This window comes from Blautia sp. 1001283B150304_161114_C9 (assembly GCF_015668165.1).
GTDB lineage: Bacteria > Bacillota > Clostridia > Lachnospirales > Lachnospiraceae > Blautia_A > Blautia_A wexlerae.
The window spans coordinates 57,672-104,841 of record NZ_JADPGO010000012.1 but is presented as its reverse complement, the minus strand read 5'-3'; the positions used below and the strand labels follow the sequence as shown (position 1 = coordinate 104,841).

The window sequence follows — 47,170 nt, the reverse complement described above, 5'->3', positions numbered from 1 at the left end:
AAGAAAACCGATGGCTTTGACTGTTATTAGTCTACACCATCGGTTTTCTCATGTCCAGCTAACCTCTGAACAGTAACCAGAAGGAAAGTCATCCGGAGATTATGAATATCAAGAGCTTGAGGATGCCGAGATTACATATTATAATTATTCTGTAGAAGGAAAAGAACTGTATGAGAAGGAAATCGCTGCTTACAATGAAGTTCATCCGAACGTGAAAATTAATCTTGAACTTGTTGGCGGCGGTACAGACTGGCGTTCTACATTAAAGGCTGAGATTTCAAGTGGTCAGGCACCGGATCTTGTGGTTATGGAAGGTGCATCAGATTTTGATACATTTGGCGATATGATTGAAGATCTTAGTGACCAGCCATGGGTGGAGCATATATATGAAAACAATGTCAGTGACTGTAAAGTTGGGGATGCAATAGTTGGTGCACCATCAGGTGTAGTGTGCTATGGTCTGCTGTATAACAAAGCTGTTTTTGAGGCCTGTGGAATTGATGGTTCTACATTAAAGAGTTACGATGATATTGATACAGCTTTTGGCAAAGTTCAGGATGCTATTGATGCAGGAGAACTTGCAGATCAGTTCCCAGATCTTGAAGCGGTTGTTTCACTTCCGGCGGCAGAATCATGGGTACTTGCAAATCATGGTGCAAATCCGGCAATTCAGGCAGAGTTTGGAACTGCATTTGAAACTTATGAAGCGAAGTCTCTTGATTTTAAATATGCAGATGCATTAAAGGACTACATTGATCTGATGGTAAAATATTCTCCTGATGCAGACAAACCAGAAGCATTGGTTGGAGTTGATTATGATAGTGCAATGGGCGGTTCCTTCTGTATTGGAAAAACAGCTGTTATTCAGATGGGACAGTGGGTTGCTCCTGTAATTGATGAAATTGATCCGGAACTTCGTGAGAACATTGGCGTTCTTCCAATGCCTTTAAAGGGAGTGGACGAAGATAATATCTGTTATGGTATTGCTTCCTATTTTGTTGTCAACAAGAATTCAGATGATGCAAAAAAAGCTGCTGCAAAAGATTTTGTAAATTGGCTGCTTATGTCTGATGAAGGAAAAGCATTAATTACTTCTAATATCAGTCTTCCATTTGATAATTTTGCAGATTTTCCATCTGAAAACGTAATCAGTCTTGCATGTGAACCATATGCAAAAGAAGGAAATACGTTCTCATTAGTATTTGGTGGTTATCCAGATGGTTGGTCTGATTTATTAGGCGCTGGAATCCAGAGCTATATTGCCGGGGAAAAAGAGTGGGATGCTGTTGTTGAAGAAGCAAAAGCAAACTGGGCAGAAATGAGATAAAGAAAAGTTTCAGGACAGCCGGAAAACACTCTGGCTGTCCTTTTATGGAGGAAACGATATGCGTAAATCGAAAAAAATATTCTGGCTTTTTCTTGCTCCCTGTTTGATTACTTTTTGTATTGCTGTTGTAATTCCTACAATAACAGGTATTTATTATTCTTTTACAGACTGGGACGGACTCCATTCAAATTGTGATTTTGTTTTTCTGGACAATTACATCAGTGCATTTCATGATATTTACTTTCAAAATGCTTTTGTTTTTACTTTTAAATTTGTAATTATAACAGTGATAGCGGTAAATGCGGTTGCATTTGCAACTGCTATGTTGGTAACTCAGAATATAAAGGGAAAAAATCTATTTAGAAGTATTTTCTTTATGCCTAATCTGGTAGGTGGTGTGCTGGTAGGATTTGCATGGCAGTTTATTTTTTGTGATGTATTTGACAGTATTGGAGAGCTTCTTGGAATTAACTGGCTTTGTGATTGGCTTTCTACTAAGTCTACAGGTTTTTGGGGTTTGGTTATTCTTGTTGTATGGCAGATGAGCGGATATATGATGCTGATCTACATTGCACAGATACAGAATATTCCGGAAAATCTGTTGGAGTCTGCGAGAATTGATGGTGCAAGTTCTTTTCAGTGTTTCTGGAAAATTAAGCTTCCATTGATGATGCCTGCTTTTACTATTGGACTTTTCCTTACTCTTACAAATTGTTTCAAACTGTATGACCAGAATCTGACTTTAACTGGAGGTGGCCCGGCGAAATCTACAGAAATGCTTACTATGGATATTTGTAATACAGCATTTTCAAGAAATATGTATGGAATGGCACAGGCAAAAGGAATTATCTTCCTTGTTGTAGTTGCACTTATTACAGTAAGCCAACTGATGTTTACCAAATCTAAGGAGGTGGAGATGTAATGCAGAGGAAAAAAATAATCTCTAAAACAGTGATTATCTTGTGTTGTATTATACTGGCAGCATTTTTTATCTTCCCGATTTTATTATTGTTTATTAACTCATTTAAATCTTTAAAAGAAATTTATATTAGTGTTCTCCAGCTTCCTAAGACACTAAATTTGGACAATTATATTTCAGCGTTCAAAGAACTGGATTACCTGAATGCCATCAAAAATTCCCTGATCATAACCTGTACGGTAACGGTTGCAAACGTGATCTGCTGTTCTATGGCAGCGTGGGTACTGGTACGATATAAGACAAAAACAAGCAAACTGATATTTACCATTTTTTCTGTTGCAGTGCTTGTTCCATTTCAGTGTGTTATGCTTCCATTACTGGCAGAAATGGGAAAATTAAATATGATTAATATGCCAGGACTGATGCTTGTAAATCTTGGATTTGGTTCTTCTATGTCGATCATTTTGTTTCATGGATTTATGAAAAATGTTCCGGTAGAGTTAGAAGAGGCTGCGTCAATTGATGGTGCCAGCCAGCCAAGAATATTCTTTACAATTGTGTTGCCCCTGATTAAGGGAATTGCAGTAACCGTTGCAATCTTGAATGTTATGTCTCTTTGGAATGATTATTTACTCCCATCGTTGACAATCAACCGAAGTGGAACGCAAACTCTTCCTCTTCGGACTTATCTGTTCTTTGGTGCTTACACAAAGAAATGGAATCTTGGTTCTGCGGCGCTTGTTATGGCAATTATTCCGGTAATTATTTTTTATGTTCTTTGTCAGAAGCACATTATTAAAGGTGTAACTGAGGGAGCGGTGAAAGGTTAAGTTTTACTGGCTGTGATGAATAGTGACGGTTAATACGGAAAAAGGAGATAGAAAATATGTGTTGGACTGTAAATGAAATAAAAAAAGGTGTTTGGCATGTTGATGAGAGTGGATTGAATGCCATGTATGTAGTAAAGGGTAGTAAAATGTCTGCAGTAATTGATGCAGGAACTGGAATCGGTGATTTTAAGGGGCTGGTAGAGTCTTTGGTAGACAATCCCTATGTTGTGCTGATTACTCATGGACATGTAGACCATGCTGGCGGATGTGGTCAGTTTATAGAGGCTTATATTAATGAAAGAGATTATCAGGCTGCGCTGAATATAAAGGTAGAAGATCGAGAAAGATATTTAAAGAATATGGAAAGTGCTGGTGCTGTTGCACCTGGAAGCTTGAGTATTGCGGAAGAACTAAAAAATGATAAGAAACCAGAGTTTCGTTTTATGAAAGAAGGGGACATTTTTGACCTTGGAGATAAAAAGCTGGTTATATATGAGATGACAGGACATACGGCTGGATCTGTATGTATTCTGGATGAAGCGGATAGAATTTTATTTTCCGGTGACAGTGTAAATGATTTGGAACTGATCTGTGCTCCGGCCAAGGATCGAGAGGCTTTACTGAAGAAATGGTATGAGGCTGGAAAAAGAATTTTTGCAAGAAAAGATTCATTTGACATCTGTGGCGGTGGGCATTGTCTGATTCCAATTGAAAAAGCAGAAGAAACACTGACATGTGGGGAAATGATTTTATCTGGTGAATTACAGGCAAAAGTTGAAAAGGTTCATTTTTTCCATGCACCGTTTTATAAGTATAAAGACAGTCGACTTTATAATGGAGATTTTGCAGCATTGCATTCAGAGGATAAATAAAGAGAATTTGAAGCTATTACGTGAGGTGAGTTAATAGTATTGTTTCAAGTGAACTCTAACGGTATGACTAAAAAATTGTATATTGTAAGTATAAAAACACGAAAAATGTCCTTGGTAGCTAACCTGGGACATTTTTCTGTATGTGGAGATGGAATGTCTATGATGTAGTGCGAAGATGAGAAATTGAGTTAAAAACGTGAAAATATTATGAATAAAGGCTCATAAAACGTGATAGTTTTGAAGAAAGGAGGCGGTTCTATGTATTTAAAAAGAAAGATAGATGAGTATCTGCTGGAGTGGAAAAGAAATGAAGAAAGACTTCCGTTAATTATAAAAGGTGCAAGGCAGATTGGAAAAACGGAATCTATTAATCATTTTGCAGAACAAAATTACAGTAATATTGTAAGCATTAATTTTGTTCTGGAACCTAAATATAAAACAATATTAAGTGACGGATATGCTGTTGAAGATATTATGAAAAATATTTCTCTGATAGATACATCAAAAAAATTTATAGCAGGTGACACTGTGATTATTTTTGATGAATTACAGGAGTTTCCGGATATTGCAACTGCCTTGAAGTCCTTCCGGATAGATGGAAGATTTGATGTCATATGCAGTGGTTTCTTGCTTGGAATCAATTACAGAAAAATTCATAGCAACAGTGTGGGATATAAAACAGATTATGAAATGTTTTCGATGGACTTTGAAGAATTTCTGTGGGCGAAAGGATACTCAGAGAAGCACATTGAAGATATCTTGAAACATATGCAGACAGGAACTCCATTTTCAGAAACCGAATTATCAGTCTATAAAAAATTGTTTTTGGAATATTGTGTACTTGGCGGTATGCCTGCAGTAGTAAAAGTATATATTGAAAAGAATCTTTTTACAGATACTCTGGAAATCCAGAGACAGATCCAGATGGATTATGAAGAGGATATCAGAAAATACGCTGAAGGTCTGGATCGGACTAAAATTGTAAGCGTCTATCGGAACGTACCAGTACAGCTTGCAAAAGAAAATAAAAAATTCCAATTAAGTAAAATAGATAAAAAAGCCAGAAGTCGGGAATATATGGGATGTATAACCTGGCTCGAAGATGCAGGTGTGATTTCTGTATGCTATTGTCTGCAGTATCCGGAGCTTCCATTAAAGGGAAACTATGATGACTCAAAATTCAAAAGCTATTATCCAGATACAGGATTGCTGATTGCTTCATTAGATGAGGAAGCACAAGAAGATCTTCGGGCGAATAAAAATCTTGGAGTATACAAAGGTGCTTTATATGAAAATTTTGTAGCAGAGGCGTTTGTGAAACAGGGGCTTGGACTATATTACTATAAAAAAGAAAATGCTACCTTGGAAGAAGATTTTTTTGTAAGAACAAAGGATGAGCTGGTTCCGGTAGAAGTGAAGGCGAACAGGAACCGGTCTAAGTCATTGAGGCAATTGATATCCGGTGATTCTTATAGAGATATTCACTGGGGAATAAAACTTGCAGACAGTAATATTGGAATAGAAGACGGGATTTATACATTTCCATATTTCTGTACGTTCTTATTAAAACGATATCTCAAGGGAAAATGATAGCGTTAACATCAAACATTTTAGAATGCCCCGTGGACTGATCCTCCATGGGGCGTTGTATTAGCTTGGAATGGGAGTGTAACACAAATTGGAAAAGTGTACAATGAAGATTTCACAAATTCACAGGTTCACAAATTCTTCACAAAATAATTAGCACTCACCTCTTGACAGTGCTAATAATAAGTGTTATATTACAACTAGAACAAAGGAAGGGGAACAAAAAGAGAACAAAGAAATAAGTTCTATGAGATTCCTGATAACCTAAGTTCCAAAGAAACAAGGTAAAGATGCATAACTGAGAGTCCATCACATACAGATGAACGGTATAGAAAAGGAGAGATGACTTATGTTGATGCCTAGTATTTTTGGAGAAAATTTATTTGATGACTTTTTTGGAGATTTTCCATTTTATTATGATGACAGAGCAATGAAAGATACAGAGAAGAAACTTTACGGACGCAGAGCCAGCCATATAATGAAAACCGATATCAAGGAAACTGATAAAGGCTATGAACTGGTCGTAGATCTTCCGGGATTTACCAAAGATGAAGTAAAGGCTGACCTGGAGAATGGTTATCTGACTATCAGTGCAGAGAAAGGCCTGGATAAAGATGAGCAGGAGAAAGAGACAGGACGTTATATCCGTAAGGAACGTTACGCAGGTGCCTGTAGCCGTAGCTTCTATGTAGGTAAAGAAGTTGAGAAAGAAGACATTAAAGCAGAATTCAAACATGGTATCCTCACATTATTTGTACCAAAGAAAGAAGCAAAACCAGCAGTAGAACAGAAGAAAACAATTGCCATTGAGGGCTGATGAATAAATATTCTGACTGACCCGTTAAGGGTCAGCCAGAGATTAAAAACAGATATAAAAATAAAAGCTTACACTAAAAGATTGAAGATAAAAGGTTGAAAAAGCCTGTAAAGATAGATTTGGAAAGTAAATCTGGCGAACAGATTTGACATATATAAAATATATTAGAAAAGGAGATATGACTTATGTTAATGCCTAGTATTTTTGGAGAAAATTTATTTGATGACTTTTTTGGAGATTTCCCATTCTATTATGATGACAGAGCAATGAAGGATGCAGAGAAGAAACTTTATGGACATAAAGCAAATCATGTAATGAAAACTGATATCAAGGAAATGAATAACGGATACGAACTGGTTGTAGATCTTCCAGGATTTAAGAAAGATGAAGTTCATGCAGCACTTGAAAATGGTTATCTGACCATCAGTGCAGAGAAAGGTCTGGATAAAGATGAGAAGGAAAAAGAGACAGGACGTTATATCCGCAGAGAACGTTATGCAGGTGCCTGCAGTCGTAGCTTCTATGTAGGTAAAGAAGTACATCAGGACGACATCAAAGCAGAATTCAAACATGGTATCCTGACATTATTTGTTCCGAAGAAAGAAGCAAAGCCAGCAGTGGAACAGAAGCACAGCATCTCCATTGAAGGATAATAGATGTTAAGTTACAGCAACGGGAGGTCAAATCTTTTGGCTTCCCGTTGTTTGCATAATGAGGATTGCAGAAATATGAAGTCAGGAATGATTGCGTTAGAATGTGTTTATGAGGGAAGGTGATGATATTGAAAAGAGACTACTATGAAGTTCTTGGCGTGAACAAAAATGCGGATGCAGCAACGATTAAGAAAGCATACAGAAAACTGGCAAAGAAATATCATCCGGACAGTAATGAGGGAAATGCTTCGGCAGCAGAGCATTTTAAGGAAATAAATGAAGCCTATGATGTTCTGAGTGATGAGAAGAAACGTAAACTGTATGACCAGTTTGGCCACGCTGCTTTTGAAGAAGGTGCCGGTAATTATGGAAATGCACAGGGCAGTCCGTTTGGCAGTGGCTTTGGCAGAGCACAGGGCAATCCTTTTGGCGGCGGTTTCCATGGCTCGTACAGTGATGGCAATGGTTATCATGAATATCATTTTGAGAATGGCGAAGATATGGATGATATCCTGAAGAACATCTTTGGTGGTGGATTTAAGAAGAGTAAATCATCCGGTGGTTTTGGAAGCAGCGGCTTCGGCGGCAGTGGATTTCATGGAAGTGGTTTTGGTGGATTCGGAAGCAATGGAACTGGCGGCTTTGGCGGTTCTTACAGCAGTAAAGGTGAGGATCTTCATGCGGAGGTTACTGTCAGCTTTGATGAAGCTGCTTTTGGTGGCAAGAAGGTTATCCGCCTGCAGAGCAGCAACGGTGGCGTCCAGAATTACGAAGTCAATATTCCGGCAGGTATTGAATCCGGTAAATCTATCAGACTTAAAGGAAAAGGATATCCGGGAGTCGGCGGAGGTGAAGCCGGTGATCTGCTTCTGAAAGTAAACGTTCAGGATAAACCCGGATATAAACGGGAAGGCAGAGATGTTTACACAACTGTAAATATCCCATTTACAACAGCAGTATTTGGCGGTGAGGCGAAGGTTCACACTATTTACGGTGACGTTCTCTGTAACATTAAACCAGGTACTCAGTCCGGAACGAAGATACGTCTGAGAGGCAAAGGTATCGTTGCAATGAATAATCCGTCGGTACACGGTGATGAATATGCAACTGTACAGATTGAAGTTCCGACAAATCTGACACCGGAAGCAAGACGGAAACTGAAAGAATTTGAGCAGGAATGTAATGGAAGCCGCAGAAGCCGTGGATTTGGCAGCGGGAGTGCGGCGTGAAGAGTAATCAGAAATATTTTTGAGAATATAGTGAAGCAATTTTACAGAGAAACGAAAAGGATACATGCACAGTAACATTACCGTGTATGTATCCTTTTAGCATAATAGGGAAAAATATTCTATGAGCTTTTTCTGATATAGAATATTGTTTATCTGGGTTCTTTTCCATCACGGAAGAGCATCATCATTTCCTTGGTCAGGCTGATATTATTGCCCTGATCCGGGATTTTATCACGTTCTACCCACTGTGCCATGGAGAGCTCTTCATGGTCAACGGTCAGGGTATCATCACCGTCCACATCACAGAAGAATCCGAAAAGCAGGGTACCGCTGAAGGACCATGGCTGGCTTTTGTAATAGCGGAGATTCTTTACCTTAAGGCCAACTTCCTCCATTACTTCTCTGTGAACAGTTTCTTCAATGGTTTCTCCGATTTCTGCAAAGCCTGCGATAAGGGCGTAACGCTTAAATCTGCGGCCCTCATATTTGGAAAGAATGATTTTATCTCCGTTTGTGATTCCTACGATTACTGCAGGACACAGGACAGGGTACTCCTGATTGCCGCAGGAAGGGCATTCCATCATACGTTCTTTTTGGCTGTGCAGCATTGGTTTTCCACAGCAGCCGCAGAACCGGCGCTTGCTGTACCACTGGAAAAGCTGATGTCCTGTAACTCCTGCAAATGCCAGATGCTGTGGCCGGGCTGTCCGAAGATTTCGTATATCCTGGAATTCGTAATCTGGAAGAAGGGTGGTATCCAATTCCGGAATCAGATAGAAACGCTGATCATCGATAGAAAACAGATAAATATACTTGCTGTAGAGATCTGAAACTTTTTCCTCCAGATCCTGAAAACGTGGAAAATAAATATCTGCTTCCCGTTCCTGATGTGGAAGAAGAATACTGCCTTTTTCGTAGGCAAGGATAAAACTGTTCTTATCCGGGGCAGAAGGTTTGTATTCGTTGTGGTAAGTGTGTGGTGCGATATCCTGAATCATAGTAATGTTCCTTTTCTGTTACTGCTGCCGCAGAGTTGTTCTGTGAAATATATTACAGGTGCGGAAGTGAGCAGTAATCTATTTTTTATTAAATGAGCAGGCAATCCTGCAGGCAGGATTGCCTGTACATAGTATATTACGGCAGTTTTAGAAAAACAAGAGAAGATGTCCAATTGCCGCAGGCAATCTGGAATGAATTGTTACTGTTCACTGATGATATCCCGCGAGGTGTTTTTTGTGAGCGAAGGTCACAGAAAACCCGAGACATACCGCGCGAATTTATGCGATTAGCATAAATTGAGTTTGCAAAGCGTGTTGCTGAGAACGGAGTGAACAGTAACAATGAATTTTGGCTACGTTACTGTGAACGGAGTGGACGGTAACATTTTGGCTTGCATGTCTCGGGATATTAGCAGGGAGCAGTAATACAGTAACATAAGAAATACTGAAAAAAATAAAAAACGTATTGCACTTTGAAAATGAGAGTGGTATAATCAGCTTAACAAATTGGTAATACCAAAAACGAAATGAGTAATACTTGAATGGAGGGATTTTACAGTTATGGGATATGTAAAATGGAGTTATGACACATTAAATACTTTTTGCCACGACGTATTTCGTAAATTTGGTTTTAATGAAGAAGAGACGAATATCATCAAGGATGTTTTGCTTACCGCAGATCTGTACGGGATTGAAAGCCATGGAATGCAGAGAATGGTAAGATATGATAAAGGAATTGAGAAGGGAACCATCCATCCGGATGCTAAACCTGAGGTCGTATTTGAGACACCTGTATCAGCAGTGATCGACGGACATGACGGTATGGGACAGCTGATTTCCCATTTTGCAATGGAGAAAGCTATTGAGAAGGCGAAGAAAACAGGTGTCGGATTTGTATCTGTAAGAAACTCCAATCATTTCGGTATTGCAGGATATTATGCGGAAATGGCTTCCAAACAGGGCTTACTTGGTATGGCATGTACCAACTCGGAAGCAATCATGGTACCTACCTTTGGACGAAAAGCAATGCTTGGTTCCAATCCCATTGCAGTGGCAATGCCGGCAGAACCTTATCCATTCCTTTTTGATTGCTCCACAACAGTAGTTACCAGAGGAAAACTGGAAATGTATAATAAGATGGGAAAACCACTTCCACAGGGCTGGGCTCTGGGAGCAAATGGTCAGGAAAGCACAGATGCCCCGGATGTACTTGCCAATATTGTTGCCAAGAAGGGCGGCGGAATCATGCCACTTGGCGGTAATAAAGAGGTAAACGGAAGTCATAAGGGTTACGGTTATGGAATGCTCTGCGAGATTTTCAGCTCCATCTTTTCCATGGGTGTTACTTCTGATAAATGCTGTACATTTAAAGACAAGACAGGTATCTGTCATGGATTTGCTGCCATTGATCCCGCAATCTTCGGAAATGCAGATGATATCAGGGCACATTTTTCCGAATATCTGGAAACTCTTCGTCAGAGTCCAAAGGCAGAAGGCGCAGAGCAGATTTATACTCATGGTGAGAAGGAAGTATTTGCAGAAAAAGAGCGCAGAGAGAATGGCATTCCTGTAAATGACAACACAATGGTTGAGCTTGCCAACCTCTGCAATTATCTGAAGGTTGATTTTGGCTCTTACTTCAAGGGCTATGAACTGCCGAAGGACAGTAAGTTCTTTAGTGGTAATTATTAAATAAGCGCCCATCATGCTGATAACCATAACTATAGAATATATCATATAAAATTACTTTTTTTGAGACGCCCGTTTATCAGCATGTGGAAATAAAAAGAAACTGCATAATCAGATACGACCGGTAGAATTTACAGATCGTATCTGATATGCAGTTTTTTGTTTTCTTTAATTTTCTTCAGTATTCTTCGGACAGTTATGAGCATTCATGTCATCGTTGTCTGTCATAAGATATTTGCGGATTGCAAACAGAACTGCGATACTGAGTACGCCAAGAAGAGTTTCTGCTGGCCCGAGGTGTTCGACTACCATCTGACGTGCTGTGGCAAACATCAGAACCTCAACAACTGTCTGTGCGGAATGCTGGCAGAGCATTTTTACAAATTCCACGCCTACTACCAGAGACAAAGCCTGGGAAAGGAAAGTGCTGAAAAATTCTGTATCCATGGACATAACAGAAGTATCTGCAACCTCCATGATCAGCCGGAAGCCTGCCAGTGCGATCACCAGCAGAATTACCATAGAAAGAGCAATTTCCGCGTAACGTGAAATATTGTAAATGATTGTGTTAAAGTGTTTACGAATGTTATGGTTAACCTGTCGTTTGGGGCTCATAACTGTGAGTCCTTTCTGTTCTGTTGTATATGGTGAATGTAAAGAAGCGTAACTGTTTATAGTGTTATGAAAAAGATTAATATAAATAATCTTTATTTACATAACCATATTTGCAGAGTTTCTGGGAGTAAACATACCAGTACTGTGCATCAGTTGTATCCACAAGCTGAACTGTATCGCCGGAATATAACTGTCCGATCTCGTTGGAAGAGTCGTAAGCCTTCGCAGAGCGCAGAGCCAGATAACCGGTAGCAACACTGACTGTTCTGGTGGCATATGTGGTTGTTCCGCCAATCAGATAATCTTTATTTACATATCCGTTTTTTCCTAACTTCTGAGAGTAAACGTACCAGTACTGGGAATCGCTGGTGTCGATAAGCTGAACTGTATCGCCGGAATACAGCTGTCCGATCTCATTGGAGGAATCATAAGCTTTTGCGGAACGCAGAGCCAGATAACCCTTGGCAACACTGACAGTCCTTGAATCTCCGGAAGAACTCTGTGCACTGGCAGCAGTATCGCCGCTGTAATATAAGTAATCTTTATTTACATAGCCGGATAAGTTCAGTTTCGGAGAATAGACATACCAGTACTGAGGATCACTGCTGTCAGAAACTGTTACAGTATCACCGGAGTATAACTGTCCGATCTCGTTGGAAGAGTCATAAGCCTTTGCAGAACGCAAAGCCAGATAACCCTTGGCAACACTGACAGTATAAGAACCGGACGAACTTGTCGGCTGTGATGAGAGGAAATACAGGTAATCGTTATTTACGTATCCGGATCTGTTCAGTTTTGGAGAATAGACGTACCAGTAATCACTGGTGGTATATTCTGTAACTTCAACAGTATCACCGGAATACAGCTCGCCGATCTCGTTGGAGGAATCATAAGCCATGGCAGAGCGCAGAGCCAGATACCCTTTACTTACACCTACCTGATAAGTGTCAAATGCCATAACGATCTGTGAGCTGCAGGGTACAGATACAGCAGCAATCGTAGCTGCAAGAATCATGGGAATTGCAATATTTTTTCTTTTTTTCATAGTGAATCCCTCCTTTGGTTTATAATGTACTCTGAGAGTACATTATTTAATTATAGTAATCGTAAATCGTTCTGCTTAAGGTAGCGATCGTATTCTGTGCGGAACCGGCACTTGAGAGATTCTGGGACATAAATACGATTACTACGTCATTTTTGGAATCATAGATGATTCCGGCATCATTTTCCACGTTGTCAAGTTCTCCGGTTTTATTTGCGGTTTTGACTCCTTCCGGAAGCTGTGCGGGAATTTTGTTACAGCGTGTCTGTGCCTTGAGCAGATTAAACATATCAGTGGCATGGGTGTAGCCGGATGTATCCTGTTTATAAATCTCCTGCAGGAGATGACCACAGTCTCCTACAGATGTGTAGTTATCATCATTCTCATTGCTGGCAAGGAGCATACGTCCCATGTGAGTCTGGCCATAGCCATGTGCCTGGCAGAAACTGTTGACAGCCTGCATACCTGCTGCGGAATCACCGCCGCCAAGATAAGTTGTCAGGGTATTGGCTGCATCGTTATCGCTGACTGTGATCATGGAGTACAGATTGGAGTCTACAGAATCCCTGCCGTATTGTCCGGTTATCTGATCATAATTCTCGTAGACAGCTCCCATGATATAGAGCTTGATCAGGCTTGCAGCCTGCATTTTCTGATCATTAAGACTGCCCTCGGTTCCGTTTACAAGATCGGATATGAAAACAGCCCAGGTTCCGTTTTCAGCGGGAAGCTGACTCTGAACCTGTTTTAAAATTGTCTCCAGTTTCTCATCTGTGACCGGTTCTGAAGATGTGCCTGCCCCGGAACCGTTAAAGACGCTTTCAGAACTCTCTGAAGATGAAGAAGGGGAAAGCATTCCCTGACCTTCTACGGATGTTTCCGCGGCCTCTGTATTTTCAGCAGCATGACTGCTGTATGCAGGAGTAACAAGAAGGATGAGCGATAGCAGAGGTATTAATAATTTTTTTGAAAACATTGCGTTCACCACCTGTTAAATATTTACTGTAAAACATTCGGAATCTGTTGATCTGTTATATAAACCGTATTTCTTCATGTTTAGATAAATCAGGTTTAAAAGTCTTATTGTGCAGGCACAAATGGTTTTTAAAATCTGATATCTGTATGTACAAAATTATACAGTGTTTAGAGTTGTGTTACAAGTGTATTTACGGTTGATTTTAAAATTTATTATATGGCTGCCGGTTACTGTTGGCACAATACTTGAGATGCGTTCATACAATTTGTAGGAATGCGAGCGTGAAAAATCCGCATATCTGATTATATATTTTGGATTGTATAAATGCTACAATAAAATCATCAGAAACGAGATAAAGAACGACAAATTAAACAAACCAATGTGGGAATGTGGGGGCATTTTCATATTGCACGAGGAGGTAGATTATATGTTAACACCGAAACAGAATATGCTGGAAGTTATAAAAGGCGGAAATCCTGACAGATTTGTTAATCAGTATGAAGCAGTACAGCTTCTTTTTCATCCGTTTATGTTTACAAACCCGCTGCTTCAGCCGGGACAGGAAAATGTAGTGAATGCATGGGGGGTAACCAATACTTTCCCGAAAGGAGTTCCGGGTTCTTTTCCTGTACATACTCCTGACAAGATCGTGGTAAAGGATATTGAAGACTGGAAAGACTATGTACATGCACCGTCTTTGAAATTTACCCAGGATCAGTGGGATATGGTGAAGGCTCAGTATGATGCAGTTGACGGAGAACAGGCATTTAAAGCAGCTTTCGTTGCACCGGGATTATTTGAGCAGACTCATCATCTGTGTGAGATCAGTAATGCGTTGGTTTATTATATTACTAATCCGGATGAAATGCATGATCTGATCAAATATCTGACAGAGTGGGAACTGGAACTTGCTGAAGGTATCTGTTCCAACCTTCATCCTGATGCATTATTCCATCATGATGACTGGGGTGGACTGGACAGTACATTTATGAGTCCTGCAATGTTTGATGAATTTTTACTTGAGCCATATAAAGAAATTTACGGATATTATCACAGCCATGGCGTTGAGCTGGTTATCCATCATTCTGACAGTTACGCAGCAACACTGGTTCCTTCTATGATTGAGATGGGGATCGATGTATGGCAGGGATGTATGGAAACCAATAATCTTCCGGAACTGATCAGGAAATATGGCGGAAAGATCAGCTTCATGGGCGGTATCGAAAATCGTGCAGTTGATTTTGAGGGCTGGACAGATGAGAATTGTGATGCAGTGGTACGTCGTGTCTGCGAAGAATGTGGAAACAAATACTTTATTCCATGTATCGCTCAGGGTGGCCCTGGTTCTGTTTATCCGGGTGTTTATAAATCTCTCTGTGATTCCATTGACAAGCTGAATGAAGAGAAATTTGGCATTAAGGCATCTGAATCTACAAGGCTTCCATGGCAGATTATGTTCTGATCTCAGGTGTTGCAGAGGATGATGCTATGGAGGTGTTTGAAAATGATTATTATTGGTGAGAAAATTAATGGTTCTATCCCGATCGTTGCAGAAGCGATCGCGAAAAGAGACTCTGAATTTATTAAAGCAAGAGCAAAGCTTCAGGCGGAAAGCGGAGCTACTTATATTGACTGTTGCGCTTCTGTTCCGGAAGCGGAAGAAGTGGAAACATTGAAATGGATGATCGACTGTATCCAGGAGGTTACAGATCTTCCGATCTCAATTGACAGCCCGAGTCCGGATGTTCTGGCACAGGCTTATAAGTTCTGTAAGAAACCTGGAATTTTTAACTCTGTATCAGGAGAGGGACATAAGATTGATACGATTTTCCCGATCATGGCTGAGCCGGGAAATGAGGGATGGCAGGTAATTGCGCTGCTGAGTGACAATACAGGTATTCCGAAATGTGCAGCAGACCGTCTGAAAGTTTTTGACAAGATCATGGCGAAAGCGAAAGAGTACGGAATTGCTCCGGACAGGATTCACATTGATCCGCTGGTTGAGATGCTTTGTACTTCTGAGGATGGTATTGCAACGAATATTGAGACGATCACAAGTGTACGTGAGCAGTATCCGACCATTCATATTACGGCAGCAATCAGTAATATTTCCTTTAATCTGCCGGTTCGTAAGCTGATTAATTACGGGTTCCTGGTACTGGCAATGAATGCAGGACTGGACAGTGGAATTATGGATCCGACAAATAAGGATATGCTTGGACTGGTTTATGCAACAGAAGCATTACTTGGTCTGGATGATTATTGTATGGAATATATAGGGGCTTACAGAGAAGGCTTAATTGGTACAACAAAGAAGAAGTAGGTTGAATCTGCAGAAACTGTGTAAATGAATTAAGTGGTTGGAATCTGAAATTGAGAAATAACAGGAGGATTTGATTATGTCTAAGATAAATGAAGTTGCGGAATTAGTTGAAAAAGGGAAAGCGAAATTAGTAGGACCGGCTGTACAGGAAGCCATTGATGAGGGTGATGATCCGGTTGCGATTCTGAATGATGGTATGATCAGTGCGATGTCTGTAGTTGGTGAGAAATTCAAAAATGGTGAGATCTTTGTTCCGGAGATGCTGGTTGCAGCTCGTGCTATGAAGAAAGGTGTTGAGGTTCTGAAACCGCATCTGGCATCTGGTTCTACAGGTGCACTTGGTAAGGTTATCATTGCTACGGTTTCCGGTGACCTTCATGATATTGGTAAGAATCTGGTTGCCATGATGATCGAGAGTGCCGGATTTGAGGTGATCGATCTTGGAGTCGATGTTCCGGCGGCTAAGATTATTGAGTGCTATAAAGAGAATCCGGATGTTAAGATCATTGCTCTTTCTGCGCTGCTGACTACTACTATGCCGGCTCTGAAGGAGACTGTTGAGGCGTTGAATGCGGCGGATTTCAGAGGTAATATTAAGGTTATGGTTGGCGGAGCGCCGATTACAGAAGCTTTTGCTGAGGAAATTGGTGCTGACGGATATTCTGATGATGCGGCTAGTGCGGCGTCACTGGCTAAGAAGTTGGCGGCTTGATCTGATTGCTTGTGCGGGTTTAGTATAACATGAAAATATTATGAGGGGACTGCTCTGGGGAGTGGTCCTTTCGTGTATTTTGGGATTTTTGGGAGTGTGTTATAATGGAAAAAAGGGGACGCTCAGAAAAATATTTTATTTCATGTGCGGTTTCGGGGGCTAAGATATTCTAACCTCTCAGAAATCTGCTAAAGGCATGAGCAGCCTTCTCAAACTCGCTCCGTTGCAAACTTCGCTCAGACAGTGATACAGTCTGCTCATAACGCAGATTTCTGAGAGCTAAGAATATCTAAGACCCCTGCAAATGCACATGAAATAAAATATTTTTCTGAGCTGGCTGTTGGTTGTTGTGATGATTGGATATGTGGGAGGTTTTTATGGCTTGGGTTAAGTTTGTGCGTGAAGGGATTGAGATAGAAGTGAATGTCGGGATGTCTGTGTTGGAAGCTGAGATTCGGGCGGGTTTGAGGCCGGATGCGCCTTGTGGCGGTCTGGGGAAATGTGGGAAGTGTCTGGTTAAGATTAATGGTGAAGTTGTTAAGGCGTGTCAGATTCGGATTGGTGAAGGTGAGACTTGTGTAGTGGAGACATTGGACAGGGCTGGCAATGAAAAGATTTTGACGGATGGATTTAACAGAGAAGTTGTGTTTGAACCGGGACTACGGATGGCTCAGGTTGAGCTGGAGAAGGCGAAAACAGGGGAGAAGCGGTCGGACTGGCAGAGGCTGCTGGATACGCTGGCGGAGACAGATGGTGAGGTTGAGCCGGGGCAGATGGAGGTGGATCTGAAGCTGGCGGGTGAATTGTATGGGATGCGCAGGGATTCTGATGAATGGTATGTGATTTACAGTAGACGGCGGATTCTGGAAATGAGGAAGGAAGCTGGTCGGAGGTGTCTGGCAGCGTTTGATATTGGGACGACTACCATTGCGGGGTATTTGCTGGATGGTGCGGATGGGAGGACTCTGGCAGTTGAGAGCAGGATGAATCCGCAGGCGCAGTATGGTGCGGATGTGATCATGCGGGCGAATTATGCGCTGGAGCATGGAACAGAAGCGTTAAGTATGTGTGTTCGGAAAGCGGTTAATGAGATGTTGGGAAGTCTGGCAGAGGATGCAGGGATAAGGAGAGAGGATGTTTTTCAGGTGTGTGTTGTGGGAAATACTTGTATGCATCATCTGTTTCTGGGGATTTCTCCGGCTTCGCTGGTACATGCGCCCTATACTCCGGCTGTGAGTGAGAGGCTGGTGCTGAATGCGGGGGATTATGGTCTGGCTGTGCAGGAGCGTGCAGAGTTGATCATGCTTTCGGATATTGCAGGATATGTGGGAGCGGATACCTGTGGATGTCTGCTGGCTATCAGGCAGGATCAGCAGGAAGAGATTTCTCTGATGATCGATATTGGAACGAATGGTGAGATGGTTCTGGGAAACAGGGAGCGGATGGTGACCTGTTCTACTGCGGCCGGGCCTGCTTTTGAGGGTGCGAAGATTGAGTGTGGAATGCGTGGCGCGGCCGGGGCTGTGGATCATGTGAAGTATGAGGATGGGAAGTGGAACTATACAACTGTTGGGAATAAGCCGGCGGTTGGTTTGTGTGGTTCGGGATTGATCGATCTGGTGGCGGGTCTTCTGGATGCTGGAATGCTGGATGAGAATGGTGTGCTGAGAAGCGGACAGGAGAAGCAAAGTGTGTTTATTCTGGTACCGCCAGAGCGGGGCGGTAATGAGAGAGGGGTTTATCTGACGCAGAAGGATCTCGGAGAGGTTCAGCTTGCGAAAGCTGCGATTGCAGCGGGAATTCAGATGCTTATGGAGCGGCTTGGGATTACAGAAGATGATATCTGTTCGGTATATATTGCAGGTGCTTTTGGCAACTATATGGATCCGGTCAGTGCCGGGAAGATTGGCTTGCTTCCGGCGACGCTTGTGAAGAAAGTGAAACCAGTGGGAAACGCTGCTGGTGAGGGTGCGAAGATCGCACTTGTGAATGAGAAGGAAATGCTGGAGATGGATGAGCTGGTGAGAAAGATTGAATTCGTTGAGCTGGCTGCTTCGGCTGATTTTCAGGATCATTTTATTGATGAACTGGGATTTGAGACAGGTGAATGATTTTATCCGCCTGATTGAATTATTGAGAAGTGCAGAGTTCTTCTGATAAACTGCGGAGCAGTTATTCGGTGCAGAACTGAGGCGCAAAGAGGATAATTTTATCTGCCTGATGAGGTTGCTATAGATTATACAAGAGAGTAAGGGGTTAGATTATGGATATAAAAAAAATAGAGCAAATGGGAATGGAGCAGGGGTTTTCGCATGTGGTGTTGCTGGATTGTGATACGATTGAGCTGAAGCCGGAGGTTCGACAGATGTGTGCAGCAGATACCTGTCATAAGTATGATAAATGCTGGAGCTGTCCTCCGGGATGTGGCTCTCTTGAGGAATGTGAAGCGAAAGTCCGGCAGTATAAGTATGGGATTATTGTTCAGACAGTTGGTGAATTGGAGGATGTTTTTGATGGCGAGGGAATGATGGAAACGGAAGCCAGACATAAGGAGTATTTTGTGGAATTTGAGAAGAAACTTCGGGAGATTTATCCGGATATGCTGGCGATTGGTGCGGGATGCTGTACGAAATGTAAGGTCTGTACTTATCCGGATGCTCCATGCAGGTTTCCGAAACAGGCTTTCTCATCGATGGAGGCTTACGGGATGCTGGTAACACAGGTCTGTCAGGCCAATGAGCTACAGTATTATTATGGGGATTGTACGATTGCTTATACGAGTTGTTACCTTCTGGAATAATATTTTAGCCGAATCAAGTAAGTCCCCTGCGAAGCAGTTATTTGGTGTAGCGAAGCGGATTACGAATATCTGCTTGATTTAAATCAAGTAAATTCTCTGGTTACTGTTGACTGGTAATATCCCGCGAGGTGTTTTTTGTGAGCGAAGGTCACAGAAAACCCGAGATATACCGCGCGAATTTATGCGATTAGCATAAATTCTGTGCATCGCGAAGCGTGTTACTGAGAACGAAGTGAACAGTAACATTCTCTGTGGAGATTGTGGAAGGGGAAGTCAGTTTTCGTTGTAAATAACAGTGAGCTATGATAAAATACAGATATTGAAAGCGCAGAGCGTGTTTGAAAAAACAAAAAATCCTTCGCCGCAGGGCGGGGGATTTTTGGCAGAAGGTTTAAGGGTGGCTTGAGGATATGACAGTACTGGAACAGTTAAGAAAAACAATTGAAGACGGACATCCGGGGGAGACAGAGAAGCTGGTGAGGGAGGCATTGAAGCAGCATATTCCTGCAGGGCGGATTGTGGAAGAGGCCATGACTCCGGCTATGCGAACAGTGGGGGAGAATTACAAATCCAATGGTGCGGATATTATTAAAATTCTGGCAGCAGCCCGAAGTGTGCGCAAGGGTTTTGAATTGTTGGAGGAACAGGACTCGCAGTTTGGCAGGAGGAATATCGGAACTGTGATCCTTGGAACGGTGGAAGGTGATCTGCATGATGTAGGTAAGAATCTGGTTGCGATCATGTTTCGTAGTGCCGGATTTAAGGTGATCGATCTGGGAGTGGATATTTCTGAGAAGCAGTTTCTGCGTGCAGTGAAGCAGAATCCTGATGTGTCGATCGTGTGTATCTCCTCGCTTTTGAGTACTTCAATCCCGGAGATGGAGCAGGTGGTGAAGTCTCTGAAACGAAGCAACAGTAAGCATAAATTTAAGATTATGGTTGGTGGAGGTGCAGTAACGGAGCAGCTGGCGAAGAATATGGGAGCAGATGCCTATACGGAGAACTGTATTGAGGCTGTGGAAGTTGCGAAGACGTTTATTGTGTGAGAACCGGGCTGACAGGTGCGTATGAGAAAGACATAGTGTGAGTTAAATTGCTATAGAATTGACTGGTAAAATAGGTGCTTCAATTATGTGACAGGAGGATTGTAGACTTGCAGCTGTCATCAGTTTATTTATATGAAAAAATAAAAGAGAAATATGAAATTACGGAAAGGGGAACTTTATCCGGTTCAGACGGATATCTGCGCCCTTTTTTGTGTTATGAAAAAAAAGAAACATTTCGACATGGGCATGTTTATGTGGTACAGAGATATGACAAAGAGTGGGAATCGGCAGTTCTGACTGCTGAAAATATACTCTGGGTATTTTGTGGGAGAGAGGAAATTGATGCCGCATCAGAAGAGCTTCAGCAGATTCCGTATATTCATATTGCACTTGATAGTCTGGAAGAAATAGCAGAATTTATGAATGATGTGCAGGAGATTTTTGATGCGGCTGATGAATGGGAACGGAAGATTCATAATCTGATGTTAGAACATGCCGGAATGGACAGGCTTTTGCAGGTGACATCGGAATTTCTGCAGAATCCGATGACTGTAACAGGACTGGATTTTGCCTTCGTGGCGGAAGCGGGAAGCGAGTATCTGCCGCCGAGGGCGCAGCTGTATACAGATGACGGGTTGAATATGGAATATGTAAATGCACTTTTGCAGAATGAGACTTATCGAGATATGGCAGATACGCATGAATATGTGATGTTTCCGGCTTACATCAGTGGATGTCGTTCGATGAACAGAAATCTGTTTGTGGATGGGAAAGCAACTCACAGGCTGGTTTTGACTGAGTGCAGATCAGAGATTACACTGAGAGTTATCTGTGTACTGGATATTCTGGTGGAGAAACTGGAGTATTTGCTTGTGCATGAAGCGGAGGAAGAAGATCCGGACAGGGATATGGAGCAGATTTTTGTCAGGATTTTGTCGGACAGAACTGCGGATTATATGCAGGTGAGTAGAGAACTGAGTGAACTGGGATGGAGTGGAAATCATGAATATATGTGCCTGATCCTGCAGATTACCTATCTGAATCAGCAGAATCTTTCCACAAAGGCAATCTGCCGATATATTAAGAAGAAATTTGAGGATTCTGTGAGTTTTCTTTATCAGGATGAAATTGTGGCATTTTTTGACCTTACCAGACTTGGAAAAAGCCAGGAGGAAGTAGCCGGAAAACTGGTTTATTTTATCAGGGATACTTATCTGAAAGCCGGATACAGCAGGGTGATGACAGGACATATGAGTCTGAGACGGCAGTATGTGCAGGCGAAGACGGCTCTGGATGTAGGAAGCCGTAAGAAGCCTTATCTGTGGATTCATTATTTCGGTCAGGTGGCATTGACTTATATTTTGGAACAGGCAACAAGAAGACTGCCAGGAACAATGATCTGTCATGAAGGGCTGCTGGAATTGAAGAAGCATGATGAGGAGAATCAGACTCAGTACATGGAGACATTGAGAGTGTATCTGGAGCAGCATCTCAGTGCAACCCAGGCGGCAAGGGAATTGTTTATCCACCGCAGTACGTTTCTTTACAGGCTGGACAGGATTAAGGAAATCCTGCAGTCTGAGCTGGATGATCCGGAGGAAATTTTTTATCTGGAATTGTCATTCAGGCTGCTGGAGCAGGAGCAAGAGAAAGAATAGTACGGGAACAGAATAGTGCAGGTATCTGGAAAGGTCAATTATTAAAAAAAATTCAGGTACGCCTCTGGGCGTACCTGAATAAATGTTAAAAGAGATATTATGTTATTTAGCTTCTTCTTCGGCAACAGCCTCTTCTTCAGCTTCCAGAGCCGGGTCTACGTGAACGGCGGCTACGGATACAACTGCAGCTTCAAGGTCTGTCTTTAAGTCTACATCTTTGTCCTGGGCGATGGCGAGGTCTTTGACTTTGATTACGTCGCCGACTTTCATGTCACCGACATCTACCATAATTTTGTCTACCAGTGCTGATGGGAGAGCTCTGAAGGAGATTTCTTCCAGATGCTGCTGTAATACACCGGCTTCCAGTTTGTCGTGGTTTACAAGTACGATCTCTGCTACGGAATGTACTTTCTCGTTGCTTACCAGTGCCTGGAAATCTATTTCATCCACCTGTCCTTTTAACGGATTGAACTGGATCTCTTTGATCAGTACGTCATATGACTGACCATCTACATCCAGCATAATCTGGCTTCCTTTGTTACTTGTCTTGAGAAGTTTCTCGACAGCAGATTTCTCGATTTTAACAGGAAGAGAACCTTCCATTTCTCTGCCAAATACGTTACCTGTAACGTAGCCTTCTCTTCTTAATCTTTTGGCCTTTGTGTCCATTGTTCTTTTTTCAGCTTTTAAAGTATTCATTTGACTTTTCCTCCATTTTACAGCTGAGGTGACACGCTTGACACTATCTTTAATTTATGAGCATCCGAAATGCTCCAGGTGGTGTTAAGTATTTTTGAGTATTCAGTTGTTTGTTCTTTATCTTTGTTACAGCTGTATTATAACACGCTAAAAATAAAATGCAAGAGGAAAATGTGAAGAATTTGTGAAATCTTATAAATTTGGATGAGACAAATTGTGTATATCTACCTGAAATGTTATATATAGCAATTCCACAAAATAATGCAATCAAGACAGATCATCAGAGTATGGAATTTAAATAAATACAAACAAAGCCCCCGGAAGTGACTACTTTCGGGGGCTTTGCATTTAATCTAATTAATCATTAATTACAGAGTATCATTTCTTCTGATATAACCAGGCTGTTCAGCCGGGGAAACGATTTCTTTTTTATGAACAAGTTTCGCCCATTTGTCGACTACTTCATTCTCTACGTGAACACCCTCACCTACAGTAACTTCAGCGAGAACAACACTGTTTCTTACAACAGCACCTTTTTTAATGACGCATCCACGACCGATTACGGAATTCTCAACAGTACCTTCAATCTGGCAGCCGTTGGAGATTACGGAATTCTTCACATCTGCAGTATTGAAATACTGAGTCGGGCAGGAATCATTGGTACGTGTATAGATTGGCCAGTTATCATGGAAAAGTTCCTGAGCTGACTTGTAATTAAGGAGAGCCATGTTTGCAGCATAGTAACTTGGGAAGTCTGTAATGCTTGCAAAGAATCCCTTGTGTGCAACGCCGCGGATGTCCAGAGTTTCGCATTTATCATTCAGGATGTCTGCCAGTGTATACATGGAAGAAAGATTCTTGGCTTCTTTGATAAGGCTGATGAAAAGCTCTGTTTTCATAACACAGGTATCCATATAAACATACTGATTCTTCTTATTACCATGATTCGGTTCGATGGATTCCACACCTTTCTGGCGGTTCAGTCCCAGAACATTACAGGTAAGATAAGCCTCTTTTGCATTATCAACAGCGTGATAAAGGAGAGTAACATCTGCACCGGACTCAATGTGTGTATGTAAAAACTGGTCAAAATCAATTGAATAAACCATATAGCTCGGGGCAATGACAACATACGGATGATTCATTCTGCTGAGGGATTCCATGTTGTCCAGATAGCAGGAGATATCAGTATTGTAAATATCATTGTCATTATTGTGCTCCGAGAAGAGAAGCTGAAGTTTGCCGCTCTTGGAGTTGATATTGTAATGACGTCCTGTTCCAAGATGTTCTACAACAGAACGGGGTTTATTATTGATATAGACCTGAATACGTTCAATGTTGCTGTTGGTCATATTGGAGATAGGGAAGTCAATGACTCTGTATCTGCCAAGGAAAGAAAACGCACCGATCGGGCGATAATCCTGCATACCATCTACATAAATATTTCTCCCGGAAGAGCTTACGATTCCAAATGCCTTATACATATTATTCTGCCCCCTTTACGCGTTTCGCTACAAGCTCAATGTGTTCACTGTCTGCGGCACCGACAACTGCACCTTTACCGATGCGGACACCGTCAGCTACAAGTGCACGCTGAACAACGGCACCCTCTTCTACAACAACACCCGGCATCAGTACACTGTCGATAATTCTGGCACCTGCACCAATCTTAACACCTGTAAAGAGAACGGAATGCTTAACTTCGCCCTGAACAGCACAGCCCTGTGTGATATATGCATCTTTAACATCTGCTTCTGCGCTGATGTACTGTGGAAGTGCGGTAACATCTTCTGTATAAATCTTCCATGACGGATCACCCAGATCCAGTTCATTCTTGGAACTTAACAGATCCATGTTTGCTTCCCAGAGAGAGTCGATGGTACCAACATCTTTCCAGTATCCTTCAAATTTATATGCATAAAGAGTTCTGTTATCGTTAAGCATAGTAGGGATGATATCCTTACCGAAGTCATGGCTGGAATCCGGATTCTTGATATCAGCCATCAGCATCTTGCGGAGGAGTTTCCAGGTGAAGATATAGATACCCATGGATGCAAGGTTGCTCTTCGGATGCTCAGGTTTCTCTTCGAATTCTACGATACGTCCGGATTCATCAGTATTCATGATACCGAAACGGCTTGCTTCTTTCATCGGAACTCCGATAACTGCGATGGTTGCATCTGCCTTTGCTTCTTTGTGGGCTGCAAGCATCTTGTCATAGTTCATTTTATAAATATGGTCACCGGAAAGAACGAGAACGTATTCAGGATCAAATTTATCAATGAAATCAATATTCTGGGAGATTGCATCTGCAGTTCCGCGGTATACATTCAGATTCTCATCTGCTTTTTCACGTGGAGGAAGAACGTAAACACCGCTGTCTTTGGCATCAAGACCCCAGCGTCCGCCGGCTGCCACATAACTGTTCAGCTGGATAGATTCATACTGTGTAAGTACACCTACAACATCAACGCCACTGTTGGCACAGTTACTTAAAGGAAAGTCTACGATACGATATTTACCGCCGTATGAAACGGCCGGCTTTGCCACTTTATTGGTAAGATCATGCAGACGGCTGCCACGACCGCCGGCCAGGATCATGGCCAACATACTATTTTGTTTCATAATAGTGAACCCTCGCTTTCATTTGTTAGGTAATATTATACATTTTTTCCTGACATTTTTCCATAGGTTTCTGAAAAAAATATGTAAAATTTTCGCTACAAGTCAAGTAAAATCGACGAAAAAATATACATTATATACAAATATCGAGTGGAATTGTAAGACGGGAGGCTGCAGTTATATGTAAATTATGCTGATATATGAATTCTTATTAATTCTACGGAGTACTGCAGACAATCCAATCCATCAGAGAGTAAAGGTCACAGTAACCTGGAATTAGTTACTGTCCACTCCGTTCACAGTAACATAGCCAAAATTCATTCCAGATTGCCTGTGGCAATGGAATTTTGGCTTGTATGTCTCGGGATTTTGGCATATTCATGCCAAAACACCTTGCGGGATAGTGGTGTGTGAACAGTAACTGGAATTACTTTAGTTGTATAAATTTAAGTGAAACAGGTGGACGTATAATAATTCTTACGCTATAATAGGTAAGAATTTATGTTGCTGTGAGCGAAGCAAACGGTAACAGATTTGAAGAAACGTAACTGTGAAAACAATGAACAGTAACAACAGTTACAGAGAAACAGAGGTTATCACGTGAGTAAAAGAGAAGATTATAAACGATTTATCGTATTTTGTCTGGCGAGTCTGGTGGTTCTGGCACAGGCGGCGGTCTTTGCATGGGTGTGGTATTCCGTTTACAGAGGACAGATCGACGAGCCTTTCTGGCGCAAAGGTAACTGGGTACTGATCGCAATCTACGGTCTGATGTTTGCCCTGTTTGCCAAATTGTACGGAGGACTTAAGGTTGGATATCTTAAGAGGATTGATGTATTTTATTCGCTGACACTGGCACTTTTGTGTACCAATGTGGTGGAATATCTGGAGATCACCCTGATCAACAGGTGGTTCCTGAGCGTATGGCCTATGATCGAGATGACAGGAATACAGCTGGTGCTGATCATTATCTGGATATTTGGTTCAAGGTATATCTATTCCGGACTTTACCGCGCACGCCGGCTTCTGGTCATTTACGGTGACCGGGATCCGGGGGACGACCTGATCCATAAGATGAATTCCCGAAAGGACAAATATGACATTAGCGGCAAGGTACACATCAGTGTGGGAGAAGAAAAAATCCATCAGATGATGCAGGATTATGACGGCGTGATCATCTGGGATCTGCATTCAACAGAGAGAAACCGTTATCTGAAATACTGTTTTGCACATTCTGTCCGATGCTATGTGAGTCCGAAGATTTCGGATATCATTCTTATGGGAAGTGAACGCATCCATCTTTTTGACACACCGCTTCTGGTATCCAGAAATATGGGACTGGCAGTAGACCAGCGTGCTGCAAAGAGAGTTATGGATATTCTGATCTCAGGGATCGGCATTATAATCACTTCACCGATCATGCTGATCATAGCGATTGCGGTAAAAGCATACGACAGAGGTCCGGTGTTTTATTTTCAGGACCGTCTGACATTGGGTGGAAAGCCCTTTAAGATCTGTAAATTCCGCAGTATGTGCGTAGATTCGGAGAAAAACGGTGCAAGACTGGCATCCAAGCATGATTCCCGTATCACACCGGTAGGTCATGTGCTGAGAAATCTTCATCTGGACGAGCTTCCTCAGCTTTTCAATGTATTTAAGGGAGATATGTCTCTGGTAGGTCCGCGTCCGGAACGTGAAAGTATCATGCTTGAGTATGAGAAAGAGCTTCCGGAATTCTATTATCGTCTGAAAGTTAAAGCAGGTCTTACCGGATATGCGCAGGTCTACGGTAAGTATAATACAACTCCTTATGACAAATTAAAGTTGGATCTGTTTTATATTGAGAATTATTCCTTCCTGCTGGATATCAAGCTGATCTTTATGACAGTTAAAATCTTTTTCCAGAAAGAAGTATCTGAGGGAGTAGATGACAGACAGGTAAATGCGTTGAAGGATTCCGGGAAAAACGTCGGAGTGTCAGAGAATAAAACGGAGGAATGACAATGAATAAACCGCTGGTATCTGTGATCATGCCGGTTTACAACGGAGAAAAATATATTAGAAAGGCTGTGGAATCCGTCTATGAACAGGGAGTTTCGCTGGAACTTCTGGTTATCGATGACGGTTCTACAGACCATACAGAGGAAGTCCTGTCTGCCTATGAGGGCAGAGAGGACTTTCGGTATATTAAGAATGAACAGAATATGGGAGCTGCAGGCTCCAGAAACAGAGGAGTCGGGCTGGCACAGGGAACCTACATTGCTTTTCTGGATGCAGATGACTGGTGGGAGTCAGGCAAGCTGAAAGAACAGCTGAAACGTCTGGAAGAGACAGGATACGTGCTGTGTTCTACAGGGCGGGAACTGATGAACGCGGACGGAAGCAGTACAGGACGGACAATCCCTGTAAAAGAGAAGATCACCTACAGAGAACTTCTGAAACATAACAGCATCAACTGTTCTTCGGTAATACTCAGAAGGGATGTGGCGCGTGAATTTCCCATGGAGCATGACGACAGCCATGAGGATTATATCACCTGGCTGAAAATCCTGCGAAAATACGGCTGTGCTGCCGGAATCAACAAACCCTATCTGAAATATCGTCTCAGCGAAGGCGGCAAATCCAGAAACAAACTGAAATCAGCAGCCATGACTTACAATGTCTATAGATACGCCGGTTACGGCAGGATCAGAAGCTGTATTTTTTTCTGTTCTTATGCTGTACATGGAATATGGAAATATTGCTACTGTTCACTTCGTTCACAGTAACGTAGCCAAAATTCATTCCAGATTGCCTGCGGCAATGGAATTTTGGCTTGTATGTCTCGGGATTTTGGCATATTCATGCCAAAACACCTCGCGGGATAGTGGTGTGTGAACAGTAACAAAATATTTCCATTGACCGAAATGTTAAGTTTCTATTCCATAAATCGTAAAAATATGTTATGCTTGTTGCAGTAAATATGACTTTGCGGTTAATTGCCCGTTACATTGCTGTGCGTTTTTTGTCTGCCGGTCATCTGAAGAATCTGGCAGAATGGGGTTGTATGTTCACACAGCAGAAGTCAGAAATATGATTAGAGGATAGTACTTAAACATGAAAATAAAAAAAGAGAGAGCGGCGGTGCCGTACTCCTGCCTGATCGATAACATTAAAGTTTTGCTTATCTTTCTGGTAGTATTTAACCATATTATTGCATTTAACCTTGTAAAGGTAGACACTGTAGTGAGATATGTGTGGTATGCGATCACGATTTTTCACATGCCTGCATTTGTTTTTATTTCAGGATATCTGTCAAAGAAACCTCAGAATGTGCTGAAGAATTTTAAGAACCTGCTGATCCCTTATGTTCTGGGATATACCTTAACCTGGTATTCACAGATATGGCTGGGCAGATCTGTAGATTATGAGATACTGCGTCCTACCGGAAGTGTCATGTGGTATATACTGGCACTGTTTATTTACCGCCTTACCATTGAGGCCCTGGGTAAGATCAGATTTATTGTTCCGCTCAGTATCCTGTTCGCATTATGGGCAGGAACCAGACCGGAATTTACCACATTCCTGTCATCATCAAGAATCGTGGTATTTTTCCCGTTCTTTGTTGCGGGGTATCTCTGGAAGAGTGAATATATTACAGCAATCCGTAAATTTAAGGGAAAATGGATCCTGGTGGCAATCTCCGGAGTCCTTTTGTGGGCGATACCGAATTATATGATCCCAAATGAAATGGGAATCGCTATTTTCCGAGGTAATCATGGATATCAGCTCTGTGGCCTGACGGATCCTCAGGGAGTGATCCTCAGACTGCTGATGTATCTGGTATCTTTCGTAGTGGTCTATACGATGCTTGCGTTAGTGCCGGACATCAAACTGCCGCTCACCTATGTGGGACGACATACAATGGGAATTTATTTCTTCCATTATCCGATCATGATCATTATGAATGGTTTATACATCCTGATGCTTCCTGCAATGAACAATGTATGGGTGCTTCTGGGAGTATCACTGGTATTTGTACTTGTACTGGGAAGTCTGCCTGTGGATCTGCTTTATACGGGTGTTCTGAATCTGATCGCATTTATCCTGATCAAGAAGGATAAGACAGTCAGAGATGAAGGTCTGGAAGAAGAGTATGACAGCGAATATGATGAATATGAACTTCTCAGAAGAAAGAAAGCCATCGCAGAGCTTGCGGCAACGCTTGATTCAGAGAGTGAGCAGGACGGACATGTGGAGAAAGTAAATATGGACGAGGATACACCGGATCATACTTCTTCCGACAGTCATGAAGGCTTCAGCAATGTGGCCGGCATGGAGCTGGAGATTGAAGAGGATAATCTGGATGATATCCCTGATGAACTGATCAAAGGGGAAGAGGAGCTTTCGCTGGAAGACCTGATCCAGGAATTGGAAGCTACTACCAGAAAGATGGACAATAAAGAACCATAAACACAAAGGAAGAGTTTTGAGATACAAAAACAGTATTTCAAAACTCTTCTTTTTGTAAAGTTAACGCGAATTTAACATTTTTGTAACGGACAGGTGACGGAAGTTGGGAAGTATGATATAATCAAAGTATCTATCGTATGGAGGTTACTGTGAACGTAGTGAACAGTAACGTATGGAGCAGGAAAACTGTTCGGCAAAATAAGAATATTTTTTTCAGGGGAGTTATGATGAAAGAATGAAGAGAGTAATCACATATGGCACTTTTGATCTTTTTCATAAAGGCCACTACAATATTATCAAAAGAGCAAAAGCACTTGGTGATTATCTGATCGTAGGTGTCACAAGTGAGAGCTTTGACATTGAGCGGGGCAAACTCAATGTGCGGGACAGCCTCATTAAGAGAATCGAGAATGTGCGAAGGACGGGGCTGGCAGATGAGATCATCATTGAGGAATATCAGGGACAGAAGGTCAATGACATCATTAAGTATGATATTGATGTCCTGGTGGTAGGATCTGACTGGAGAGGGAAATTCGATTACCTTAAGAACTACTGTGATGTAGTTTATCTGGAAAGGACCAAGAATATTTCCAGTACAAAGCTTCGCAGTGAAGGTGTTATCTTTAATATGGGAATCGTGACGGATGACATCCGGGATAATGATTTTGTGGAGGAATCCAAATATGTCAGCGGAGTTCATGTGGAACGTGTATTCAGCGAGGATCACGAGACTGCACAGAGATTCTGTGATAAATATGAGTTAGGTTCCTGCTGGAACAGCTATGATGAATTTCTGGCAGATGTAGATATTGTTTATATCAAGACATCGCTGAACCGGAGAGCAGAATATATTGAGCGAGCGCTGAAAAAAGGAAAATATGTGATCAGTGATTCGCCCATGACACTTTCCTCAGAGAAACTGCGCTACCTGTTTCAGGTGGCAAGGGAGAACAATGTGGTTCTCATTGAACGGACCACACTGGTCTACCTGCGGGCGTTTAATCAGCTGGTATGGCTAGTACACAGTAACCTGGTGGGAGATCTGGTAAGTGTCAAATGTGCAATCTCCCAGGATGATTTCGAGGGCGGCAGGACTTTTAATGAGACGGTCTGCACAGCTATCTGCGCAGTACTGAAACTGCTGGGAAAAAAATGCCAGGATATCAACACCAATGCGGTCCGCAATCAGGAAGGCCGTTTTGTATATGATATGATTTCCATGAAATACGCCGGTGCACTGGCGACTATTGAGATCGGAACAACGGTTGACATTGAGAATGAACTTGTGATCATCGGAAGCAACGGCAGGGTAACTATCCCTAATGACTGGTGGAACACCGGATACTTTGAAGCCAATATTTCAGGAAAAGAATTTCTGAAAAGGTACAGCTTTAACTTCGAGGGAAATGGTTTCCGCTATCTGCTGCAGGAGCTGATGATTATGATCAGAGACAAACGGACAGAATGTACCCGGCTTTTCTATGATGAGTCGGTAAAAATAATAGAAATTTTGGAAACAATCAACAGAAAGGACAATTCATGACGGAGAAACAGAAATACCTCCTGAAGCTTTTCAGGGAGGTTGATGAAATCTGCAGAGAACATAACCTCAGATACGTGTTGGCAGGAGGCTCCCTGATCGGAGCTCTCAGACATGAGGGATTTGTTCCCTGGGATGATGATGTAGACCTTTATATGCCACGTCCGGACTGGGAGAAATTCATAGAGATATGCAAAACAGAACTCCCGCCTGACAGAGAGATACAGTGTTCGGAGGTGGACAGAAACTATACAAATTCATTTCCGCGTTACGCATCCACAAATACCTGTGCCATCCATAAGAGCCAGATTATCGGGAAGGACTGCGGCGGAGAAATCATAGACATTCTTACACTGGATCCTATTCCGGCTGACGACAAAGAATACGAGAAATATAGAACACACATGATGATCTACTCAGATCTTATCAATATTTCCGTAGGTTACAGTGACCGCTGGGAGATACCTGCATCCATGTATCTGAAGTATCTTCTTTCTTATATTTTTCTTGGCAAAAAAAGGACACTGGCAAAGCTTGAGAAGATCATGTTCTCTTATAAAGAAGAGGAATGTGACCGTTATGCCATGCGCTGGGGCGGCTGCCCGTTTCTTTTCGATAAGGATATGATGTTCCCTGTAAAGGAGGGCATCTTTGAGGGAAAAAAGGCAATGATCCCAAATAAGTGCAGTGACTATCTGATCTGGCATTATGGAGACGAGTGGTCATATATGCCTCCTCATGATAAGAGGGAGGGTCATGTAGCAGTGTGTGTAGATGATCTTCCTTATCAGGAGCTACGTGAAGAATACATGCCGAAGATCAATAAGGAAAGATTGCGCTGGGACAGTGTGTTCCGAAAGTTCTACAATATGCGCATTGCGAAAAAAAACCATAAGGTCCGCCAGGATGGGCTTGCAATGAAAGCCCACGCTGTTGCACTGGACCTGCAGAGAGCAATCGATGAATCAGGACTTAAGATCAGAGAGCTGGTGGAAAGCAGATCTTTCCGTAAGCTGAGTGCACTTTTTGGCTCTTATTATAAGAATCAGCTCAGTGCTGACTTTATCGGAAGAGAAGACTATACCAACATTTATGCTTTTTATCATCCAACACTTGTGGAGATACCTGACGATGTATTCTATGCGGCAATGCTTACTCTGTTTTATACAGAACGTGTGTCAAAGGTATATCGGATGATGCAGGTCCGTCAGCAGCTTGACCATCTGAGTCCTGAGATGGAGGGACTGAAAGAAGATATTGAGTTTTTCAGGAAAGCTGCGGATCATTATGAATTCCATCGGATAAAGGAGGCAGAACAGATCGTCAATGAGCTTCTGAAGAAATATCCAGGACATCCGGGATTTATGAAATTTAAGTGCAGGTTTCTGATGGAGGATGCGGGAGAGAACCGGGTCGAAGCAGAACGTTTTCTTGATAAGGCTCTTAAGATGTTTCCTGAGGATGGTTATTTCCTGAAATATAAGGCAGATATCCTCTGGATGGATGGCGAGATGCAGAAAGCGGCAGAGCTTTATCTTCAGGTAAAGAATAAGACAACTAACGGAATTGTATGGATGGAGATGGATAGATTCTTCAGAGGATACAAATCTGAAATCCTGAAAAGCTGTGAAGAGCTTATTGCAAACCACAACAATAAGGAGGCTCTCGCATTGATGGAGTTGTGGAGTCGTCTGATACCTGAGGATGATGATATCCAGGGAGCATTATATCTGGCAAAAACAGTGTGTGCACGTACGCAGAGCGAGATAGAGAAAGAAATCGGTGAAATCCGGGCTGTAATCGGCACACAGATGATCACGCCAGTCAGTGTGGAGAAAAATCCGGGAAAAAGCAGAAAACAGATAAAATCAGATAGAACATCAGATGAAACATCGGCTGATGATGTGAATAAAAAAGTATCAGATCCGTCAGCAGAAACTGAAGAAGTTAAAGCGCCGGCGGATATACAGGTTAAAGTTTCAGAAGAACATAAGATGTACAGGAAAGCTCTTACAAGAGCATGGAAGCGGCTGGGGTATTCCGATGAGCTTGCAGAACTGCGCACCCAGATCATCTGTACAGGTGAGGAGAGCGAACTGGAGTGGCTTGCAGAACAGGTACGAAACCGTCAGTTCCGCAGAGAAGAGAAAGCCTGCGCTTATAAGCTGGTGGGTGATGTCAGGATGAAACAGGGACAGACCAGGGAGGCCTTTGCAAATTATAAGAAAGCACTGGAATATGAGATGCCTTCTTATGTAAGAACAGAACTGTACCGTATTTTTATCAATGATCTGAACGATGGCAGCAGACAGGCGAAAAGCTTTGGAAAGAAGACGGATATTACAGTTGTGCTTGATAAATGGCTTGATAAATATGAAAGTATTGAAGATATTAAGAAGATCGTGCAGACTGTAACTGTTAAGTGACATCAATAGAAATGGAGTAAAGAGTTGAACAAAAAACAAAAGGTGATTTTATCATTATTACAGGAAATCGATGAAATATGCCGCCGGAATAAAATAGAATATTACCTCTCTCCACGACTGACACTCTGCGCAGTGGAAGGGCATCCTTTCCCACAGAATCCCATGTTTGGAGTTGTGCTGATGAAAACAGCGGATATGGAACGGTTCCGTCTGGCTGTGGATGAAGATCCAAGGGAAAAGAGAGCGCTGGAATCCATGAAGAGCCACAAATGGTTCTCAGGATTTTATCTGAGATACACCAATACAGATACTCTGTGCCTGAATCTGGACAACACCAGAGACTACGCATTCCCGGGAATAGGAGTCAATATTTTTCCGCTCAGAACGCCGGCAGCTTCTGTAAAAGCAGAACGCAGATTATCCAGAGATGAGAATGCATGGACAGAGCTCTGTCATATCAACTATGCAGATAGAAATTTCAGGAGCAGGGTGAACCGTACAATTATGCGGCTGCAGTGCATGGTAACCGGGCGCCAGGGACAGGCTGCACATTTGTATGACAGGCTTGTCAGATCCTGCCAGCAGCCCGGAGCAAATAAATATATCCTCAAAAGAAGAAAACAGACTACCGTTTTCCCTGCAGAAATTTTTGCGCAGAGTAAACGTGTCACTCTGGAAGGCGCAGAACTCCAGGTTCCGGCAAAAACCGCAGAGTATCTTACCATAAGCTATGGAAAGAATTATAAAGATGTAAAGGAACCCCGCTATGTGACACCCATTGCGCTGGCAGTCAGTGCGAGGGTAAGCTATACACAGTTCTGGAAAGAATCCGGAAACTTTGAGAAATACTGTAAAGAGCGAATGAAAAATGCCCGCAAACTTGCCAGAAGCAGGCGGCACAAAGACTACTTCAATGAATGCTGGGATTATGTAGAGTTCTGTGGGGAGCGCATGAATCTGGGTGTTTCCTATGAGAAGCAGAAAGACTACATTAAGAACTTGTATAAGAATGAAGATTATATGACACTTGAGAGGGTATTTCGTCCCTATTTCAAGATGATGCAGAAGAGTCTGCAGAAGAACGAACTCTTTGCAGAGGACGAAGAGATTTTTGACATTTATGTAGACGTACTGGAGAAAACAGGAAAGACAGTACAGAGAAGTAAGATCGGCACGCTGATCTGACGGGAGGGAACATGAAACTTTCAGATTATATTGTTACGTTTTTGCAGAAAAAAGGAATCCGTCATTTCTTTGGATACCAGGGAACGATGATCGCACATCTGGTAGATTCCATTGAAAGAAATCCGGAGACAGAGAATCATTCCAGTTACAATGAACAGGGGGCAGCTTTCGCAGCCTGCGGATACGCACAGGCGAAGGAAGAATGTGCCTGCGCCTATGCTACCAGCGGACCGGGAGCCATCAACCTTCTGAGTGGTGTGGCAGATGCCTATTACGACTCTCTGCCTGTGATCTTTCTCACAGGACAGCTGAACACTTATGAGTATTCAGGGATTAAGGGGCTGCGTCAGCAGGGATTCCAGGAGACAGATATTGTGGCAATGGCGAAACCGATCACCAAATATGCTGTTCAGATACGAAACCCTGAGGACATTGTGGAGGAATTAAATAAAGCATACCATATTGCAACCACAGGACGCAGAGGACCGGTGCTCATCGATCTTCCCATGAATATCCAGAGAAGTGAAGTGGAGAACCCGGTCTATGATATGACTTTTGAGGACAAACACACAGATGTAGTCGCAGCACAGCAGGCGGCAGATACGATTCTGGAAGCACTGGAACAGGCAAAACGTCCGGTGATCATGCTGGGCCATGGCGTGGACAGCAGCTTCAGCCAGCAGAAACTGATCCGCTTTGCACAGAAGAGACAGATTCCGATCATCACCAGCGTTCTGGCGAAATCAGTTCTGGGATACGACCATCCGCTGAATTTCGGGTGCATCGGCGGTGCCTATGGACACCGTTATGCAAATATGATCGCCAATGCAAAAAGCGATCTGCTTCTCTGTTTTGGCATTTCTCTGTGTACCAGACAGATCGGAACCAAAGTACATGAATTTGCTAGAGGTGCAAAGATCATACGTATAGATATTGATCCATACAATCTTCAGAGAGATATCCATGAGAATGGTGAGAATGAGGTAAAGCTTCAGGCAGAGACAGGAGCAGTGATTGATTGTCTTGCAAAAGTGGATGATCCTGATATAGAGGGTGTAAGTGACTGGTTGAATGTCTGCACAGAGATTAAAGAAAATCTTCAGGCAGTTGATGATGCCACACCAGAAAGATATCCGAACCGTATGATCGCAGACCTCAGTGATATGCTGGAGGATACCTCCGCGATCGCAGTGGATGTAGGACAGCATATGGTATGGAGTTACCAGTCATTCAAGAATCATGAAGGACAGAAACTTCTCTTCTCCGGCGGACATGGAGCTATGGGCTACGGGCTTCCGGCAGCTATCGGAGCGTATTATGCAACCGGAAAACCGACCGCCTGCATCTGCGGAGACGGTGCACTCCAGATGAATATCCAGGAACTGGAGTGGGTGAAGAGAGAGAATCTTCCTGTTAAGATCATGGTTATGAATAATGAAGCACTTGGCATGATCCGTCACCTGCAGAGAGATTATTTTGACTGTCTGTTCGCAGGAACCACAGACGGCTGCGGTTTTGCTTCCTGTAATTTCGCAGAGGTGGCAAAGGCTTACGGCATTCCTGCACTGAGAATGCTCTGCGATGCAGTCAGAGAAGAAGCACCGGAATTTCTGGAAGGGGAAGGCCCGAAACTTTTGGAAGTTATGCTGGAGCATGGAACTTTTGCATATCCCAAGACCTGTCTGGGTGAACCGATCCACAATCAGCAGCCCTATGCACCGAAGGAAGTTTATGACAGACTGATGGAATTGTAGGAGTGAAGAATATATTTCGGTAATGTGGAATATATAAATATAGAAGGAATTTTTTTGCAGGCAGTCCGTTTTATGGAAGTGGGGAGACTCCCGCATGACAGAGAACAGATCTGTCTGTATTATAGATGAATAAAAAGAGGGAATATAAAATGAGCAAGGTAACAGTGATCACAGGCGGCACCTCCGGAATCGGACGCGGTATTGTGGAGAAGATACTGGCAAACTCAGCAGAAGATGATATGATCTTTGCCACTTACGCCCACAATGCATATAAAGCCAATGAATTCTGGGACAACCTGAAACCGGAAGACCAGGAGAAGCTTATTATTCTGAAAGCGGACATGTCTTCCTATGACGATATGATGAATTTCGTCGGAGAAGTAAAAGAGAAAGCAGGACATGTAGACTGGCTGATCAGCAATGCGGGAATCAGCACTTACGATAAATTTCAGGATTACACTTTCGAGGAATGGAATAAGATCGTAAATACCAACCTGTCTGTACCTGTATTTATGATCAAAGAATTTATGCCTGTTATGACAGAGGGCGGAAGAGTACTCTTCATGGGTTCCTATGCAGGGCAGCAGGCATACTCATCCTCTCTGGTATACGGCGTGACCAAGGCTGCCATCCACTTCCTTACCAAATCGCTGGTAAAGGAATTTGAGCCAAAAGGCATCACAGTCAATGCCATTGCCCCCGGTTTCATCCAGACGCCCTGGCATGAGAACCGCACACCGGAAAGCTACGAACGCATCAACCGCAAGATCGCACTGCACAGATTCGGTGAGATCAAAGACGTGGCAGATATGGCGTACAGTATACTTACCAATAACTACATGAATGGAAGTATTGTAGATATCCATGGAGGATATGATTACTTCTGATAAAGTTCAACAGAAGAAAAATATTTCTGGAGAGCTAGAGCGTGTCTGAAAAAGGCTTTCTGCAAGATGTGCGTCACAATTTGTGGGATATTTTGCCCGGATGAGGGCGCCGTAGCGGGCTACGGCAACTGAATTCGGGTGAAATATCCCGCAAAGTGGGGCGTGTAGATTGCGGGAATGATTTTTCAGACACACTCTATGGCAGATTGAAGAAAAGGATATGGGTATTTTCAGAAGAAATACCATACGGCGTCGGATAGCTGCGTTTCCTGTAAAAAATATGCGATGAAATATAGGCATAAATAATAAGAAAAGACTTGACTTAGGCATGCCATGTGTGATAAACTTGACAAGCGACATGGAAGTTAGGTCTTTTTTTTATGCCCGAAAAGATGACGGATACATCGTCCGGCATGAGGAAAATGACCATGCAAATGAAAACACTGGAGGTGGAAGTTGTGCGCGTTAAGATTACATTAGCATGTACCGAGTGCAAGCAGCGTAACTACAATATGACTAAGGAGAAAAAGAACCATCCTGAGAGAATGGAAACTCAGAAATATTGTAAGTTCTGCCGCAAACACACTCTGCATAAGGAAACAAAGTAATCCAAGGTAACTGGACGAAACAGTTACTCACAGAGAATTGTGAGGTCAGGCTATGCAAGGAAATGAAAAATCTGCTGGCAAGAGCCAGAAGAAGAGTTGGTTTCAGGGACTTCAGTCAGAATTCAGGAAGATTGTCTGGACAGACCGCAATGAACTGATTAAGCAGACTATCGTGGTAGTTTGCGTGTCGATCGTGCTTTGCGTACTGATCAGCGTCATGGATTCATTTATTCTCGAAGGCATTAATCTTTTAATGAAATAAGGATAAGGTGATTGTATGTCAGAAGCGAAATGGTATGTTGTTCATACTTATTCCGGGTATGAGAACAAAGTAAAAGTCGATATTGAAAAAACCATCGAAAACAGACACCTGGAAGACCAGATCCTTGAAGTTCGTGTTCCGCTGCAGGAAGTGGCTGAGCTGAAAAACGGGGCTCTGAAACAGGTTCAGAAGAAAATGTTTCCTGGCTATGTACTTCTCAACATGGTTATGAATGACGATACATGGTATGTTGTCCGTAATACCAGAGGTGTGACAGGCTTCGTTGGACCAGGGTCCAAGCCGGTACCGTTGACCGAGGAAGAGATGCTTCCTCTTGGTATCAAGAAAGAGGAAATTCAGGTCGATTTCGCAGAGGGTGATACAGTTGTTGTCACAGGCGGTGCCTGGAAAGATACCGTTGGTGTTATCACTGCCCTTAATGTGCAGAAACAGACAGCAACAATCAATGTTGAACTTTTCGGCCGCGAAACGCCGGTAGAAATTAGTTTCGCAGAAATCAAACAGATGTAACAAGCAAAGGTAACAATATCGTGGGAGGGACCATAAACCCCCGCCAATACCACATAGGAGGTGCCGAAAAATGGCAAAGAAAGTAACAGGATATATCAAATTACAGATTCCGGCTGGTAAAGCAACTCCAGCACCACCTGTAGGTCCAGCTCTTGGACAGCACGGTGTAAATATCGTTCAGTTCACAAAAGAGTTCAATGCAAGAACAGCAGATCAGGGAGACTTAATCATTCCTGTAGTTATCACTGTTTATGCAGACAGAAGTTTCAGCTTCATAACCAAAACTCCGCCGGCTGCAGTTCTTCTTAAGAAAGCTGCTAAGATCAAATCCGGTTCCGGCGTACCGAACAAGACAAAAGTTGCTAAGGTTACTAAAGCTCAGGTTCAGGAAATCGCTGAACTTAAGATGAAAGACTTAAATGCAGCATCCCTTGAAGCAGCTATGAGCATGATCGCTGGTACTGCAAGAAGTATGGGAATCGAAGTAGTTGATTAATTTTAATATTAAATAGTAAGTGGGAGGGCGTTCCCCGCAAATACCACAGGAGGTTATAGAAATGAAACGAGGAAAGAAATACGTGGAAGCTGCTAAAGCAGTAGACCGCGCTACATTATATGATACCGCAGAAGCTATCAGCTTAGTTAAAAAAGCTGCAGTTGCTAAATTTGACGAAACTATCGAAGTTCATATCCGTACAGGCTGCGATGGACGTCATGCAGACCAGCAGATCCGTGGTGCAGTAGTTCTGCCACATGGTACTGGTAAAAAAGTTCGTGTTTTAGTATTCGCTAAAGATGCTAAAGCTGAAGAAGCAAAAGCAGCAGGTGCTGAATTCGTAGGAGCTGAGGATCTTATTCCGAAGATCCAGAACGAAGGATGGTTAGACTTTGACGTTGTTGTTGCAACTCCAGATATGATGGGTGTTGTAGGTCGTCTTGGTCGTGTACTTGGACCGAAAGGTTTAATGCCAAACCCGAAAGCTGGTACAGTAACAATGGACGTTACTAAAGCAGTTCACGATATCAAAGCAGGTAAGATTGAGTACCGTCTTGATAAAACCAACATCATTCATGTTCCGGTTGGTAAAGCATCCTTTACAGAGGAACAGTTAAGCGACAACTTCCAGACGCTGATCGATGCTATCGTTAAGGCTAGACCAAGCACACTGAAAGGTCAGTATTTAAAGAGCGTTGTTATTACTCCGACAATGGGACCTGGTGTGAAGATCAACCCGATGAAATTAGCATAATAGATTTTAGCAATTTAAGACTCCCGGAGATTCTCCGGGGGTCTTTTTGCGTTGTGGTTAGTGTAAAATGACTGAATTTTTGGAACTATTAAAATTATATTTTTTATGTAATTATAACGAAAACGATTTTAATATCTAAAGAATTAAAACGAAAAAACAATAAAAAAAGAAGAAATGTACAAACGCCAATGCCAAAAATTATAGAAAAAGTCAAAAATAAACAAGACTATTGACATTGATTATAAATTGAGATATATTAATTATATCGAAAAGATAATAAAAACACACAAGGGAGGGCATTTAAACAATGGAAAATATACGTGAACAGATGGAAAAACTGGAAATTTCATCGGAAGCGATAAATGAAGTTCTTTTTGTAGCAAAACGTATGGATGATAAAGGTCTTGTTAATTCTTTCGCCGGTAATATTTCTACTAAAAAGGACGGTAAGATTTATATTACACCTACAGGACAGAATAAAGGACTTCTTACACCGGAAAAAATTGCAGTTATTAATGAAGATGGTGAAAGAATCTGGGGTATGAAAGAAACTTCAGAAGTAATTATGCATTCTATGGCTTATGATATCTGCGAAGCAAATGGATGGGATGTAGGTGGTGTAGTTCACAGTCATTCTAAGATTCTGACAGCTTTTTCAATGGCTTGTATGGATGTAGAGACAGAAGCACTTCCTGAAATGATGGGTAATTTCCACAAGATTCCATGTGTACCATATGGAGCACCTGGAACAAAGTACATCCTGACAATGGCAGAACCATATCTGGCAGATGGTTACAGAATTGTTCTTCTTGGAAATCATGGAAGTCTTGCAGTAGGAAAGACAGTTGAAGATGCTATGAATGTGGTAGAAGCTTGTGAGTCAATTGCAGAACAGGTACTTATTACAAAATATATATTAAAATCTGAGGCACCTCTTGATAGAGATGAAGTTGCAAGATTTTTTGATATTTATAAAGAAAATAGAGAAAAACGTAAAAAATAAAAAACTAAGTACGAAACCTCCTGCTTCTGTTATACTTACTATATAATGTGAGAATTGTGGGAAATGCAAAGCATCGGAGCAATTTGCATATATCAGGTTAGGGAAAAAATTTTTAAACTTGCCATCATTATATAAAATAAGAAGGGGAATAGAGTATGGAGATGGATTCAATCTTAGAAAACCGTAAAAATTATCAAAGAAACAAAATGCTGAGTGTCATCAGATTGCATGAAAATATTTCTCGAAATGATGTTAAAAAGATCACTGCTTACAGTATGACAACAGTATTGAGTACAATAGATGAGCTGATTCAGGAGGGTCTGGTTTACGAAGAAAGCTGCAATGATTCAAGAGTAGGGCGGAAACCTGTATGGCTTCGTATTAATTCTGAGGGTGGATATTTTCTGGGAGTCGAATTTAACAGGAATGCAATTCATTGTGTTGCTTTGGACTTTACAGGAAAGCTTATTTATGATGCAGAACGTAATATCGAAACCAGTGAAAAAACTGCAGATCAGGTATTGGAATTAGTTAAGAAGATGATCTATGACGGAATTGCATTTCTTGGAGAGAAAAGCAAAAAAGTTATAGGAATAGGAATAGGTATTCCGGGATACAGCGATGCGAACAGGGGAATTGCAATTTCGTACAGTCATCTGAAAGACTGGAAGAATATTCCTGTAAAAGATATTCTCGAAAAGGAATTTCATGTTACGTGTTATATGGATAATAACGTTAATGTGATGATTTTTGCTTACAAATGGCTGGTATATGGAGGAAAATGTGAGGATATGCTTTTTGTTTCCATACGAACGGGCGCTAGAGTGATTCCAATCATAAATAATCAGCCAGTTCGTGGTACTTGCGGATATTCCGGAGAGCTGGGACATGTAAAAGTCAGCGGTGGAAGCAGGATTTGTTCCTGCGGACGTTATGGGTGTCTGAACTCGGAAATATCTGATGTAGCAATTGTCAATAAGATAATTGATGGAATCAAAGTTGGAAGATTCAGAGAAATTGCGGAAGCTGTTCAGGGAGACATGGATAAGGTGACAATGATGAGTTTTATCAATTCTGTCCGGGAAGGACATGCGGATTCGTTAAAACTTCTGGATCAGGTCAAAGGATTCATAGCAGATACCTTAAGTATGCTGGTAAATATTTTTGCACCAAGAAAGATAGTTTTGTTTGGGGAACTGGCAGAACTGGGGGATATACTTTTGGATGGTGTAAGAGAAAAAGTCAGTGAAAATATTATAAAAGAAAATAGTAACGGACTGAAAATTATGGCATCAGAATTTGGAAGAAATCTGGGAGCTATGGGAGCTGCAGCAATGGTAATGCAGAATGCATTTGAATTTCTGGAAGAAAAAATCTGAATCTGTTGAAGCAGTTTTATTTAATCAAAGTATAGGAGTACTTGCATGAATAAAAAAGTAATTGCTGTAGATATTGGAGCCAGCAGCGGTAAAATGGCATTTGGAGAATTTGATGGCAGCCAGTTGCTGGTCAGAGAATACCGAGATTTTGCAAATCGCCCGGTAGATATTGGAACAGCTTTATATTGGGATGTCTTTTCTCTTCACAATGCGATTGTTGATGGAATGGCATATTTTAAAGAGAAATATGGGGAAGCAGATGCTGTTGCAGTAGATACCTGGGGAGCAAGTTATGGACTTCTGGACAAAAAAGGACGTCTTATGGAACCCGTATATCATTACAGAGATGAACGTACCCGTACAACTATTCAGGATATGAACAGTGTGATGAATACATACGAGCTGTTCAGGTTAACAGGATGTCAGTGCAACAGAACTTATACATTACCGCAGTTATATTCTTACAGGGCAGAGAACAGTGCTGTTCTTTATAATGCATCCAGTATGTTGCTTTTGCCGGATCTTCTGGGATATTTTCTTACAGGAGTAAAAACAACCGAAATGACTATTGCCGGTACTTCCTGTCTGATGGAAAACCGACAGGAAAACTGGAGTATAGAGGTAGCCAGAAGATTTGGAATACCAGAAAAACTCTATACAGAAATTGTGGAACCGAGAACATTTAAGGGAAATCTGAGGCAGGAAATACAGATTCAGACCGGAATGAAAAATACCAGACTGGTAGCTACAGTAGGTCATGACAGTGCTGCAGCAGTAGCTGCGATTCCTGATTTTGGAGAAAATAAACTTTATATAAGCATAGGCACAAATGTAAGTATGGGAGTAGAAAGATCTGAATGTCTGCTCTCAAGAGAAGGATACCTGAAAGGATTCAAAAATACCGGAGGTATTGACAGGAAGAAAATCATATACAGAGATTTTTCGGCCTGCTGGCATTTGAACGAATTTATCAGGACACGCAAAGAACAGGGAATTACTTATTCTTTTGTTGATCTTATAAATATGGCTCTTGAAGTTAAAAATCCGGTTCCGTGGTTTGATGTAGAAGTACTGAGTTTCAATGAGGCAGGTGGGGATTTTTGCAGAAAAATGAATCAGTATTTCGCACAGACAGGACAGAGAGAACTTACAGAAGATGGGGAATTTGTACGTAGCATTTATGAGAGCATCGTATTAAAGATTCGTCATTATGCAGAAGCCTTGAAAGAACTTGGGATTATATATGGCAGAATCAATATAATAAATGGTGCAGTGCGAAATTCACTTCTGATGCAGATGATCAGTAATGCATTGGGCAAAGAAGTATATGCAGGAATGGAATATGCGACATTGACAGGAAATCTCCTGACTCAGCTTTATGCAATGGGTGAAGTAAAAACAGTAAAAGAAATGAGAAGTCTTTCAGCAGAATGTTTCAGTATGAAGCAATACGGACCTGAGGAACAGGAATACTGGACAGAAACAGCAGAAAAATATGAAAGAATAATTAAGTAGTAAAGGTATTTTATTTGTAAATTGGGATAAGTCAAAAACTGGGAAATTGAAAATATAATGTATTTCGTTGGAGGAAATAAAGATGAAGAATAAAAAATTAATGAGTATCTTATTAGTTAGTGCAATCTTAGGAACTACTCTTGGAACAACAGCTGTGTCTGCAGCAGATGAAACATCTGTATCATTATGGACATGGTCTCCTATTACCCGTACAGCAGAAAAAATGATTGATGCATTTGAAAAAGCAAATCCGGATATTACAATTGACTATACAAATTATAATTATAATCCGGAATACTTACAGGCACTTTCTGCGGCATCTGCATCTGATAATCTTGCTGATATCGTAGGTCTTCAGCCTGGATCGCTGACTCAGACATATTCAGATTACCTGATTGACCTGAGTGATTATGCGAAAGCAGAATGGGGTGACGATTGGACTTCTGTTTATGATAATGTAACACAGAGCCAGCTTCAGCTCGGAAATAAAGATGGTGATGATGGACATTATATTCTTCCTATTGAAACACAGGATATTTATGTAGAATATAACAAAACTTTATTTGAGCAGCTTGGATTAAAGGTTCCTACTACATATGATGAACTGGTAGAAGTATCAAAAACTCTGAGAGATAATGGATATGCACCTTTATTCTTCGGCGGTGCTGATGGATGGCAGCATGTTAATCTTCTTCTTATGTGTACATCCCAGATTAGTGACACACTGTTTGATGAATGTCAGAATGGCGAAAAAGCATGGACTTGTGATGAAATGAAACAAGCTATGACAAACTATAAAAAACTGTTTGATGATGGTGTAATGCAGGATGGTTCTTTATCATCTACAAGTTACAGCGATGGCACCACATTATTCCTGGCAGGCCAGGCAGGTATGATGCTTCTTGGCTCCTGGTGGGCACAGGAATATACAAGTGAAGATGTATCTGATGCAGTTGCAAATTGGGATTACGATTATTTCTATCTGCCGGCTCTTGAAGAAGGACTTTCTGATTCAAAGGCTATTGGCGGCGTTGATTTTGGTTATGGTATTACAAAGAACTGCGAGAATCCAGATTTAGCATGGAAAGCTCTTGTGAGTTTTGCAACAGGTGAAGGCGCACAGGAAATTGCAAATGATATGAATAACCATTTATCTTATCCGAATATTGAGCCGGATACAAGCGCAATGGTAGAGAGAGATGGACTTCAGAATGTAGTTGATGAATTCAACCGTTCCGGTAAAGATATCGCAGCTGGTCTTGTAAACCAGAGAATTGCAGAGCCTACTATTGAAACAGCAATACAGGAAGCCATGCAGGGACTTATAGGCGGAACATATTCTGTTGATGAAGCTACACAGCATATTCAGGATGCGCAGGATGAATTATAATCAGTATCTTTAAATGATATTGTATAACAGTCTATATTGCAGAGAGGACCGTTTTTCGGTTCTCTCTCTTAAAAAGAGGAGAAGCCTATGACAGATTTAGCAAAAGTTCAGAAGAAAAAACGAAAAATAAATGTAGCTGGATATTTATTTATTCTTCCGGCAATGCTCTTCTTCTGCTTATATATTTTATACCCGATTTTCTTTATAGTAAAGAACAGCCTGCTTAAATGGGCAACTCTGAGCAATATGGAATTTGTAGGGTTGGAAAACTTTATCAAGGTATTTCAGGATAGCACATTCTGGGTAACAATGAAAAATTCAATTCTCTGGATTGTAGTTACAGTGCCTGTTCAGGCAATTCTTGGATTTTTTCTGGCATATGCAATTGAAGAACGTATTAAAAGTAAAAAAGCAGATGGAAAAGCTTTTTCAAGAACTTTTTACCGTACACTGTTTTTTATTCCGGTAGTTACATCTGTAACTGTTGTTGCAATTATGTTTAGTAAGATATTTCAGCCGTATCAGGGAATTATCGGACATTACCTCAATTCCTGGTTTGGTATGTCTCCGACAATTAATGTACTTGGAAATTCGAAGGCGGCTCTCTGGGGAATTATGCTCGCAAATATATGGGAGTGGACAGGATGGTCTATGATCATGTATATCGGCGGTATTTCTCAGATATCGGAAGATGTTAAAGAGGCGGCAAGAATTGACGGAGCAAATACATGGCAGGAGATCATATATGTCTATATTCCGGCTCTTGGATCTGTGCATAAGTCACTTTTAATGCTGGGTATTATTGGGTCTCTTCAGACATATGCTCTGATTGGTGTTATGACAGGCGGTGGTCCAAACCATGCAACAGAAATGCCCGGTACTTATATTTTCATGAAAGGTTTTACAGAAAGTCAGATGGGATATGCCTGTGCAATATCTGTAGCAGTCCTGATTTTTGCATTGGTATTGACTTTTATACAGGTAAGATTTCTGGGTTCAGGAGATTTCATGAAGAAAGGGGAATAAATTATGGGAGCAGTAAAAAAGAAAAACCGTCTTGGGCACAGAGATCGAAGCTGGAAAATATTTCTGGCGGTTATGGCAGTTATTGCTCTTATTCCGCTGGTATATGCATTAAGTCTTTCAGTTCGTACTCAGAATTCAATCTATGATCCGAGACTTTTTGTAACAGATTTAACAATTGGAAACTATATAAAGGCAATTTCTGATAATCCGACAATTTTGAACAACTTTATTTCCAGCCTTGTAATTTCTGTAATTTCTACAGCAGCTACAGTGCTTTGCGCATCCATGGCAGTCTATGGATTTTCCAGAAAGAATGTATACGGAAAAGTTATTATGTATAACTTGATTCTTTGTACATTAATGGTTCCGATCAGTGCTCTGGTAATCCCTATTACACAGCTGAACAGCAGGATGGGACTTCTGGATAATTATTTTGGCCTGATCTTTCCGTATATTGCATTAAATATTCCTTATGCGGTAACAATTTTACAGGGATTTATGAAAGGTGTTCCGAAGGAACTGGAAGAGGCAGCCGGACTGGATGGATG

General features: G+C 41.8%; 42 protein-coding genes and 1 pseudogene (1 of these 43 running past the window's edge). 35 read left to right on the top strand and 8 right to left on the bottom strand.

Features of this window, described 5'->3' with window-relative positions; translation table 11 throughout:
• Positions 1 to 130 precede the first annotated feature (130 nt).
• The 8 genes from I4V44_RS08370 to I4V44_RS08335 all read left to right on the top strand — a co-directional run bounded on the left by I4V44_RS08370 (position 131) and on the right by I4V44_RS08335 (position 8,234).
• Positions 131 to 1,327: an ABC transporter substrate-binding protein gene (locus I4V44_RS08370; protein ID WP_330610611.1), complete on the top strand. Its 1,197-nt coding sequence runs from the start codon at positions 131 to 133 to the stop codon at positions 1,325 to 1,327.
• 58 nt (positions 1,328 to 1,385) lie between these two features.
• The gene (locus I4V44_RS08365; RefSeq protein ID WP_118341622.1) at positions 1,386 to 2,249 is read left to right on the top strand and encodes a carbohydrate ABC transporter permease; all 864 of its coding nucleotides are present in this window, start codon (positions 1,386 to 1,388) and stop codon (positions 2,247 to 2,249) included.
• Positions 2,249 to 3,076 carry a carbohydrate ABC transporter permease gene (locus I4V44_RS08360; protein ID WP_118247769.1) on the top strand — a complete coding sequence of 276 codons (828 nt, stop codon included), beginning with the start codon at positions 2,249 to 2,251 and terminating at the stop codon, positions 3,074 to 3,076. Before I4V44_RS08365 ends, I4V44_RS08360 begins: the two co-directional genes overlap by 1 nt.
• A gap of 56 nt (positions 3,077 to 3,132) precedes the next feature.
• On the top strand, positions 3,133 to 3,948 hold the full coding sequence (locus I4V44_RS08355; protein ID WP_119235132.1) for an MBL fold metallo-hydrolase: 816 nt from the start codon (positions 3,133 to 3,135) through the stop codon (positions 3,946 to 3,948).
• 258 nt (positions 3,949 to 4,206) lie between these two features.
• The gene (locus tag I4V44_RS08350) at positions 4,207 to 5,538 is read left to right on the top strand and encodes an ATP-binding protein (protein WP_196002586.1); all 1,332 of its coding nucleotides are present in this window, start codon (positions 4,207 to 4,209) and stop codon (positions 5,536 to 5,538) included.
• Between the two features lie 346 nt (positions 5,539 to 5,884).
• A complete protein-coding gene (locus I4V44_RS08345) occupies positions 5,885 to 6,352 on the top strand; it encodes an Hsp20/alpha crystallin family protein (protein WP_008705428.1) in 468 nt (155 codons plus the stop codon).
• A gap of 185 nt (positions 6,353 to 6,537) precedes the next feature.
• Positions 6,538 to 7,005: an Hsp20/alpha crystallin family protein gene (locus I4V44_RS08340; RefSeq protein WP_019160363.1), complete on the top strand. Its 468-nt coding sequence runs from the start codon at positions 6,538 to 6,540 to the stop codon at positions 7,003 to 7,005.
• Positions 7,006 to 7,130: 125 nt separating this feature from the next.
• On the top strand, positions 7,131 to 8,234 hold the full coding sequence (locus tag I4V44_RS08335) for a J domain-containing protein (protein WP_334297961.1): 1,104 nt from the start codon (positions 7,131 to 7,133) through the stop codon (positions 8,232 to 8,234).
• Positions 8,235 to 8,383: 149 nt separating this feature from the next.
• Here I4V44_RS08335 and nudC read toward each other — a convergent pair whose 3' ends face one another.
• Positions 8,384 to 9,232: an NAD(+) diphosphatase gene (nudC, locus tag I4V44_RS08330; RefSeq protein WP_026649297.1), complete on the bottom strand. Its 849-nt coding sequence runs from the start codon at positions 9,230 to 9,232 to the stop codon at positions 8,384 to 8,386.
• Positions 9,233 to 9,793: 561 nt separating this feature from the next.
• Here nudC and I4V44_RS08325 point away from each other — a divergent pair.
• Positions 9,794 to 10,924, top strand: a complete 1,131-nt coding sequence (locus I4V44_RS08325; protein ID WP_022380451.1) for an Ldh family oxidoreductase — start codon at positions 9,794 to 9,796, stop codon at positions 10,922 to 10,924.
• Positions 10,925 to 11,089: 165 nt separating this feature from the next.
• Here I4V44_RS08325 and I4V44_RS08320 read toward each other — a convergent pair whose 3' ends face one another.
• The 3 genes from I4V44_RS08320 to I4V44_RS08310 all read right to left on the bottom strand — a co-directional run bounded on the left by I4V44_RS08320 (position 11,090) and on the right by I4V44_RS08310 (position 13,554).
• Positions 11,090 to 11,536, bottom strand: coding sequence for a phosphate-starvation-inducible PsiE family protein (locus tag I4V44_RS08320; protein ID WP_008705419.1), 447 nt, complete (start codon positions 11,534 to 11,536; stop codon positions 11,090 to 11,092).
• 76 nt (positions 11,537 to 11,612) lie between these two features.
• Positions 11,613 to 12,581, bottom strand: coding sequence for an SH3 domain-containing protein (locus tag I4V44_RS08315; RefSeq protein ID WP_243280234.1), 969 nt, complete (start codon positions 12,579 to 12,581; stop codon positions 11,613 to 11,615).
• Between the two features lie 46 nt (positions 12,582 to 12,627).
• A complete protein-coding gene (locus I4V44_RS08310; RefSeq protein ID WP_207744239.1) occupies positions 12,628 to 13,554 on the bottom strand; it encodes a serine hydrolase in 927 nt (308 codons plus the stop codon).
• Between the two features lie 427 nt (positions 13,555 to 13,981).
• Between I4V44_RS08310 and I4V44_RS08305 the strand changes: the two genes are divergently transcribed.
• The 7 genes from I4V44_RS08305 (at position 13,982) to I4V44_RS08275 (ending at position 22,093) form a co-directional block, all read left to right on the top strand.
• Positions 13,982 to 15,016 carry a vanillate--corrinoid protein methyltransferase gene (locus tag I4V44_RS08305; RefSeq protein ID WP_022380455.1) on the top strand — a complete coding sequence of 345 codons (1,035 nt, stop codon included), beginning with the start codon at positions 13,982 to 13,984 and terminating at the stop codon, positions 15,014 to 15,016.
• A 42-nt stretch (positions 15,017 to 15,058) separates the two neighbouring features.
• Positions 15,059 to 15,877, top strand: a complete 819-nt coding sequence (locus tag I4V44_RS08300) for a methyltetrahydrofolate cobalamin methyltransferase (RefSeq protein ID WP_026649855.1) — start codon at positions 15,059 to 15,061, stop codon at positions 15,875 to 15,877.
• Positions 15,878 to 15,953: 76 nt separating this feature from the next.
• Complete coding sequence (locus I4V44_RS08295) at positions 15,954 to 16,589, top strand: corrinoid protein (protein WP_008705414.1); 636 nt, start codon at positions 15,954 to 15,956, stop codon at positions 16,587 to 16,589.
• A gap of 377 nt (positions 16,590 to 16,966) precedes the next feature.
• Positions 16,967 to 18,700: an ASKHA domain-containing protein gene (locus I4V44_RS08290; protein ID WP_243102267.1), complete on the top strand. Its 1,734-nt coding sequence runs from the start codon at positions 16,967 to 16,969 to the stop codon at positions 18,698 to 18,700.
• Between the two features lie 152 nt (positions 18,701 to 18,852).
• Positions 18,853 to 19,389 (top strand): DUF2284 domain-containing protein, encoded by a 537-nt coding sequence (locus tag I4V44_RS08285; RefSeq protein WP_022381148.1) that lies wholly within the window; start codon positions 18,853 to 18,855, stop codon positions 19,387 to 19,389.
• A gap of 410 nt (positions 19,390 to 19,799) precedes the next feature.
• Positions 19,800 to 20,435: a cobalamin B12-binding domain-containing protein gene (locus tag I4V44_RS08280; protein WP_055054123.1), complete on the top strand. Its 636-nt coding sequence runs from the start codon at positions 19,800 to 19,802 to the stop codon at positions 20,433 to 20,435.
• 107 nt (positions 20,436 to 20,542) lie between these two features.
• Complete coding sequence (locus tag I4V44_RS08275; protein ID WP_207744238.1) at positions 20,543 to 22,093, top strand: PucR family transcriptional regulator; 1,551 nt, start codon at positions 20,543 to 20,545, stop codon at positions 22,091 to 22,093.
• A 102-nt stretch (positions 22,094 to 22,195) separates the two neighbouring features.
• On the opposite strand, the gene I4V44_RS08270 is transcribed toward I4V44_RS08275, so the two are convergent.
• The 3 genes from I4V44_RS08270 to I4V44_RS08260 form a co-directional block, all read right to left on the bottom strand.
• Positions 22,196 to 22,792, bottom strand: a complete 597-nt coding sequence (locus tag I4V44_RS08270; protein ID WP_118759333.1) for a 50S ribosomal protein L25 — start codon at positions 22,790 to 22,792, stop codon at positions 22,196 to 22,198.
• Positions 22,793 to 23,160: 368 nt separating this feature from the next.
• Positions 23,161 to 24,276, bottom strand: a complete 1,116-nt coding sequence (gene glgD, locus I4V44_RS08265) for a glucose-1-phosphate adenylyltransferase subunit GlgD (RefSeq protein WP_022380244.1) — start codon at positions 24,274 to 24,276, stop codon at positions 23,161 to 23,163.
• 1 nt (position 24,277) lies between these two features.
• A complete protein-coding gene (locus I4V44_RS08260) occupies positions 24,278 to 25,417 on the bottom strand; it encodes a glucose-1-phosphate adenylyltransferase (protein WP_118566937.1) in 1,140 nt (379 codons plus the stop codon).
• Between the two features lie 597 nt (positions 25,418 to 26,014).
• On the opposite strand from I4V44_RS08260, the gene I4V44_RS08255 reads away from it, so the two are divergent.
• From I4V44_RS08255 to I4V44_RS08220, 8 genes are all read left to right on the top strand, one after another.
• A complete protein-coding gene (locus I4V44_RS08255; RefSeq protein WP_118614574.1) occupies positions 26,015 to 27,415 on the top strand; it encodes an exopolysaccharide biosynthesis polyprenyl glycosylphosphotransferase in 1,401 nt (466 codons plus the stop codon).
• 2 nt (positions 27,416 to 27,417) lie between these two features.
• Positions 27,418 to 28,182, top strand: coding sequence for a glycosyltransferase family 2 protein (locus I4V44_RS08250; protein ID WP_119241261.1), 765 nt, complete (start codon positions 27,418 to 27,420; stop codon positions 28,180 to 28,182).
• A gap of 328 nt (positions 28,183 to 28,510) precedes the next feature.
• Positions 28,511 to 29,866 carry an acyltransferase family protein gene (locus I4V44_RS08245; protein WP_055054127.1) on the top strand — a complete coding sequence of 452 codons (1,356 nt, stop codon included), beginning with the start codon at positions 28,511 to 28,513 and terminating at the stop codon, positions 29,864 to 29,866.
• Positions 29,867 to 30,101: 235 nt separating this feature from the next.
• Positions 30,102 to 31,409: an adenylyltransferase/cytidyltransferase family protein gene (locus I4V44_RS08240; protein WP_118341630.1), complete on the top strand. Its 1,308-nt coding sequence runs from the start codon at positions 30,102 to 30,104 to the stop codon at positions 31,407 to 31,409.
• Complete coding sequence (locus tag I4V44_RS08235) at positions 31,406 to 33,832, top strand: LicD family protein (protein WP_196002584.1); 2,427 nt, start codon at positions 31,406 to 31,408, stop codon at positions 33,830 to 33,832. The genes I4V44_RS08240 and I4V44_RS08235 overlap by 4 nt, the downstream gene beginning before the upstream one ends.
• A 24-nt stretch (positions 33,833 to 33,856) precedes the next feature.
• Complete coding sequence (locus I4V44_RS08230; RefSeq protein WP_118759329.1) at positions 33,857 to 35,017, top strand: LicD family protein; 1,161 nt, start codon at positions 33,857 to 33,859, stop codon at positions 35,015 to 35,017.
• Between the two features lie 11 nt (positions 35,018 to 35,028).
• On the top strand, positions 35,029 to 36,771 hold the full coding sequence (locus I4V44_RS08225) for a thiamine pyrophosphate-binding protein (RefSeq protein ID WP_118330459.1): 1,743 nt from the start codon (positions 35,029 to 35,031) through the stop codon (positions 36,769 to 36,771).
• A gap of 149 nt (positions 36,772 to 36,920) precedes the next feature.
• Positions 36,921 to 37,658: an SDR family NAD(P)-dependent oxidoreductase gene (locus tag I4V44_RS08220; RefSeq protein WP_118587367.1), complete on the top strand. Its 738-nt coding sequence runs from the start codon at positions 36,921 to 36,923 to the stop codon at positions 37,656 to 37,658.
• Positions 37,659 to 37,745: 87 nt separating this feature from the next.
• On the opposite strand, the pseudogene I4V44_RS18200 reads toward I4V44_RS08220, so the two are convergent.
• Positions 37,746 to 37,904, bottom strand: a pseudogene (locus tag I4V44_RS18200) (DUF6783 domain-containing protein); the annotation flags it as partial.
• Between the two features lie 212 nt (positions 37,905 to 38,116).
• Here I4V44_RS18200 and rpmG point away from each other — a divergent pair.
• From rpmG to I4V44_RS08165, 11 genes are all read left to right on the top strand, one after another.
• The gene (rpmG, locus tag I4V44_RS08215; protein WP_025578252.1) at positions 38,117 to 38,266 is read left to right on the top strand and encodes a 50S ribosomal protein L33; all 150 of its coding nucleotides are present in this window, start codon (positions 38,117 to 38,119) and stop codon (positions 38,264 to 38,266) included.
• Positions 38,267 to 38,318: 52 nt separating this feature from the next.
• Positions 38,319 to 38,528 carry a preprotein translocase subunit SecE gene (gene secE / locus I4V44_RS08210; protein ID WP_008705380.1) on the top strand — a complete coding sequence of 70 codons (210 nt, stop codon included), beginning with the start codon at positions 38,319 to 38,321 and terminating at the stop codon, positions 38,526 to 38,528.
• Between the two features lie 15 nt (positions 38,529 to 38,543).
• The gene (nusG, locus tag I4V44_RS08205; RefSeq protein ID WP_008705379.1) at positions 38,544 to 39,059 is read left to right on the top strand and encodes a transcription termination/antitermination protein NusG; all 516 of its coding nucleotides are present in this window, start codon (positions 38,544 to 38,546) and stop codon (positions 39,057 to 39,059) included.
• Positions 39,060 to 39,129: 70 nt separating this feature from the next.
• Positions 39,130 to 39,555, top strand: coding sequence for a 50S ribosomal protein L11 (gene rplK / locus I4V44_RS08200; protein WP_008705378.1), 426 nt, complete (start codon positions 39,130 to 39,132; stop codon positions 39,553 to 39,555).
• A gap of 61 nt (positions 39,556 to 39,616) precedes the next feature.
• The gene (gene rplA, locus I4V44_RS08195) at positions 39,617 to 40,309 is read left to right on the top strand and encodes a 50S ribosomal protein L1 (RefSeq protein WP_055200248.1); all 693 of its coding nucleotides are present in this window, start codon (positions 39,617 to 39,619) and stop codon (positions 40,307 to 40,309) included.
• Positions 40,310 to 40,616: 307 nt separating this feature from the next.
• Positions 40,617 to 41,312: a class II aldolase/adducin family protein gene (locus tag I4V44_RS08190; protein WP_118338525.1), complete on the top strand. Its 696-nt coding sequence runs from the start codon at positions 40,617 to 40,619 to the stop codon at positions 41,310 to 41,312.
• A 155-nt stretch (positions 41,313 to 41,467) separates the two neighbouring features.
• Positions 41,468 to 42,691: an ROK family protein gene (locus I4V44_RS08185; protein WP_196002583.1), complete on the top strand. Its 1,224-nt coding sequence runs from the start codon at positions 41,468 to 41,470 to the stop codon at positions 42,689 to 42,691.
• Positions 42,692 to 42,736: 45 nt separating this feature from the next.
• A complete protein-coding gene (locus tag I4V44_RS08180; RefSeq protein ID WP_055200243.1) occupies positions 42,737 to 44,206 on the top strand; it encodes a rhamnulokinase in 1,470 nt (489 codons plus the stop codon).
• Between the two features lie 82 nt (positions 44,207 to 44,288).
• Positions 44,289 to 45,596 carry an ABC transporter substrate-binding protein gene (locus tag I4V44_RS08175; RefSeq protein WP_196002582.1) on the top strand — a complete coding sequence of 436 codons (1,308 nt, stop codon included), beginning with the start codon at positions 44,289 to 44,291 and terminating at the stop codon, positions 45,594 to 45,596.
• 87 nt (positions 45,597 to 45,683) lie between these two features.
• Positions 45,684 to 46,622, top strand: a complete 939-nt coding sequence (locus I4V44_RS08170) for a carbohydrate ABC transporter permease (protein WP_055200238.1) — start codon at positions 45,684 to 45,686, stop codon at positions 46,620 to 46,622.
• Positions 46,623 to 46,625: 3 nt separating this feature from the next.
• Positions 46,626 to 47,170, top strand: partial view of a carbohydrate ABC transporter permease gene (locus I4V44_RS08165; protein WP_055200236.1) — the 5' portion only. 301 nt of this gene lie beyond the right edge of the window; the window shows 545 of its 846 coding nt (coding positions 1-545); its start codon is at positions 46,626 to 46,628; its stop codon lies beyond the right edge, outside the window.

Coding starts and splice junctions, on each gene's coding strand:
- I4V44_RS08365 (WP_118341622.1), top strand. CDS start 1,386: ATGCGTAAATCGAAAAAAATATTCTGGCTTTTTCTTGCTCCCTGTTTG.
- I4V44_RS08360 (WP_118247769.1), top strand. CDS start 2,249: ATGCAGAGGAAAAAAATAATCTCTAAAACAGTGATTATCTTGTGTTGT.
- I4V44_RS08355 (WP_119235132.1), top strand. CDS start 3,133: ATGTGTTGGACTGTAAATGAAATAAAAAAAGGTGTTTGGCATGTTGAT.
- I4V44_RS08350 (WP_196002586.1), top strand. CDS start 4,207: ATGTATTTAAAAAGAAAGATAGATGAGTATCTGCTGGAGTGGAAAAGA.
- I4V44_RS08345 (WP_008705428.1), top strand. CDS start 5,885: ATGTTGATGCCTAGTATTTTTGGAGAAAATTTATTTGATGACTTTTTT.
- I4V44_RS08340 (WP_019160363.1), top strand. CDS start 6,538: ATGTTAATGCCTAGTATTTTTGGAGAAAATTTATTTGATGACTTTTTT.
- nudC (WP_026649297.1), bottom strand. CDS start 9,232: ATGATTCAGGATATCGCACCACACACTTACCACAACGAATACAAACCT.
- I4V44_RS08325 (WP_022380451.1), top strand. CDS start 9,794: ATGGGATATGTAAAATGGAGTTATGACACATTAAATACTTTTTGCCAC.
- I4V44_RS08320 (WP_008705419.1), bottom strand. CDS start 11,536: ATGAGCCCCAAACGACAGGTTAACCATAACATTCGTAAACACTTTAAC.
- I4V44_RS08315 (WP_243280234.1), bottom strand. CDS start 12,581: ATGAAAAAAAGAAAAAATATTGCAATTCCCATGATTCTTGCAGCTACG.
- I4V44_RS08310 (WP_207744239.1), bottom strand. CDS start 13,554: ATGTTTTCAAAAAAATTATTAATACCTCTGCTATCGCTCATCCTTCTT.
- I4V44_RS08305 (WP_022380455.1), top strand. CDS start 13,982: ATGTTAACACCGAAACAGAATATGCTGGAAGTTATAAAAGGCGGAAAT.
- I4V44_RS08300 (WP_026649855.1), top strand. CDS start 15,059: ATGATTATTATTGGTGAGAAAATTAATGGTTCTATCCCGATCGTTGCA.
- I4V44_RS08295 (WP_008705414.1), top strand. CDS start 15,954: ATGTCTAAGATAAATGAAGTTGCGGAATTAGTTGAAAAAGGGAAAGCG.
- I4V44_RS08290 (WP_243102267.1), top strand. CDS start 16,967: ATGGCTTGGGTTAAGTTTGTGCGTGAAGGGATTGAGATAGAAGTGAAT.
- I4V44_RS08285 (WP_022381148.1), top strand. CDS start 18,853: ATGGATATAAAAAAAATAGAGCAAATGGGAATGGAGCAGGGGTTTTCG.
- I4V44_RS08280 (WP_055054123.1), top strand. CDS start 19,800: ATGACAGTACTGGAACAGTTAAGAAAAACAATTGAAGACGGACATCCG.
- I4V44_RS08270 (WP_118759333.1), bottom strand. CDS start 22,792: ATGAATACTTTAAAAGCTGAAAAAAGAACAATGGACACAAAGGCCAAA.
- glgD (WP_022380244.1), bottom strand. CDS start 24,276: ATGTATAAGGCATTTGGAATCGTAAGCTCTTCCGGGAGAAATATTTAT.
- I4V44_RS08260 (WP_118566937.1), bottom strand. CDS start 25,417: ATGAAACAAAATAGTATGTTGGCCATGATCCTGGCCGGCGGTCGTGGC.
- I4V44_RS08250 (WP_119241261.1), top strand. CDS start 27,418: ATGAATAAACCGCTGGTATCTGTGATCATGCCGGTTTACAACGGAGAA.
- I4V44_RS08245 (WP_055054127.1), top strand. CDS start 28,511: ATGAAAATAAAAAAAGAGAGAGCGGCGGTGCCGTACTCCTGCCTGATC.
- I4V44_RS08240 (WP_118341630.1), top strand. CDS start 30,102: ATGAAGAGAGTAATCACATATGGCACTTTTGATCTTTTTCATAAAGGC.
- I4V44_RS08235 (WP_196002584.1), top strand. CDS start 31,406: ATGACGGAGAAACAGAAATACCTCCTGAAGCTTTTCAGGGAGGTTGAT.
- I4V44_RS08225 (WP_118330459.1), top strand. CDS start 35,029: ATGAAACTTTCAGATTATATTGTTACGTTTTTGCAGAAAAAAGGAATC.
- I4V44_RS08220 (WP_118587367.1), top strand. CDS start 36,921: ATGAGCAAGGTAACAGTGATCACAGGCGGCACCTCCGGAATCGGACGC.
- secE (WP_008705380.1), top strand. CDS start 38,319: ATGCAAGGAAATGAAAAATCTGCTGGCAAGAGCCAGAAGAAGAGTTGG.
- nusG (WP_008705379.1), top strand. CDS start 38,544: ATGTCAGAAGCGAAATGGTATGTTGTTCATACTTATTCCGGGTATGAG.
- rplK (WP_008705378.1), top strand. CDS start 39,130: ATGGCAAAGAAAGTAACAGGATATATCAAATTACAGATTCCGGCTGGT.
- rplA (WP_055200248.1), top strand. CDS start 39,617: ATGAAACGAGGAAAGAAATACGTGGAAGCTGCTAAAGCAGTAGACCGC.
- I4V44_RS08190 (WP_118338525.1), top strand. CDS start 40,617: ATGGAAAATATACGTGAACAGATGGAAAAACTGGAAATTTCATCGGAA.
- I4V44_RS08185 (WP_196002583.1), top strand. CDS start 41,468: ATGGAGATGGATTCAATCTTAGAAAACCGTAAAAATTATCAAAGAAAC.
- I4V44_RS08180 (WP_055200243.1), top strand. CDS start 42,737: ATGAATAAAAAAGTAATTGCTGTAGATATTGGAGCCAGCAGCGGTAAA.
- I4V44_RS08175 (WP_196002582.1), top strand. CDS start 44,289: ATGAAGAATAAAAAATTAATGAGTATCTTATTAGTTAGTGCAATCTTA.
- I4V44_RS08170 (WP_055200238.1), top strand. CDS start 45,684: ATGACAGATTTAGCAAAAGTTCAGAAGAAAAAACGAAAAATAAATGTA.